34 protein-coding genes and 6 pseudogenes are annotated in these 44,365 nt (G+C 58.2%); 22 read left to right on the top strand and 18 right to left on the bottom strand.

Annotated elements, in window-relative coordinates:
* Positions 1 to 339 precede the first annotated feature (339 nt).
* From C480_RS18350 to C480_RS18335, 4 genes and pseudogenes are all read right to left on the bottom strand, one after another.
* Positions 340 to 1,998: a transposase gene (locus C480_RS18350; RefSeq protein ID WP_006667126.1), complete on the bottom strand. Its 1,659-nt coding sequence runs from the start codon at positions 1,996 to 1,998 to the stop codon at positions 340 to 342.
* 110 nt (positions 1,999 to 2,108) lie between these two features.
* Entirely contained in the window at positions 2,109 to 2,468 is a 360-nt protein-coding gene (locus tag C480_RS18345) for a VOC family protein (RefSeq protein WP_006667125.1), read from the bottom strand.
* Between the two features lie 489 nt (positions 2,469 to 2,957).
* A pseudogene (locus C480_RS24305) lies at positions 2,958 to 3,389 on the bottom strand (transposase); the annotation flags it as partial.
* 151 nt (positions 3,390 to 3,540) lie between these two features.
* Positions 3,541 to 4,362 (bottom strand): IS5 family transposase, encoded by an 822-nt coding sequence (locus tag C480_RS18335; RefSeq protein ID WP_006667123.1) that lies wholly within the window; start codon positions 4,360 to 4,362, stop codon positions 3,541 to 3,543.
* Between the two features lie 338 nt (positions 4,363 to 4,700).
* Here C480_RS18335 and C480_RS18330 point away from each other — a divergent pair, with 338 nt between their 5' ends.
* Together C480_RS18330 and C480_RS18325 are read left to right on the top strand one after the other, a co-directional pair.
* A complete protein-coding gene (locus C480_RS18330; protein ID WP_006667122.1) occupies positions 4,701 to 6,089 on the top strand; it encodes an endo-1,4-beta-xylanase in 1,389 nt (462 codons plus the stop codon).
* A gap of 1 nt (position 6,090) precedes the next feature.
* Complete coding sequence (locus C480_RS18325) at positions 6,091 to 7,695, top strand: family 43 glycosylhydrolase (protein WP_006667121.1); 1,605 nt, start codon at positions 6,091 to 6,093, stop codon at positions 7,693 to 7,695.
* Between the two features lie 509 nt (positions 7,696 to 8,204).
* Here C480_RS18325 and C480_RS18320 read toward each other — a convergent pair.
* Positions 8,205 to 9,901: pseudogene (locus C480_RS18320) on the bottom strand (transposase); the annotation flags it as partial.
* A gap of 73 nt (positions 9,902 to 9,974) precedes the next feature.
* Positions 9,975 to 10,613, bottom strand: coding sequence for an NAD(P)-dependent oxidoreductase (locus tag C480_RS18315; protein ID WP_006667120.1), 639 nt, complete (start codon positions 10,611 to 10,613; stop codon positions 9,975 to 9,977).
* Positions 10,614 to 10,747: 134 nt separating this feature from the next.
* Here C480_RS18315 and C480_RS18310 point away from each other — a divergent pair, with 134 nt between their 5' ends.
* Together C480_RS18310 and C480_RS18305 are read left to right on the top strand one after the other, a co-directional pair.
* A complete protein-coding gene (locus C480_RS18310) occupies positions 10,748 to 11,086 on the top strand; it encodes a winged helix-turn-helix transcriptional regulator (protein ID WP_049903966.1) in 339 nt (112 codons plus the stop codon).
* Positions 11,087 to 11,183: 97 nt separating this feature from the next.
* The gene (locus C480_RS18305; protein ID WP_006667118.1) at positions 11,184 to 11,426 is read left to right on the top strand and encodes a hypothetical protein; all 243 of its coding nucleotides are present in this window, start codon (positions 11,184 to 11,186) and stop codon (positions 11,424 to 11,426) included.
* Positions 11,427 to 11,565: 139 nt separating this feature from the next.
* Here the strand turns inward: C480_RS18305 and C480_RS18300 are convergent, their stop codons facing one another.
* Positions 11,566 to 12,276 (bottom strand): hypothetical protein, encoded by a 711-nt coding sequence (locus tag C480_RS18300; RefSeq protein WP_006667117.1) that lies wholly within the window; start codon positions 12,274 to 12,276, stop codon positions 11,566 to 11,568.
* Positions 12,277 to 12,603: 327 nt separating this feature from the next.
* Here C480_RS18300 and C480_RS22440 point away from each other — a divergent pair.
* A pseudogene (locus tag C480_RS22440) lies at positions 12,604 to 13,082 on the top strand (transposase); the annotation flags it as partial.
* Positions 13,083 to 13,514: 432 nt separating this feature from the next.
* Here the strand turns inward: C480_RS22440 and C480_RS18285 are convergent.
* The 3 genes and pseudogenes from C480_RS18285 to C480_RS23200 all read right to left on the bottom strand — a co-directional run.
* On the bottom strand, positions 13,515 to 14,369 hold the full coding sequence (locus tag C480_RS18285; protein ID WP_006667116.1) for a DUF4870 domain-containing protein: 855 nt from the start codon (positions 14,367 to 14,369) through the stop codon (positions 13,515 to 13,517).
* Between the two features lie 72 nt (positions 14,370 to 14,441).
* Positions 14,442 to 15,044, bottom strand: a complete 603-nt coding sequence (locus tag C480_RS18280; RefSeq protein ID WP_049903968.1) for a hypothetical protein — start codon at positions 15,042 to 15,044, stop codon at positions 14,442 to 14,444.
* A 144-nt stretch (positions 15,045 to 15,188) separates the two neighbouring features.
* A pseudogene (locus C480_RS23200) lies at positions 15,189 to 15,348 on the bottom strand (IS1595 family transposase); the annotation flags it as partial.
* Positions 15,349 to 15,874: 526 nt separating this feature from the next.
* On the opposite strand from C480_RS23200, the gene C480_RS18275 reads away from it, so the two are divergent.
* From C480_RS18275 to C480_RS18245, 6 genes are all read left to right on the top strand, one after another.
* Positions 15,875 to 16,522 (top strand): helix-turn-helix domain-containing protein, encoded by a 648-nt coding sequence (locus C480_RS18275; RefSeq protein ID WP_006667114.1) that lies wholly within the window; start codon positions 15,875 to 15,877, stop codon positions 16,520 to 16,522.
* 227 nt (positions 16,523 to 16,749) lie between these two features.
* Positions 16,750 to 18,225 (top strand): amidase, encoded by a 1,476-nt coding sequence (locus C480_RS22435; RefSeq protein ID WP_006667113.1) that lies wholly within the window; start codon positions 16,750 to 16,752, stop codon positions 18,223 to 18,225.
* A gap of 406 nt (positions 18,226 to 18,631) precedes the next feature.
* Positions 18,632 to 19,006: a helix-turn-helix domain-containing protein gene (locus C480_RS18260; protein ID WP_394296356.1), complete on the top strand. Its 375-nt coding sequence runs from the start codon at positions 18,632 to 18,634 to the stop codon at positions 19,004 to 19,006.
* Positions 19,003 to 19,281 carry a DUF7521 family protein gene (locus C480_RS18255; RefSeq protein ID WP_006667111.1) on the top strand — a complete coding sequence of 93 codons (279 nt, stop codon included), beginning with the start codon at positions 19,003 to 19,005 and terminating at the stop codon, positions 19,279 to 19,281. Before C480_RS18260 ends, C480_RS18255 begins: the two co-directional genes overlap by 4 nt.
* 277 nt (positions 19,282 to 19,558) lie before the next feature.
* On the top strand, positions 19,559 to 22,135 hold the full coding sequence (locus C480_RS18250; protein WP_006667110.1) for an efflux RND transporter permease subunit: 2,577 nt from the start codon (positions 19,559 to 19,561) through the stop codon (positions 22,133 to 22,135).
* A gap of 508 nt (positions 22,136 to 22,643) precedes the next feature.
* Positions 22,644 to 23,837, top strand: a complete 1,194-nt coding sequence (locus C480_RS18245) for an MFS transporter (protein ID WP_162832072.1) — start codon at positions 22,644 to 22,646, stop codon at positions 23,835 to 23,837.
* Between the two features lie 83 nt (positions 23,838 to 23,920).
* Here C480_RS18245 and C480_RS24595 read toward each other — a convergent pair whose 3' ends face one another.
* On the bottom strand, positions 23,921 to 25,015 hold the full coding sequence (locus C480_RS24595; RefSeq protein ID WP_006824123.1) for a GNAT family N-acetyltransferase: 1,095 nt from the start codon (positions 25,013 to 25,015) through the stop codon (positions 23,921 to 23,923).
* A gap of 576 nt (positions 25,016 to 25,591) precedes the next feature.
* Here C480_RS24595 and C480_RS23910 point away from each other — a divergent pair.
* The 3 genes and pseudogenes from C480_RS23910 (at position 25,592) to C480_RS18220 (ending at position 27,869) form a co-directional block, all read left to right on the top strand.
* Positions 25,592 to 26,357 (top strand): annotated as a pseudogene (locus C480_RS23910) (IS6 family transposase).
* 184 nt (positions 26,358 to 26,541) lie between these two features.
* The gene (locus C480_RS18225; RefSeq protein WP_083873409.1) at positions 26,542 to 27,420 is read left to right on the top strand and encodes a DUF3267 domain-containing protein; all 879 of its coding nucleotides are present in this window, start codon (positions 26,542 to 26,544) and stop codon (positions 27,418 to 27,420) included.
* A gap of 203 nt (positions 27,421 to 27,623) precedes the next feature.
* Positions 27,624 to 27,869, top strand: a complete 246-nt coding sequence (locus C480_RS18220; RefSeq protein ID WP_006667103.1) for an SHOCT domain-containing protein — start codon at positions 27,624 to 27,626, stop codon at positions 27,867 to 27,869.
* Positions 27,870 to 28,244: 375 nt separating this feature from the next.
* On the opposite strand, the pseudogene C480_RS22430 reads toward C480_RS18220, so the two are convergent.
* The 3 genes and pseudogenes from C480_RS22430 to C480_RS18210 all read right to left on the bottom strand — a co-directional run bounded on the left by C480_RS22430 (position 28,245) and on the right by C480_RS18210 (position 31,315).
* Positions 28,245 to 28,892 (bottom strand): annotated as a pseudogene (locus C480_RS22430) (IS6 family transposase).
* A 154-nt stretch (positions 28,893 to 29,046) separates the two neighbouring features.
* Positions 29,047 to 30,351, bottom strand: coding sequence for a malate synthase AceB (gene aceB, locus C480_RS18215; protein ID WP_006667100.1), 1,305 nt, complete (start codon positions 30,349 to 30,351; stop codon positions 29,047 to 29,049).
* Positions 30,352 to 30,547: 196 nt separating this feature from the next.
* Positions 30,548 to 31,315 (bottom strand): IclR family transcriptional regulator, encoded by a 768-nt coding sequence (locus C480_RS18210; protein ID WP_006667099.1) that lies wholly within the window; start codon positions 31,313 to 31,315, stop codon positions 30,548 to 30,550.
* 461 nt (positions 31,316 to 31,776) lie between these two features.
* Here C480_RS18210 and C480_RS18205 point away from each other — a divergent pair, with 461 nt between their 5' ends.
* Together C480_RS18205 and C480_RS18200 are read left to right on the top strand one after the other, a co-directional pair.
* Positions 31,777 to 32,961, top strand: a complete 1,185-nt coding sequence (locus C480_RS18205; RefSeq protein WP_006667098.1) for a thiolase C-terminal domain-containing protein — start codon at positions 31,777 to 31,779, stop codon at positions 32,959 to 32,961.
* Entirely contained in the window at positions 32,958 to 33,287 is a 330-nt protein-coding gene (locus C480_RS18200; RefSeq protein ID WP_006667097.1) for a Zn-ribbon domain-containing OB-fold protein, read from the top strand. The genes C480_RS18205 and C480_RS18200 overlap by 4 nt, the downstream gene beginning before the upstream one ends.
* Positions 33,288 to 33,319: 32 nt before the next feature.
* On the opposite strand, the gene C480_RS18195 is transcribed toward C480_RS18200, so the two are convergent.
* The gene (locus C480_RS18195) at positions 33,320 to 34,102 is read right to left on the bottom strand and encodes an IclR family transcriptional regulator (RefSeq protein ID WP_006667096.1); all 783 of its coding nucleotides are present in this window, start codon (positions 34,100 to 34,102) and stop codon (positions 33,320 to 33,322) included.
* 679 nt (positions 34,103 to 34,781) lie between these two features.
* On the opposite strand from C480_RS18195, the gene C480_RS18190 reads away from it, so the two are divergent.
* From C480_RS18190 to C480_RS18180, 3 genes are read left to right on the top strand one after another with little or no spacing between them, the layout of a single operon-like run.
* Positions 34,782 to 35,999, top strand: coding sequence for an MFS transporter (locus tag C480_RS18190; protein ID WP_006667095.1), 1,218 nt, complete (start codon positions 34,782 to 34,784; stop codon positions 35,997 to 35,999).
* A gap of 42 nt (positions 36,000 to 36,041) precedes the next feature.
* Positions 36,042 to 37,292 (top strand): CaiB/BaiF CoA transferase family protein, encoded by a 1,251-nt coding sequence (locus tag C480_RS18185; RefSeq protein ID WP_006667094.1) that lies wholly within the window; start codon positions 36,042 to 36,044, stop codon positions 37,290 to 37,292.
* A gap of 46 nt (positions 37,293 to 37,338) precedes the next feature.
* Positions 37,339 to 39,114, top strand: coding sequence for a thiamine pyrophosphate-requiring protein (locus C480_RS18180; RefSeq protein ID WP_275040290.1), 1,776 nt, complete (start codon positions 37,339 to 37,341; stop codon positions 39,112 to 39,114).
* 177 nt (positions 39,115 to 39,291) lie between these two features.
* Here the strand turns inward: C480_RS18180 and C480_RS18170 are convergent, their stop codons facing one another.
* The 3 genes from C480_RS18170 to C480_RS18160 form a co-directional block, all read right to left on the bottom strand.
* Positions 39,292 to 40,482, bottom strand: coding sequence for a CaiB/BaiF CoA transferase family protein (locus tag C480_RS18170; protein WP_006667092.1), 1,191 nt, complete (start codon positions 40,480 to 40,482; stop codon positions 39,292 to 39,294).
* 2 nt (positions 40,483 to 40,484) lie between these two features.
* Complete coding sequence (locus C480_RS18165; RefSeq protein ID WP_006667091.1) at positions 40,485 to 41,270, bottom strand: enoyl-CoA hydratase/isomerase family protein; 786 nt, start codon at positions 41,268 to 41,270, stop codon at positions 40,485 to 40,487.
* Positions 41,271 to 41,449: 179 nt separating this feature from the next.
* A complete protein-coding gene (locus C480_RS18160; RefSeq protein WP_006667090.1) occupies positions 41,450 to 41,875 on the bottom strand; it encodes a universal stress protein in 426 nt (141 codons plus the stop codon).
* Between the two features lie 404 nt (positions 41,876 to 42,279).
* Between C480_RS18160 and C480_RS18155 the strand changes: the two genes are divergently transcribed.
* The 3 genes from C480_RS18155 to C480_RS18145 all read left to right on the top strand — a co-directional run.
* Positions 42,280 to 43,284, top strand: coding sequence for a Bug family tripartite tricarboxylate transporter substrate binding protein (locus C480_RS18155; protein ID WP_006667089.1), 1,005 nt, complete (start codon positions 42,280 to 42,282; stop codon positions 43,282 to 43,284).
* Between the two features lie 79 nt (positions 43,285 to 43,363).
* On the top strand, positions 43,364 to 43,939 hold the full coding sequence (locus C480_RS18150) for a tripartite tricarboxylate transporter TctB family protein (protein WP_006667088.1): 576 nt from the start codon (positions 43,364 to 43,366) through the stop codon (positions 43,937 to 43,939).
* On the top strand, positions 43,940 to 44,365 hold a 426-nt coding region (locus tag C480_RS18145; RefSeq protein ID WP_006667087.1), incomplete at its 3' end, for a tripartite tricarboxylate transporter permease.

Below are 44,365 nucleotides of genomic sequence, written 5' to 3'. Positions count from 1 at the left end.
GACGCTTGACGATCTTCGTGATGCTGCTCTCTGTGCACTCAACCGAATCAAAGTTCCAGATGTCTTTACGTATTTATGTCCGTGAGTATAAGTAACGCCGAAGAGTCGTATGCATTGAGAAGGCCAGTCTCAACTACTGGACGAGCCGTGAAGATGAGACTATAGGCCGTTTAGCAGGCTTGTTATGGTGAATTCGGACAAATCTGTCTATCGGCAATCTTTCAGACTCTCCCTCAGCCGCCAAGTCCTGTTAGCCAAAGAGTAGTTTCGGCGATTTTCCAAGAACACTTCCAGTGTCGCCACTCAGAAACAGCTCTCTCGTGCGGGTAGAGTGACTTTTCACCCGATTCCCGTCTCATTCTTCAACAGCGTGAGCGTGTTCTCAGCCGTCACAAGCGGTGTGTGCTCGTATTCATCAGTCATCTCTACCTGCACGAGCAAATCAACTGCTCGCCAGATCGAATACAATAGACAGGCGAATGCAAAGTAGAAGAACCGTAGTACGAAGTTTTTCGAGGTCGTCGCTGCCATGAACCGCTTGATACTCTTGTAACCGCTCTCGATTTCCCACCGCGAATTGTAGAAGTGGACTGCCCCTGGTCGGCAGTTCGTCATGAAGACACTGTACTGCGTGTAGTCGTTACTCTCAGCGTTCTCTCGCCGCCTGTAGATCAGTGTCGTCTCATGCCATTCATTCTGTCCCAAGTGCAGCTTTCGATCAGTAACGTAGCGGTCTCGATCCCACTGGAGTAGCCGTTTTGCTTGAGCTCGTTCACTCGTATGCATCCGCTTCGGAACAACGTATCCGAGGCCGCGTTGGTCGATTTCTTCGAGGATATGCTGACTGTCGAACGCCCTATCCATTAACACACGATCGACGTGAATGAGGTCCTGTGCGGAGTCTAGCAGGTCCTCAACGATCTTGCGGCGACTCTCGCCCTTTCGGATCGGCCGAGCATCTAGCACCAACGGAACAGCCTTCCCAACCAACTGTACGGTTGCCCACTGGTAAGCGTACTCGCCATCTTTCGTACCGAGTATCTCGTCCTCGTGGCCTGTTCGATCGCCTGTGAAGGGCTTTGCTTCGGTCGTGTCGATCGCAACGAGTCCAGCACGATGGAAAACTTCTGTCTCCGACACTCGGTCGAGGAGCCGCTGCAACGCCTCGTGATACATCTCGCGAACCGACTCGATCGAGAGACCACGAATATGATCCCGATGAGCGTGTCCTAATGGTGTCCGATCTCGCTGGGAGTCATAGAGAAAGCTGCGTGCTCCTTCGTTCGCCGCCAAGTTCTCCCGAAGCCCGAGATACGTTTGGAGATCCCAGAATGCATTCGGATGAATCTCACAACTGTCTCCGCGATTGAGCGAGAACACCGGATAGGCGATATGACTCACTTGTTCAGCAATCTCATCTGCATAGGTGAGCACTTCGTGATCGGTGGGACTGGTCTCTTCATGGCTCTCAGAGGTATGAAGCGGGTCTCTGGGAACTTCGCTGCCTTCTCTGTTAGCGTTGATGAGAACAGTTCGTGCGCTCTTCTGAATCGTCTCCTGGAGATCAGGTGAGAACCGGCAGTGCCACGTCCGCCAGAGTGTTGACTGATCGGGAAGCGTCTCAAAGCCAAGCTGCTGTTGGATCACTGGCTGGTCTTTGAGATACTCCAGGAGCGCTGTTTCGTGGTCCCAGCCGTAGGCTTCTTTCAGCAGAAACACCCGTACCAGCGTTCGCATTGCGTACGTTGCTGGCTCGTCGTACTGATCATGGGGAGTCAGATCAGTGTATTTCAACGGGACTTCACAAATGAACTCGTCAACCGAGTTGTGGGCTTCGTGAGCAAACCAGGCCGATGAGACAGTCCAAATATCTTCTTCGAGTGCCCCGAGCGAACTGCGATCGTACAACCCTGTCGTGTCGTACGCTGGCCACCCTCGGTACGAACTTGTAGCAATCGTTCGAAAGACGTCACGTCGCGAAGTCTGCGTCGAGGCCATTGGTCGAACGCTTCTGAGTCGAGCGCAAGAGCCTATCTATACTGATCAGTACAGGCGGAGTAGCTATTTTGATTGATTTGGGTGTGTATCGAACAACAGATGATGGTAATTTACTGTTCAGTCACACAAAAGCCGTTGCCTTCTGGATCCTCCATTATTGTCCAAGTTTCCGTGTTCGGTCCGTAGGTCTCAGTCTTAGTCTCGCGGACGGACGCTCCTAGGTCACAGAACCGTTTGACGGTCAACTCGCGGTCCTCTACAGTCAGATCAATGTGAATCGGCAAATCTCGTTGCGTCCCCTTTGGCATTTCTTTGAACAATAAATCTGGTCCCTCTCCTGGTAAATTAACCACCTCTGGATCAATATAGGACGGAAGATCTCGGCGGTCGCCTTCCATAGCCTCTGCCCAAAACGATGCTAGCTGACTCGAGTTTTCACAAGCGAAAGTAATAGTTTTGATTTGAGTCATGCACAACAAGCATCAAGCGGTTCCAATGAAAGCTTACCGGTCACGGTGATAATCGTTATAAAATCTACTATAATGCAATCGAATGACGGAATAAAGAAAATTAGAGCAACATTTGATACCATATTCTCTTGCTATTCAGCACAAGATGAGATACCTTATAGAGATCTGATAAAGGTCGCAGTGATCAACAAGCACTTTCTCTCTATAGACTCTTCCAGTGAAGATTTGCTGAAACGAAGTGGCGAAACGATACCAATTCCATATGCATTGGGCGACGCAGTCTCAACTTCCAACTTCGCTGGAAGTTGAGAGTATAGGCCACTTAGCGGGGCTAATATCGTGATTTTGACCGGAGCAGTGACCACGAACGAACTCAGAGCGACTTTCTAATACCCATTGTTATTGCACGACCAACTATTTCGAGATTTTCCAAAGTAACTGCCAGTGTTGCGACTCATCACTCGGCGTCCTATTACGCTGAGATGCTATCTATCCAACTCCAGTTTGCTTCTTTAGCAGCGTGAGTGTATTCTCTGCCGTGACGATCAGTGAGTGGTTGTATTCGCCAGTGAGGTTGACTTGGACAAGCAGATCAACTGCTCGCCAGATCGAATACAACAGACAGGCGAACGCGAAGTAGAAAAACCGCAGCACGAAGTCCTTTGACGTCGTTGACGCCATGAATCGCTTGATACTCTTGTAGCCGCTTTCGATCCTCCACCGCGAATTATAGTGGTGCACTGCTCCTGGGTGGCGGTTCGTCATGAAGACACTGTACTGGCGATAATCCGTCGCCTCGGAGTCTTTGTTCCGCTTATAAATGAGGGTCGTCTCGTGCCAGTCGTTCTTTCCAAGGTGGAGTTTTCGATCGGTGACGTACCGATCGCGATTCGCGTTCAACAACCGCTTTGTCTGTATTCTCGAAAACAAATCCAATAATGTCAATATAACTCAATTATTCTGGCTTTGAACTTTATTTTGATCGGCTCATGATTCCGGCTTCTTATAGAAGTCGAGGTTAAGCATTTGAATTGAGCGTCTGTGGTGAATCGCCATACGGCATTGGAATTGCCTAGCTAACGGCACGTTTGATGTTGTAGACGACACACATCAGGACGATTTCACGGAACTCACGGTACCAGCTTCGCGCACGCACGGCGTCGCCGAGCGTGCGCTTGATCACGGAGAAGACGGTTTCAGACAGCGCTCTCCGGCCGTAGAGAGTCCCAGCGATCCGCGCGTTATGCGCGTGATCGATGGAGCAGAACTCACGATGCTTGATCAGCGGTCTGACGTTCTCTTCCCTAAGTTTCTCACGTAATCGTTGCCAGTCGTAGCCTTTGTCAGCGGCGAGGCTGTGCAACTTGCCCGCGTTGCGGCGGGCGAGTTGCCAGCCGATCTGCGTGTCGTGGCGTTTCTTTGTTGTACAGTGAACGTCCAGAACAGCCAGTGTTGTTGTATCGACGAGCGTGGTTGTTTTGAGCGTCTGAACACGGTAATTCGTGCGACGGGAGTAGTGTTTGCTCGCGTTCTCACGGTCGAAAAATGTCGCGTCCATCGCTGCACGACCGGATGGATCGTGCAGTTGCGCCGACAGGCGCAACAGCACTGGCCAGACCGTCATTTTGATCCTGTCAAACGTTTCCACTAGCGTTGAGTGATCAGGGAGATCGGCCTTCAGAAAGCCGATCTCCGCCAGTATTTGTGCCATTTCGCTCAAGAGGTCGAGTGCTTCGCGGTAGAATTTCTCCAAGTAAATCCGCAGACAGTGCAGCGAAACAACGGCATAGTCGGCGAATCCGCCGCCTTGCGGAGCGGCGGATTCGCCTCGGCCACCAACAGCACTTTGAGCCAACGTCACAACTTTCCCAGTGAAGTGGGAAATTTTGGACATGAATCATCCGCCGTTTCCCGCTTCAACTTCCTAGTTGTGACGGTTCAACTCGACGCTACCTGGTGATTCACCAGAGCCAATTGAGCCTAATTCTGTGTGATCCATCGTCAAATAGCCCTGTAATAATATATTGTATTTGTTATAATAAAATATAAAAATAAGAGTGTTATAAGACAGTGTGTGACATGGACACACGATACAGACGATGAGGCATCGAGGGCGAACGACGTGGCGGAGTCGACTCTGGACGGCTTCGACCCCGTGTCGAGACCGACCGACGTGACGTACTGCGGGCGCTTGGAGGTGCCGGCACGGCCGGACTGTTCGGGTCCGTCTCGATGGGATCGGCGACGGCACAGCGCGGCTTCGACGAGGCGGCAGCGGACCAGCGTATTCGCGAGAACCAGACCGGCCCGCTGACGGTCAAAGTGGTCGACGAGAACGGCGATCCGATTTCGAACGCCGACGTTGAGGTCGAGATGACCGAACACGACTTCGGCTGGGGGACTGCGGTTAAAGTCGGGGACTTGCTCGACAATTTCGGCGAGGGCAGTCAATACCACCGACACTTGCGAGAGCTGTTCAACACGGCAGTTCTGGAGAACGGTCACAAGTGGGCGATCTGGGAGGACAATCGGCAGCGAGCCGACGAAGCCGTCAACTGGCTCGATCAGAACGGCTTCCGCATCAGGGGCCACACGTGCCTGTACGGCGTCGAATACGCCATCCCTTCGGACGTCCAGACGGCCGCCGACAACGGCGACGGGCAGACGGTCCGCGATCGGACGATGCAGCAGATCGAGGACATCATCACCCATTACGGGGAGACGATCCAGGAGTGGGATGTGGTCAACGAGGCGGTCCACCGCGGTCACCTCCAGGAGGGCGTCTATCCCCACGATATCGACGCCTCCGATCCCATGTCCAGCCAGCGCAGTCCCTGGACGACGCAACTGCTGGCCGACTGGTACGCACAGGCGGAGTCGGTGGTCGACCAGAACGGGCTGGACGTCGAGATCGGGACGAACGACTTCAACACGCTGACGTGGGACCAGGACCCGTACTACGAGCAGGTCCAGTTCCTCTCCAACCAGGGGATCGACCTCGACTTCATTGGACACCAAGCCCACATTGGCCCGACTAACGTCGACGGCCAGGAATGGGACTACGGGACGGTGAATCAGGTGTTCGACCAGTACGCCAGCCTTCCGGCGACCCAGCGCATCACGGAATACGACATGGCCGGCGACTCCTGGAACGGCCACCAACAGCGGGCCGATGTCATGCGCGCCTTCCTCAAGACCGCCTACGGTCACCCCGACGTTGAGGACTTCGTGATCTGGGGAATGTGGGACGACGCCCACTGGCAGGGTGAGGCCCCGTTCTTCGAGGAGGACTGGACGGAGAAACCGGCGCTCGACGTCTGGCGGTCGCTTCTGTTCGACGAATGGTGGACGAGTGAGTCGGGGTCGACGGACGGAAGCGGCACCTACGTCGTGGACGCATTCCTGGGTGATCACACGGTCACGGTGTCCACGACTGCTGATTCGGTGGCCCGAACGGTGAGTGTCACCGATTCGAACGCCGGGGAGCAACTCACCGTCCAGGTGGCCGACGCCGGCAGCGGTACTGGGGGGACGACGGGCGGTACCGACGATACCGGTACCAGCGATATCACCACTGGCGGAAGCGACGGCGGGTACGCCGGCTGGTGGGGCTGGTGGTAACATGGCCGACTTCGATCCGGTGTCGGGACCGACCGACCGACGTGACGTACTGCGGGCGCTTGGAGGTGCCGGCACGGCCGGACTGTTCGGGTCCGTCTCGATGGGATCGGTGACGGCACAGCGCGGCTTCGACGAAGCGTACTACGAGAATCCGCTCTACGGGCCGGACTTCGCCGACCCGACGATTCAGCGGGCCGACGACGGGACCTGGTGGGCGTACGCCTCGAACATGAGCTACATCGACGACGCCGACGAGCGGCTGGTGCCGATACTGTCATCGCCAGACCTCGTCGACTGGACGTACGCTGGCGAGGCGTTCGACTCTCGGCCGGGGTGGGCGTATGGATCAATCTGGGCGCCGGACGTCCACTACCACGACGGCCAGTGGGTGCTGTTCTACTCGCTGTGGCCGCGAAACGACGGCGAGGGCGACCAGACCGGCATCGGCGTCGCAACCTCCGACACGCCCGACGGCCCGTTCACGGACCACGGGCGGCTCTTCACCAATCCGGAGCATCCCTTCCCTGGCAACACCATCGATCCGTACTTCGTCTCCCACCAGGGGACGCCGTACCTCTTCTGGGGTAATTTCGCCGGAATCTACTACGTGGAACTAACCGCGGAGCTTCAGAACTACCGGCCGGGGACGTGGGGGCAGATCGTCGGGAGCGCCTACGAGGGCTCGACCATCTTCCAGCGGGACGGCTACTGGTACTTCTTCGGCTCGACCGGCGATTGCTGTGACGGATTCGACAGCACCTACGAAATCGAGGTCGGCCGATCGGAGAACCTCCTGGGGCCCTACGCCGACAGCGACGGGACGCCGATGATGGAGCGTAACGAGTGGAACGCGGGCCCGACGCACCTCGGCGACAACGACCGCTTCGTGGCGCCGGGCCACGGCGACGTGACAGTCGACGACGACGGATCGTACTGGTTCGTCTACCACGCTTACGACACGCAGGGTCTGGAAACCATAGATAACGGCTGGCCGCCCGCGCGACAGTTATTCCTAGACCGGATCTACTGGTCAAACGGCTGGCCGGTGATCGCGGGCGACGGAACGCCGAACGCGACGGCACCCATCCCGAATCTGGGGCAACGCCCCGCGCCCGTGGCTGAGGGCACATACAACGTGGTCAACGTCCAGAGCGGTCACTACCTGGGCATCGCGGGGACCGGCGACGGCGCGACGGCGACGGTCGCCACGAACGACGCCGGGTTCCGGGCCGCGTGGCAACTGCGCCGGTTGGCCGGCGGGGAGTACGTCCTTAATAATGCCGACAGTGGGCAGACGCTCGAGGTGGTAAACGCCGATACGAGCGACGGTGCGGACGTCCAGCAGTGGCCGTGGAACGGCCATCCAACCCAGCGGTGGTACTGCTTCGAGGAAAGCGACGGAACCTACCGGATGAAGAACGCCTGCAGCGGGAAGGTCGCCGAAGTGGCGAACGCGTCCGCGGCCGCCGGCGCGAACGTCCAACAGTGGACGTGGAACGACGGCGACCACCAGCGTTGGCGATTCGTTCCAATCGAAGACGATGGGTCCGGCGGGAGTTCGGGCTCAGGTGGGACGAGTGGATCGGGGTCAAGCACAACGAGATAGAGTACAGCCGGATCGAGTACCGGTAGCGGGCCTACCGACAGTTCCGGATCCGGCTGGTGTTAATATGCGTTCTACATGCTTGAAGCGTAACCAACAGCACGGCTAGGAAGGCTGATACGTTGGTTAAGTTTGTATTGCTCCAGAGGAGCGGAGCACACTTCGACTCCTCCAAATCACGATAGAGGAACCGCAAAAGCCACGTTATCCCCGTCTGATTAATACTGCAGCGAGTGAGTCGATAGGTTCCCAGCGGTGGCCGATCTATCGGCCGTCCCGTATGCATTGAGCACACCAGTCTCAACTTCTGACAGCCCGAGAATATGAGACTATAGGCCGTTTAGCAGGCTTGTTATGGGTGAATTCGGACAAATAAGTCTATCGGCGATCTTTCAAACTCTCCCTCAGCCGCCAATTTCTGTTAATCAAAGAGTAGGTTCGGGGATTTTCCGAGACCCCCTCCAGTGTCGCCACTCAGAAACAGCTCTCTCGTGCGGGTAGAGTGGCTTTTCACCCGATCCCGTCTCATTCTTCAACAGCGTGAGCGTGTTCTCAGCCGTCACAAGCGGTGTGTGCTCGTATTCATCAGTCAACTCTACCTGCACGAGCAAATCAACTGCTCGCCAGATCGAATACAACAGACACGCGAACGCGAAGTAGAAGAACCGCAGCCCGAAATTCGTCGACGTCATCGCAGCCATGAATCGCTTGATCGAACGATAGCCACTCTCAATCTCCCACCGATACCTATACTCAGTGAGGAAACTACCGCCTCGGTTGGACATGAACACCGAGTACTGCCGGTAATCGTCGTGCTCAGAATCGTCTTTCCGGCGGTAGATCAGCGTCGTCTCATGCCACTCATTCTTCCCGAGATGGAGTTTGCGGTCGGTCTCGTACCGGTCTTGATCCCGCTGGAGCAATTGTTTTGCCTTGGCTTTCTCGCTGGTCTGCATCCGTTTCGGCACGACGTAGGAGAGCCCGCGCCGGCTAATCATCTCCAGGACGTGCTGGCTGTCGAACTCCCGGTCCATCAGGACGTTATCGACGTGGACGAGGTCCTTAGCGGAGTCAAGCAGGTCTTTGACAATTACCTTCCGTGACTCTCCCCGTCGAACTGGTCGCACATCAAGCACGAGTGGAACAGCGTTGCCGACCAGCTGGACTGTGGCCCACTGGTAGCGTACTCGTCGGTCTGCTCTTTCGTCCCAATGATTTCGTCCTCATGGCCCGTTCTATCGCCCATGAAGGGATCGTCTTCGGTGATGTCGATTGCGACGGTTCCTGCTCGGAAGAACTGCTCTGTCTCCGCAACTTCGTTTAGGAGTCTGGCGACGGCCTGTCGGTACATCTCTCGGATCTCCGCGAGGGAGAGATCACGAATCTGCTCGCGGTGAGCGTGACCTAACGGCGTCCGCTCCCGAGTCGACTCGTAAATAAAGCTGCGAGCACCCTCGTTGGCAGCGAGATTCTCACGGAGCCCCAGATACGTCTGCAAGCTCCGGTAGGCGTTCTCGTGAATTTCACACCCGTCGCCACGGTCCAACGAGAACGCCGGGAAGACGACTCGACTGACGTTGTCTGTAATCGTTTCCGCCCGCACCAAGACGCGTTGCTCGTCTTGTATTGAATCCTCGTCATCGCTGTTCCGATAACAGAGCTTCCGCTCAGGATCGCGTGGGACCGATACACCTGCATTCTGTGCCTTGATGAGAATCGTCCGAGCAGCCGTCTCCACCGTCTCGCGAAGGTCTGTAGTGAACCGGTTGTTCCAACTCCGCCACAGCGTCGACTGATCTGGAACCGCCTCCAACCCCAGTCGATCACATACTACTGGAGAGTTAGCCAGATATCCGACGGAAGTTGTTTCATGCTCCCAGCCAGGGAGTTTCTTCAGTATGAACACCCGAAAGAGGGTATGCATCTGGTAGCATGTCGAGCCCTCATAACAGTCGTGATCATTGAATCGGAAGTAGGTTAGCGGGAGTGAACAGACGAACTCCTCGACCGAGTCGTGGTTATCGTGGTCGAACCACGTCCCTGAGACTGTGCGAATATCTGATTCGAGACCGGCAAGCGACATTCGATCGTACAGCGGCGTCGAATCGTATACCGGCCACTCTGTATACGACTGCTGTGCGATCTGTCGGAAGACAGTTCTGTGAGACTCACGTGTTGGGGTCACGATATAGTGCTGGCCATGATACATGAAAGAATGCGCATCAATAATCGATACAACTCATAATAATGGGAAGAGGAGGCTGTTAGTCGCTTATACCGTCTTAGTAGCCGACGGCGAGCTGTGTATGAATTGCGTCGTCGTTTTCAAGTTCGTCAACGAAGGCAATTGCGAAGTCCTCCATTGAAATGTAACTTTCTCCGTCTTCGCTGGCGACGAGTTGTCCTTCCGATGTTCGGTACTCGCCCGTTCGTTTTCCCGGCTCAATCTGTGCCGGCGGTGCGATATACGACCACTGGAGGTCATCTACATCGCGAATGATTTCAAAGGCGTCAATATGCGCCTCTGCGAGCGGCACAAGTTCGTCCGGGAATTCATCGGTGTCGACGAGCTTTGTGTCCGGTCCGACGTTCAGACCGCCTGCACCGCCCGTCCAGACGAACCGATCAACGCCTGTCTGTCGGAGTCCTTCAATAAGTGCCTCCGCCATCTCAGGGAGGATCTCGACGCCTTCCTCTCCGGATGGGCCGAGCGCCGATGCGACTGCGTCGTGGCTCTCAGCAAGTCCCGCAATCTCATCGGGGTCCGTCGCATCACCAGCGACCGCCTTGAAGTCAGTGTCGTCGATTCCATCGATTTCACCGCTCCGGGAGACGCCGGTCACCTCGTGGCCACCTTCGAGAAGTTCGTTTGTAATTCGTTGGCCGATTCGTCCGCTTGCACCGAGTAGTAGTACGTTCATTGTGTGTTGTGGATTGTTGGTAGTCGTCTGGCGATACGTGGCGGGTGCCACAGTAGCGGTCACATCTTCATACTTGGTATTAGAACGTGATCTTAATATAGTTGAGCGAACATAGGTATGACCAAGTCACACCAATGTCATCGGACTTATCCCTCGAAGCAAAATACGATGGTTGCCCCGTCCTCAAGGCCCTCGAAGAAGTCGGCTCTCGGTGGCGAATGTCTGTAATCCATGTCCTCCGAGAGGGAGATCTCCGATTTAACGAGATCAAGCGAGCGACGGATGCGAACTCACAAACATTGTCCCGCGTGCTGGATGATCTCGAAGAGAAAGAATACGTCGAACGTCGGGTTGAAGAAGAAAGTCCAGTCGCGGTTTATTATTCGTTGACGCCAAAGGGCGAAGACCTCCTCTCCGCGTTCGATGAAGTTTATGAGTGGGGGCAAAAATGGTTTGACAGCGAAAACAAGTGAGTTGGTACAGACCGGATGATATGAATATCTACTAGATACTCAGGGGGGTGGCCGACAATGCATTGAGAGTGCCAGTCTCAACTACTGGTTGCGTGACGTGATCGAGCGCACCGCGGGGTACGCCGAAACGAACTCGACCGGCACGGCGGTGACGTTCCGAGCGGACTACGAGAACGATCTCGCGAGCGTGAACCCCTCCGGTGAGCGAGGAAAGCCGGCCGAGGAGGTCGGCGAAGAGGCCGTTCGAGAGCTCGTCGCGTTCGATGCCGAAGACGCCGCGGCGGACCGCTATCTCGCTGACCAGTTGCTCGTCTGGCTCACGATAGCGGGCGCGAACTAACGATCCCCAAGGTCACGAACCACGTCGAGTCGCTCCACGAGTTCGATGTCGACGTTACTGTCAGTGCGGGCGTGAACATGATGCGCAGCGTGTCGACGAGACGCTGGCTGTGCGGTGATGCCGGTGCATCCGCGTCCGATCACCAGCGACCGAGCCCGCGCCCAATGCTGACTGTCAGCGCGCCGGCCGCGACTAGGCCAGCCATCGTTGCTGCCAGACCGACCGACTCGTAGTCGAGCAAAATAGCGAGAAACGGAAACAGGACGATCCCGGAAAGCAGTGTCCGGACGGGGACCCTTGTATAGTGTGCGACGGTGAATCCGGCGACTGGACTGACGAGGAGCAATCCGGTCACGAGTACCCGACGCAGACCGGGTGAGTACTGGTACGGAGCCGACACCTCGGCGACCGCTAAAAGTCCCATCGACGCGCAACCGACGACCGCGGCGGTCAGGACGTATGACCAGAGGCGATCCTTCCAGGACTCGCCGTCCGGATCGCGGAGTAGTTGTGTGCCGACGGCGCCGACAGTCGTAAACGTCAGTCCGAACAGACTGATAGCCATCCAGATCGGTCCGCCGCCGCCAGTTGCCAGCGGAAACCCGACGAGCGCCGCCAGCGAGCCGAACGCCGCGGCGGGTACGAACTTCGTCAGTGGGAGGTCCGTGCAGGCCGCGAGCGCACCGCTCGAAAGGACGATCAGCGGAACCCACACAACGAAGAACGCCACATCGCTACCAGGAAACGAAATCCGCGAAGCGGCCCCGATCACGGCGCCGGCCGCCGCCCAGGGGACGAGCAGCCCGTAGAGAAACGCCGCGACTGGTCGCCAGGAGACGCGATCTTTCATCTGGGCGACTGTTCGTTGGTGTACGGTATAACTCCATCGAGCTCTGTTAAATCGCCATATGGCGGTGGAATTCACTGTTCCACGGCTCGCTTGATGTTATAGACGACACACATCAGTGCAACTTCTCGGAACTCACGGAAGATACATACGCATCCTTACTGAGCAGCCAATTCAATCTGAGTCTTCTGAATGAAACGGTTCTATTGAATCCACGGACGGCATCGGGGTAAGTCGTCAGAACGATTGAGGTGAAGCGGAAGAGGCGTCTTTGTGCAGAAGATTCTCTTCCGCGTCGTCAAACAGGCTGTCTCGATAGCACGAAAACGTCTCGTCGATACCGCGCAGGGTGCGGTGATCGACGTACACTGTAGTGCGAAATGGCCAAACGGGACGAAGATTGGCCCGCAGGTCGTCCGGCGGAACGCCGGCGACCTGCTCGCACTCGCCGCTGACAAAGGCTATGACGATATGAGATTCCGCGAAGAACTCCGTTCTNGCGGAACGCCGGCGACCTGCTCGCACTCGCCGCTGACAAAGGCTATGACGATATGAGATTCCGCGAAGAACTCCGTTCTGACGGCGTGAGACCGCTGATTAAACACCACATCTTCGCACCCTACGATCACGCGCACAACGTGCGGATCGACGACGATCTCTACAACCAGCGGTCGATCTGTGAAACCGTGAACTCAGTGATCAAGCACTCGTACGACTCCGCCGTCCGAGCGCGAGCCTAGTACCGTCAGTTTCGTGAAATCGCTCTCACTGCTGCCGTTTACAACGTCGAACAAGCCGTCAAACAGTGAAACCCGCTGCCCTCTGCGGATTCAATGAAGCCGTTTCAGACTGGCTCAATGCGAATTGACCACTGTCACTCTTCTGGCAGTCCAGCCAGCGCTCGCCACTAGCTCAGACGGTTTAGACACCATTACAACCACAATCAGCCGAATTAAGCACTCAATGGCCGAACGCCTGCTGAGGAGGCGCTGAAATAGATAATGCCAACTGAAGGGTTTCAACAAGCCCCCTCTCATTGCCTCTCTTGATCCGTTCGTGTCGATTCTGGAGTCGTTGGGTGCGATAGATTCTATGACCGATACGCGTTGGACCCAGCAAGTGACTACGATCAGTACCGCTAACTGATAAATACGTTAGTGACCTGTCTACACTTTTCGGCCACGATACGGCTGTCCTACCCTCGAGACGGTGATCAGTCCTTCAAAATAATTGTCTTCCTGTCAGTACTGCTGTCGGACTAGATAGACTATCGTCGCGAGCCAGAACGCTCCTGAAAAGGCGTAAAATGCATCACCGGACGGGTTTTCTGAACCAAACTGTACCGCTGCCAGAACGTACGTCAGAGCGGCGATGGCAAGCGGGGAGGTAACATACAGCAACCAGTTTATCTTCCAATTTGCATCCGATTTGTCGTTCATACGCGCATCGCGAATGAGAACTCCCGGCGTGATTACCGACGTAATGATCAGGTATATCACCAGTACGAACCCGATAGTAAAGCCGAGACCGCTTTCCGGTCCTCCTGCCAAACCACTCCAGAGGAGGTACGCGAATACAACCGGTACCGTGATGACGTATCCGATAAGGACCGTCCGGAAGGTGACGGAGCCATCGGTTTTTGCCTCGATCCACCCGAGGAAATCCGGTGCGAGTGGGTACGACCAGGCACTGCCAAATATCGCTTTGGCCATGGCGATTAGTCCACAGGCGAAGTTAATCAGCACCGCAAACGTAAATGCGAAAAAGCCCACCGCAAACACGAGGATAAACGCGCGTCCAATCTGTTGTCCGATCGTGCCGTCTGGGGCCCACGATTCGAATGCCAGCCCAATAGCGAATATCCCCAGCAGAGCGGAGAACGATCCGGTAAACAGCAGTTGCCAGTTGAACGCATTTCGGGCATTTTCTCGCGTAAAGTCGCGTTTTGCAACCAAGTATATGACCGCAGGAAGAACAAATCCGGTTCCGAGACCCAACAGATGAACGAAGATTCCGCTCAGAGTTCGTTCGGTCAGAAGAGTCGGTCCCGGTTGTGATTGTGTCTCGGTCGATGTGGATCGGTGTTCGTTGGACATAGGTGCGTGGTGTTCGGTCTGGTTGTGTAGCCGTGATGGACAGCAGACGGTTTTTCGATCGGTTCGTTGGCATTACTTGGAGCGGATACTGTCGGGAAGAACGCTCTTCGTTGCCCTTCTTTTGGCCCGGATCTCTCTCGCCAGTCGCTCAGCGAGCAGCAAGACAAAACACACTACAAAGAGGTTGCCGCCCGCTTCCCAATACCCGTTTGTACTCTCCACAAGTGAATCGATCGGGATAACCGGCGCAACGATTCCGATCGCAAAGAGGACGAGCGTCAACTGAAAGCCCGCAAGCACTAGCGTTCGGATACCGGCTGGATTCCGGAGGTGAACGAAATCAGCGGCCGAGAGGGTCTCGAGTGGCGTCTCGAACGCAAGCGCCTCTTTTCCTTCGGGTGAGAGCGGCCAGTTCGACTCCGGATGGTTCAGGTAGTACAACGTGATCGACTCTGGATACGTGTCGGCAGCGATGACATCCCGCTCGCGGAGTTCGTTTAGTCGGAGACGGACCGTCTCTTTGCTCACGTCCGACTGAACTCGAACGCGAATCTGCTCGGCCGAGAAGTACGGCCGCTCGGCTTCGAGCATCGTCTCGACGACGTGGCGCTGTGTGAGTTTTTTGTCGAAATTATGTTCAATCCGGTTCTCGATCCAAGGCGGGAGGGTGGACATCGTGTCAGTGATCACATCATGATTGGGTGGGGAGTTAAACCCACATCCGAATTTGGCGGGCACCAAATCGGTTCATGCAGGCGAATACGATCGATTCTCTGGGCTATCCAGTTTATATGCCCGTTCTCGTGTAGCACGTTGGTTGATGGCTTCTTCGAGTGTTATTTTTCCAGGTTTTCGCAAGAGCTTGCGACGGAGTTGGAATGCTCGGAAATACTGCGGTAAGCTTGTCTTTTGCGATGCTTTGATGGGGCGAGGGCCACGGTCGCAGCAGCTATCCGTAGCTCTCGCAGGCGTTTCCGTGTGCAATATTGAAAGAACTCGGCAGCCTGCAGCCACGAGTGGGCGACTGTTCGCTCGAAACGCGTGACTCCTGAATCGCCTCGTCACTTCGCGAGACACCGATCACGGTTAACCCGCGCTCGGTGTGCGACGGGCCTCCGCCACCGTCTCGCCGGCGAATGGGACTGGTCGGCTTGAATGAGGCGGATCCGCCTCACTGGTTCCATGATACGTTCACCGTGGACCTCCACCGTAACCAGCCAACCGACGCTCGCTGGATGGAAAGAACGGGGTCAGCGCCCCTCTGAACGCCACCCTCGTCTTCTCTCCATCGGTCACGCCTGCGAGGAGTGAGTGATTTTGAAGTCGGTCGCGACCGTCTCATCTGGATTAGCCGGATAGCAGAAGAAATCATCGGCAGGGGTGAGTATTAAACAGCCAGCTGAGCAACTTCTTGATACAAACGCTGCTTTCTGTTCTCTGTCTACCTCGATGGAAACCTCGTGGTCAGAATAAGCTTTAACTCATCATCCTCAAGAAAGAGTGCCATGAATATCATAGTGGAATACACGATACAGACCCAAATATTGCCCAAAATATTAGAACAGGTACCGGAGATGAAACTCAGGAATACGGCGCTCTATCCTGAATCTGAAGGCCGAGGAAAAATCCTCGGCTGGGCGTGGGGTGATGACTTTGATGCCTTCGAAAGAGTTCTCCACGATCACGAACTGATCAGCGATTACGAGTGCCTTGCTCAAACCGGCGATCGACGTCTCTACACAATCACTCATATAGAGGAAATGAAAGCCAGTATGCCCTATCCACTGATGTTTGAAAATAATGGAATCGTACTGGATGCAACGGCAACGCCAGAAGGGTTCGACATGCGGGTGCGATTTCCAGCACGGGATAATCTGATACGATATCAAGAGGGTTGCAAAGAGCGCGGCATTCCGTTTCTCTTACACAAACTCTATGAAGAAAACGGGACTGTAAACGGGAACCGAGCGTCGGGAGTAACCGAAATCCAGCGTGAGACGCTTGTCTGTGCGTTCGAACTCGGCTACTTCGATATTCCACGTCAGGCGAAGATGGAAGAGGTCGCAGATCAGTTAGATATCTCTACTCAGGCAGTATCGACACTCCTCAGACGAGGTCAGCAGAATCTCATTCGGACTATTTGCAGCGGGTAGTCAGCCACTTATAAGACATTGATTCAGTAAATGGGCATCTATTCGATTATGGTGTGTCTGTGAGTATCTGTGCCAACCAGGATGGTGACTACTTCACAATTTGGACAGAACGGTCGGGGATTATTGAGAGCTATTTGTAATCCACCGCAGAGCATCGTCCATGAACCATACGCGTCTCTATCGCTGACACGAGATTCCCTGCAGGTCAACTCACAGATCTAGACACAATGACCAATCCAACCAGTCTATCCGCGCGACGACTCGCAACGGAAATCGAACACGGAGACATCACGCCAGCAGAAGCCGTCGACGCAGCCTACGAACGAATCGAGCAGATAAATGAGTCGATCAACGCGTTCGTACAATTTCGCGAAGAGCAAGCCCGTGTAGAAGCGGATAAGGCGACTGATGCTGTCCAATCTGGCGAGCCACTCGGTCGTCTTCACGGTGTCCCGATCGCACTGAAAGATCTTGACTCCGCTATCGAAGGGATGCCATGTACGAACGGTTCGGCCGTATTCGCAGAATCTGTTCCCAAGGAGACATCAGTCATCGTGCAACGACTGATAGATGAAGGAGCGATCGTCATTGGGTCAACGAATAGTCCCGAGTTCGGTCACGCTGCCGATACCACGAATCAACTGTACGGAACAACCGGCAACCCCTTCGATCCCAGCAAAACTGCTGGCGGATCCTCTGGAGGGAGCGCCGCTGCCGTAGGGGCTGGAGCCGTTCCAATCGCTCTTGGATCTGATGCCGCAGGTTCGATACGAATTCCCGCGAGCGCCTGTGGTGTATACGGTCTCAAACCGACGGCAGGGGTGGTTCCCGAGGCATCGAGACCAGACGCGCTTGAAGCGGCTGCTCCGTTCATGTCTCTCGGTGGAATCACACGAACAGTAGCGGATTCAGCATTGCTGCTTGAAATCATCACTGGTGTTCATTCACGTGATCCGATCAGTATTCCCGACAATGAATCTGAGTATCTATCAGCCATCCGTCAGCCGATAGACGATCTTTCCATCGCGTACAGTCCCGATTTCGGTATTTTCGAGGTCGAGCCCGCGGTCAAGGAGCAGGTGGACAATGTCGCCGAGACACTTCGTGAGAGTGGGGCAACAATTGACCGAGTAGATCCAGAATTCCCGATTCCGTTCGAGGTTATGCGGGAAGCGGAAACACTCCTCTTCGAATCCACGCTGGCGTCGATTGCCGAAAGTCTCAACGAGAGCGACGGAATCGATCTCCTCGGAGAACACCGTGAGAAGGTGACTCCAAAATTGGTTGAACTCATAGAGAACGGCTACGACCATAGCGCTGTTGCGTTCAAACAAGCCGATGTCGTGCGCACACAGGTATATGACGCCATACAAGACGTTCTGGACGAATACGATCTACTCCTCACACCGACACTCGCGTGTCCACCTTTCGAGGCAGGAAAAGTCGGCCCAGAGTCGATAAATGGGGAACCCATCGATCCGTATCTCGATTGGGTCCTCACGTGGCCGTTAAACCTTAGTGGCCATCCAGCTGCGTCGGTTCCGGCTGGCCTCTCCGAGAATGGACTGCCGATCGGTGCACAACTGGTAGCATCCCGGTTCGACGAGGAGACTATTCTTTCAGCCAGTGCGGCGATAGAGCGCAGTCAACCATGGATCGATACGTATCCAGACGTATCAGATACTACTTCGGTTCATCAATGAACATCAGTACCTTACATAGCATCCTCAGCTAACCGCCGTTGAAGCACGGTTTATCGACGAACGATCTCTGAACTCGTACTCCGAGAATCTATCCTAACAAGAAGGTAGATAAACAACGATCGAAGTGTCCCAGAATGTCGGGTGGAGACTGAGCGATGGAAATCAGACGCGCATTCGTCCGGACTCTAACCACCTCTGTATTGGATGCTTTAGTAGTCCAACGATCTGGGAACACCAAATACCACTATGCACACAGAGTCGCAAGATAGAGCTAACTGACAGCGTAATCGTCTCCGAGTCGAGACGAGTTGGAGAATTCGATATTCAAATGACTGAGGAATTCATCGACCCAAATCGGCTTTCGCTTATCCCATCACGGTCGAACGCAACTCGGACAGCCACCGACATGGTTCAGGGACCTTCGGAGGATGATGACGGCTCTTCCGTTTCAGCGGTACTACAATCGCTGGAAGACAGCAAATGCAGAGCGATACTCACGGCGTTGTGCGAGCCAAAATCTGCAACCGAACTCTGCAAGGACTGCGATCTACCAAGTTCGACGACGTATCGCAAACTCAAGCGACTCCGCGAGGCAGCACTCGTCAAAGAATACACTGAAGTCCGCCGTGATGGACCGAACGCCACGTTGTACGAACGGGATTTCACGGATATCTCGATCAGCATCGACGACGACGAGTTCACCGTCTCCGTTGAACGGCCAAAAGAGGATGCAGAGGATCGTATGGCAACGTTCTGGTCCGAGATGAAGAAGGAATCATGACGGATAGTATTATAATACTACTCGGAATTGCCAAAATCGGTGCGCTCGTACTCGGGGGTATCGTCTCCCTGTTAGCCTATCGAGCCTATCAGCGAACGCAGATAGAGGGACTCCAGTATTTCGCAGTGGGCCTCATGGTCATCACCATCGGAACGTTTTTAGTTGGAATTCTCCATCACATCGTTGGCGTTCCAAGCGTCCAGGGAATGCTCTTCGAGAGCCTCATCGCTTGTAGCGGCTTCCTCGTCATGATCTACGGACTCTACGGGCAGTAACCACTGCTTCTGGTTTAGTCAGGGCTGTTCAGATATCACTGCACACAGTCCACCCATGCCATCTGTCTCATTCAGAGTGGCTTTTTCAGTCGTCTAGTTGCGAAATCCCTTACCGGAGACCAACCGAAATCCGCGGTTATCCCATATTGTGGGAGCTCTCCATCGTTCCTTATGAGGCCCATACAAAGAGTGTTGTAATGAGCGATTCCGATCCACCAAACCGTCGACCCACCTCGGTACCACAGCCCATGCGAATACGAAGCGGAGACGGTTACCAATGAAGCGGAATTTGCCATCTCGATACGCGGACGCGCTCATCTCGCGGAGCAAGCTTATAATCGTCCTGCTACTCGTCCTCACGGCAATCGTCGGCGCTGGCGCGGTAGTCGGCACCAGTGAGGACGGCGAGATCGGTCGGGCAGGCATCGATTCCGAAGAACAGGCAGCGCTCGAAGAAATTGAATCAACGTATGAAACGGATGATGCGGTAGTTACACAGATCGTCGTCAAAGACGAAGGTGGAGATACCCTCACCCGCGAGTCACTACTGCAGAGCCTCCGACTGCAGCAGGAAATACGCGAGACCGAATCCATCAATACGACGCTCCAAGCGGAGTCGGGTCTCCTCGGCCTAGAGAATATCGTGGCGACGACGGCATATGTCGAAACCCAAACGGCAGAGAACGGGACACACGACACAGCCGCCAGTCGGAACGGACGGCCACCAGCGCCGACACTCGATCAACAGATCGAGGCGCTCGAGACGCGCTCGGACGAGGAGGTTGATGCACTACTCGCGCGAGTACTCGATCCGGGTTCAACCGCACCTGACCGCGACCCGACTCCGTTCCTGCCGTCGGACTACGAACCCGGGGCAACGAGCGCCGACGCGAGACTGACCCTTGTGTTCCAATCCGATGAAAGTGGCGGTGCTAGCGAAACGCCCCAGGAGGCGTACGATGCGCAAGTTGCTATCGCCTCACTGGTCGACGAGCGTTTCGATGACGCGTTCGTCTTTGGACAGGGCATCATCGACGAGGCGTCCTCGCAGGCAATCGGCGACAGTTTCCTCATCATCACTCCCGTCGCACTCGTTCTCCTGCTCATCGTTCTCAGTATCGCGTACCGCGACATTGTCGACGTGCTCATCAGCCTGTTCGGGATCGGTGTGGTGATGGTGTGGCTCCAGGGTATCCAGGGCTGGCTTGGAATCCCGTCCAGTTCGATACTTATCGCCGTTCCATTCCTACTCATCGGCCTGAGTATCGACTACTCTCTCCACGTCGTCATGCGCTATCGCGAGGCGCGAACGGAGGATCTCGGCACCGATACTGAGTCGGATGCCCAGCGAAATCCGACCACTGCAATGTGGGCGGGGATCGCCGGTATCGTCGTTTCGCTGGCCGCCGCTGCGTTCACGACCGGAATTGGCTTCTTCTCGAACTATGTCAGCCCGCTCGCGTCAATACAGGATTTCGCACTCCTGAGCGCCGCCGGAATCGTCGCGATGCTCGTCGTCTTTGCGGCACTCGTCCCAGCCGTCAAACTCGAAGTCGAACGGCTCCTCTCTCGACTTGGCCGTGATCGCCAGAAGTCAGCGTTCGGAGTCAGCTCAGGGCCGATTCGTCGTGTGCTCTCGGGCACTGCGACCCTCTCACGACGGATACCGATCGCCGTTCTCGTCGTCTCACTGTTGGTAGCTTCGGCAGGTGCCTACGGTGCGACTGGCCTGGATACGGAGTTCAACCAGGCGGACTTCCTTCCGGAGGACGCCCCAGGATGGATGGAGTCGCTTCCGGAACCGTTCGCCCCAACCGAATACGACGTCCGAGAGAATCTCGAATACCTGAGCGATAACTTCCGACAACGCGGACAAGGGTCGGACGCTCAGATACTAATACGCGGGAATGTGACCACGCCAGCGCTGCTCACCGCGACCGACGATACGTCTCAATATACGAGTCGAAATGGAACGATCGCCATGCAGTCGGACGGCACGCCCACCGTCGAGAGTCCGGCGACTGTTCTCCGTTCAGTAGCGTCCGAAAATGAGACTGTCGCCGCCGCGATCGATGCGCGAGACGTGGATGGTGACGGTCTCCCGGACGAAGATATCGAGCAAGTCTACGACCTCGTGTACGATGCCGCTCCTGATCGGGCATCAACCGTGCTCTATCAAACCGAGAATGGGTCGTATTCGACAGCCAAATTGACCATCGGTGTTGAGACCGACGCGGCTGCCCAATCGATTGCCAGCGACGTGCGACAGGTCGCTACCGGTATCGAAGCGGATGCACCGGTAACAGCTGTTGCGACAGGCGGGCCGATCATCACCGCTGTCGCCCAGAGCGCCCTGTTCGAGACGCTCGTCGAAGGATTCGCCGTGACGCTGGGTGTCATCCTGACGTTCCTCCTTGGACTGTACTGGTGGCGGTACCGTGCGCCGGGGCTCGCGGTCGTAGTGCTCGTCCCCGTCCTCCTCGCACTCGCGTGGTTACTCGGCACGATGGCACTGCTCGACATCCCGTTCAACAGTGAGACCGTTGTCATTACTAGTTTGGCGATCGGGCTTGGCGTCGACTACAGCATCCACCTCTGTGAACGATTCGTCGACGAGCGCGAGCGCCGAGAGTCGCTTGACGAGTCACTGGTGGCGGCAGTCACTGGGACTGGTGGTGCATTGTTGGGTAGTGCGGCGACGACGGCAGCGGGCTTTGGCGTCCTGGCACTCGCGCTCTCCCCACCGCTCCACCGATTCGGCCTCGTTACTGGGTTGAGTATCATCTTTGCGTTCGTTAGCTGTGTGACGGTGTTACCCAGTTTGCTCGTTGTTCGAGAACGATACGTACGTTGAAAACAGCCTCAATATAGCCACCAAAGTGCCGTCAATTATTTGTTGTATCCCAGCCTGAAGTCCCGAGCGTCTCCAAATCGCAACTGTTCAGGTACAGCCGAGCGACGTTTGATCACCCCAAGCCACGACGACTTGCGCACGCACAATAGTTCCGCCAACTCTGCGGTGCACATCGTTTCAGGACCCTCACCGAAGAGGTGATCGAAAACGGCGAACTCACGATCTGGAGCTTCGATAGCTTGGAGGTATCTGAAGCCAATGTGAACGGTCACCTCCACTCGGAGGCGAGTGCGTAAGCTTGAAGCCTAGCATGACCAATTTTAGAACAACAGACGGTAGCGCGAGTATGCAATTAGGTTAGCACACGGTTTCTGTCAGTCCGTTCGTACGCTGATTGTGGACCTGACAACGCTGACCGGTGTCTCAGTGGGATTTCGTTCGGCGTCCCACTGTTGTACGCAGCGCTATTCGATGCAGTTCGGCGAGCGAATTTCAATCGACAACATCCATGAACATACAGCTATCTAACCCACTTGCAGACATCCAGCGATCACAAACAGTCCTCATCATCTTTGCGAGTACGCTCGTGAGTGTAATGGGCGTCTCCCTCATCAGCCCAGCACTGCCGACGATTCAGGCGGCATGGAACATCTCGGCGGGTCAAGCGAGTCTCCTCATCTCGGCATTTACCTTGCCCGGCATCGTTCTCACGCCGTTCGTCGGACTCATCGCCGATCGCGTTGGTCGCAAGCGCGTGCTCGTCCCTTCGCTATTCTTGTTTGGCGTGAGTGGCATTGCAGTCGTGTTTGTCGACGGATTCACGACGCTTCTCGGTCTCCGCGTCGTGCAGGGAACTGCCGGCAGTGCCATCATGAGTCTCACCGTGACGTTGCTCGGTGACCTGTTTTCGGGCGAACAGCGGAGTCGTCTCATCGGACTGAACGCAGCGATCCTCGCCATCGGCGCAGCTGGCTATCCCCTACTGGGTGGCGGCCTTGCACTGCTCTCGTGGGCCGCGCCGTTCGTCTGTTTCGCACTCGGTATCGTCGTTGCCGTCGCCGGCTCTGCGGTCCTCCCTGAACCCGAGAGTAACGTGAACTCGTCCGGACTCTCGTACGTCACTAATGCAGCGCAATCGGTGCCAACACGGGCTGCTCTCGGGTTGTATATCGCTATTTTCGGCATTTTCTTTATTCTCTATGGCGCACAGCTTACGGTCATCCCGTTCATTCTCGATGAATCCTACGGCCTTTCCTCCGGAACGATCGGGCTGTTGCTCGGACTCCCGGCGGTGACGATGGGAATGACGTCTTCACAGTCGTCCCGTCTCATTCGCCATCTCTCGCCCCCGCGGCTCATCACACTCGGGTTTGTGACCTACGGTATCGGTATGACGCTTGCCGCACTCGCCCCCTCAATTATCGTCCTTGCCAGTGCACTGTTTCTGTTCGGTATCGGACAGGGGTTTGCGGAGCCAATTACTGATACAGCACTGAACACTCTCGCGCCCGATGCGTTTCGTGGTGGAATTATGAGTATCCGAACGAGCGTTCTTCAGTTTGGAACGACTCTTGGCCCACCAGTGTTCGTTGCTGTCGCCTCAACTGTCGGCTACACCAATACGCTCTTCATCGCCGGTATCGCTGCCCTCGCGCTCGGTGTCTCTATTTTCGGCTTTCTCACGCTTTCAGAGACTGTGTGATCCACTTAACTTCCTCCATGATGAAAAAGTTTAGTAAACTGATCAGTTGTCAAACTGAATAGAACGGAAGAACAATGAGTCGTTCAGTCAGTCACTTCCAAGAACGAGACACGCCAGTTTTCACTCGCTGTGAGTGTCCGTGGTGAAATCGGCGCCGATTCGTCGTCGCGCCACAGTGGCCGTGCTGCTAGATACGTTGGAGTACCGACGCGTGAGAGAACCGGATTCTGGTTGCTGACGAATCCAAATCGTTCGAGCAACTCTGGAGGAAGGATACGATTTGAGACGGTTATCACGCCGGCCGCTTTGTTATCAGCGACGGCCGCCGCGAGCAGATCGGCGAACGCCTCGTGGTCCGCCGTCATCGGAAGGGTTTCCATGATCTTCACGGCTCGACCGTTCTCCGTTCGTGTGATCAGCGCAGCGACTGGGCAGTCATCACGGTGAGCTACGTATATTGTGTGGTCGTAGTTTGGGGCGTCGAATACCCAGTGATAGTACTGCGCTTCACGGTAGGCGTGGAACCGCTGCGGGACGTGAGATTCGTACAGCGATTCGAGGAGATCGCCGGGAACGGATGAGTAGCGCGTCACGTCGAAGTTACTGGACTCGCTCGAGAACCGACCTCGAACGGACAGATAGGCGCGCGCGGCGACGGTAAGTGATTGCTCGAGTGGAGCGGGAACCCGTTCGGTTGTCAGCATCTCATGGGGGCGTTGCAGCCGGTAGTACATCGGAATGACGTCGATTTCGGACCAACCGAGTTTCTTTTGTGCTCCCAATGATGCAACATTAGGGAAATTAAAGAAGAACGCTGGCTCCCGATCGAGATACTCGTCAATTGCGGCCTCCGTAATTAGGGAATACAGGCCCTGTCGACGGTGGTCAGGGTGGACTACTGCATCGACAGGTTTGAGTGCGGAAATAATCTGGTCCTTCCAGCGTACTGGAGACGGAATGTATCCCTGAACGGCAACAATCTTACCGTTTCGCTCCGCCAATGTAATCGGAACGTGCGAGAGGTACGGGTCGTCGACGAATTTCCAGTCGAACCAGGCAGCACTCAGCCGATCCCCCCACTGCTTTTCAAACAATGACAGAATGCCATCTCGATCACCACGTTCGTACCGTCTTACATTGTAGTCACCCGCGGTCTCGTGCGACGTTTCAAGTGACATTTTCTTGTAACAGACATCAGATCACTATTGGTATGATCCCCTTTCTATCGGATAGGTGTTAACTACTTGAGGCCATCCGAACCGACCGAGACACGCAATACTGGAAACATCGAAAACGACCAAATGAAGACGGAGCTAGAACGAATCAGACGATTCATCTCGTTGTAAATATCAAAATATAAATGAGTGTGGCGATCCGTCTGCATCTCTATAAGGCGCTGATTCGTAGCGAAAAAGTAGTTCCAGTCCAACTTTCCGGCGAAGAATTCCATGGTCAAATCGTGCTCCTCGAACCGCGCTCGCAAGCTATAGTAGCCACTGAAAGTCAGTGCACACCTGATCGCTCGATGGCTGTGCGATCAGCGTGTAAACCGTTTCAGTTGTTACTATAGGAGAAACGAGGAATTCCGCGAGCGGTTCACCGAAATCAATGACCTGATAGTCGAAACTATCTGTGCGATTATCGAGCGAGGGATCAACGCAGGAACGTTCCAAAATGTAGATGCAACTCGTATCGCGGCACTGTCTAGTTGAGCCAGTTTGAGAAGTGAGCAGGTCGTACTGTTGAGTTGGTTGATGCTCGCAGCCCTGCTCAGCGAGAGCTATGAGACGGATTTAGAAGAATCATGGGAAAACGAGCGGACGGCGACGCCTGTCAGGGCGTTCGCCGTCCGCCTCCATCAGACCGGTTGTTCGCTTCGGGAGACAACAACGATTCACGCTGAATTAGGCGTTGAACGCTCTCACGGAGCGGTCTGGAACTGGGTTCATCGGCTGGCTGACAGCGGACGCGACCCGCCGACGGCATCGCCGTCGCGGGTCGTTGTCGACGAAACCGCTGTCAAGATCAACGGCGAGTGGTCTTGGCTATATGCTGCAATAGACATCGAGACAAAGGTAATTCTCGACGTTGCGTTGTTTAGTCGACATGGCACTGATCCGGTGGCTGCGTTTCTGCAGAAACTTCGCGAGAAACACGACCTCTCCGAGACTGAGTTTCTCGTCGATCAATTTGGCTATCGGACTGCCCTCGCTCGAGTCGGACTGAGNACTTCGCGAGAAACACGACCTCTCCGAGACTGAGTTTCTCGTCGATCAATTTGGCTATCGGACTGCCCTCGCTCGAGTCGGACTGAGCGACCGGGTCAACTACACCGACCGATACCTCATCGAAAAGTGGTTTCACACCCTCAAAATGCATATCGACCGCTTCCATAATTCATGGGTGGGCAGTTGGGCGAGCGTCCGCGAGTGGCTTGAACAGTTCGTACATTACTACAACCACCAAAGACCGAATCAAGCTCTCGATGGAAACGTGCCAGTCGAGGAGGTGCAGAACTAGACAGTGCCTCTCGATAGAATATATCAAGACAGGGACAAATTCGCATCGGTCGTGCACGTTCCTCGTCGGTGGGAAAGCACTCGACATCGATCCGTGACTCGAAAATCGATGAAAACCTACAAGTGAGGGAGTTCGTCCGCCCGGCAGTGATAATGGCTATACACGGCGCCGACATACTCGAGTCATGTCACCTCCAGACGACAGCGCGCCTTGGACGGAATTTACGCTCACTCGTCGAATTATCCGCAAGTGGACCCTCCTGGGAACGGCCGTGGCCATCGTCTCCGCGATCGCCTTCACCGCCGTTTACGGGCTGGGGACGGGCCAGGCGAACATCGAGATTGAACTCGAGAGCGGAACGGACGCGCTCGTCGGGTTCGGCCTGTTCGTCGGTTCGATCGGCGGCGTCATCGTCCTCCACGAAGCGATCCACGCTGCGATGATTCGCTACTACGGAGGAGACGTGTCCTACGGCGTCGGAGTCGCCGGATTCGTCCTCCCGTACGCGTACGTGACGTCGACACAGAGGTTCACGCGCGGCCAGTTTACGGCTGTTGCGCTCGCACCGCTCGTCGTTATCACCCTCGCGGGACTCCCGCTGGCGATCGTCCTCGAGGCGCCCGTGCTCGTCCTCGTGCTCGCGTTGAACGCTGGCGGTGCGATCGGCGACGCATGGATGGTTGCCGTCCTCCGCCGGTACCCGTCCCACGTGGTCGTCGAAGACTCGAAGACCGGCCTGCGAGTCTACGGGGTGGAGGACGACTCACATCCGCCGGCACGGATCGGCGGCTTCCTTCGACAGGTCGCACTTGGGTCAACTGTCGGCTTCGGGATCCTCGTCATCTTCGGAGCCTCCCTCGCAATTGTGCTCCCGATCCTCGGTACTGGGTCGTTCACGCTCGGTGTTCCGGACACTGCGTGGAGCCTCTTCGAATTCGAGAGCAACGCCGATGGATTCGACGCGAGCGTCAACGCCGCGGGCCTCATTGCAGTCAGCCTGTTACTCGGCGTCGGATACGCCGTCGCGGCAACGTCTCGGATACCGGAACGCAAGTCTTCCTGACCCGCTTGCGTACCTGCTACAGACCCGGTGGAGGACATCGTATCTACGTACCCAGTTTATGCATGCGGTTCACGATCACGAACGGTCGAACATGACCGCCGACGATATCGACGGGGCGATCACCGCGGTTGCGATAATGGCCTGTCTGGCGGGGATCGGAATACTCGCTACCGGCCAGGTGGTCGGGATCTCTCCCCTCGTTATTGGGATCTGGGTTTGCGTACCTCAAGCTCGAAGCCGAGCAGGGCGGTCGATGGTTTTCACCGAGTGACAGCAGTGATACCCAGGACACGGAAGACGCGCTATCCATCCTTCGGTGCCGGTACGCTCGCGGCGAGATCGACCAGACGGAGTTCGAACGACGGCTGAACGATCTTCTCGAGACGGAGACACCCCAGCAGGCCGAAGCGTACGCCGAGAAAGCTGCAATCGAAGAACGATCACGGTAGCGTGCAAGCGGAGTCGGCTCCATCTGTGAGAAGATTCCTCTACGGTTTGGACGGTATTGCCTAAGTGAGCGATTCTGACAGAGGACGGCGTTTCAGTACCTATTGAAACCTCTCTGGTGAGATCCGAAATCATCTCTTCTCGCGAAAAGTTTTCTGGAGCAGCCAACTGTTCACTGTTCGTGGAACAGCATTTCTCTGTGTCAGATCTTAGATGATAGTTTCACAGTCTACACTGTCACTTCATTGTCTCCCCACCTGGCGATCATCTCTCTCAAAATAGTGCCATAGCAGCAAGGTCGATCGGACTGAGTGAGGGGTGATAATGAATAATAACTGAATCCATAAATCATATTTATGGTATGGCAAGAGAACTGGCTAGTTTAGTACCTCGTCAGTCGGTGTTTTTCCATCAAGCGATTGATGCGGCCTCTGGCGGTTGTAGTACTGTATAAACTGTTCAATCCACTTGCGTGCGCTTGACCGACTGCCCACCCATGAGTTATGGAAGCGATTGATTCGTATTTTGAGGGTGTAAAACTACTTTCGATAGGGTTTCGGTCGGTATAGTTGACCCGGCCGCTCAGTTCTACTGGGGAGAGTGCAGTTCGATAGCCAAATCGATCAACGAGAAACTCAAACTCGGATAGGCCGTGTTTCTCGCGGATTTTCTGCAGAAACGAAGTTGCAGGATCAGTTTCATGTAGACTAAACGATACAACGTCGAGAATCAACTTTGTTTCGATGCCTATTGCAGTATACAGCCAAGACCGCTCGCCGTTGATCTTGACAGCGGTTTCGTCGACAGCGACCCGCGACGGGGTTGCCGTGGTCGGGTCGTGTCCGCTGTCAGCTAGCCGACGAACCCAGTTCCAAACAGCTCTGTGGAAGCGCCCAACGCCCAATTCAGCTCGAATCGTTGTTGTTTCCTAAATCGAACGCCCTGACGGGCGTCGCCGTCCGCTCGTTCTCCCAAGATGTTTCTAAATTCGCCTCATGGTTCTCGCTGAGCAGGCCTGCGAGCATTGACCAACTCAACGTTACGACCTGTTCACTTCTCAAACTAGCTCACCTAGATAGTGCCGTCTCTGGTATCCTCGACAGCCTTGTACTTGTTCGCTGTTTGTCCGGTCAGGAACACTGGCTACTCGTTAGTGACGAGCGTCTTTGTGCCCCTCTCTTATCCGACGACCATCGCCCGATCGACGACATCCTCGCCGTAGAGTTCCTCGAGTTCTTCGTGCTGGTCGGGACGGTGCTCGTAGACGTCTTGGAACAGGGTGATAGGCGTCTGGGCTGCCTGATACGTCGCCTCGTCCCACATTCGATCGGTGCTGATTTCGACCTCGACGCCGTCGACGAGCAGGGTTGCCGATCGCTCCATGGCGATGGCACCCTTCCCGGCTTCCTTGGCCGCTTCGAACTCCTCCATCGAGTCGACGATATCGTTCAGACTCGGGATGTAGGACGTGAGATCGAGCAGTTCCTCGGTCAGGTCGTCGCCGTCGAGTTCGCGCTCGTCGCCGCCGACCAGGAGCCGGTACCGATCGTCACCGGTCGTTTCGAGGGTTACGTCATCGCCGTCGTAGACGTACCGACCGTCTTCCGCGTCGAGTTCGACCTCGCGGCCGTTCACGTCGAGGAGCCAGCTGCCGGTCTTCGGCGGTAGCGGCGATTCGTTCGCCTCTTTGACCTGGCCGGGCGTCAGCGACCAGATGCCGAGCATCCCCTTCGCCTGGTTGTCGGTCATGCGTTCGTGGTAGCCCTCGATGTTGCGGATGTCGTCGTAGGGCCCGTCGATCGCGATGAGGCCGGCGGCGCTCGCGCCGCGAGAGGTGTTGTGACGGAGTTCCTCCCACGGCGGCAGCCCGCCGGTGGGAGTGATCGCGCGCATGTCCTTGGTGTAGTCGACCTCACCGTCGACGAGGAGGAACAGCCGTTCGAGGTTGTTCGACGGCTTGCCCATCTCCTCGCGGAGGTCGGCGAGCGCGAGTTCGGCCTCGGCGCTCTCGACGATGACCGACATGGCCAGGCTGCCTTCCGCGAGGCCGTGCTCGTTTTCGACGATGGTGATGAACTCGTCGGCCTTCTTCCAGTCGTCGATGTCGCCGACTTCGGGGATGACGAAGCCGTCGATGTGCTGGATCGCATCCCTTTCGGGGTCGGCGATCTCTAGAAGGTGCTCGAAGCACTGATACCGGGTTGCGGGACTGTCCCGGTGCCAGACGATACGTGGGTGAATCTCGCCGGGGAACTCGGCGCCGTGCTCGGAAATGACGCTGATGATGTTCTCGGCCCCTTCGTCGCGCATCGAGGGTGCGGTCGCGTCCTCGTTGTCCGGCACCCAGACGTCGGGTGCCTGCATGCCGCGGAGCTGGGCCGCTCGCCGAATCATCTTCGCGGAATCGTCTTCTCCTTCTACCGCCGTCGGAGAGGTAAAGAAAGTCCTCACAAACTCCCGGTCGTGTCGCCGTTCGAGACTCATGGGTACGGTTCCCAATAGTGTGTTCTAATATTAAAGTCGTTTGGTGGATCCGCCGACGGTCGGGCAAAACGGACCGAACTGGTGCGGTTCGGCTGGTCGGCTCCGGCACGTCGCCGTGAGCAGACGGTACCGAGCATCGAAATTCTGAATACGAAAACGCGACAGCAAACCGCGAACGATCACCGCGGCCACGTACTCAGACCTTGTACTTGTTGAGTTCGATCACGTTCGCCGCCCGACAGAGTTGATCGACGAACTCGTTGTTCTCCCAAGTATCGTCGATTCGTGCGGTCGGTCCCGAGATGCTGATCGCTCCGATGATGTCCGAGTCGAACCGGATCGGCGCGGCGATACAGCGCAGGCCTTCGAGGCGCTCCTCGTCGTCGACCGCGAAGCCGCGGTCCCGGGTTCGTTCTAACTCCTCGAAGAGTTCGTCGCGAGACGTGATCGTCCGGGGCGTCACTTCCGGAAGGCCGTGCTGATCGACGATTTCGCCGACACGCTCCTGCGGGAGGTGTGCGAGGATCGCTTTTCCGAACGCGGTGCTGTGCATGTGGTGTTTGCAGCCGACGTACGTGTCCAGATCGACCGCTCGCTCGCCTTTCGATCGGGAGAGATAGACGCCCATTCCGTCTTCCTCGACGACGAGATGGACCAGTTCACCGGACTCCGTTGCCAACTCCTCGACCTTCGGTTCGGCGACTTTGTAGACGTCGATCTCGCTGCGGATCTGGCCGCCGATATCGAGGAATTTGAGACTGAGGCGGTAGGTTTTGGTGTCCTCGTCTTTGATCACGTATCCGTGCTCTTCGAGCGTACTGAGGTGGTTGTGGACGGCGCTTTTCCCCATCGCGAGTTCGTCTGCCAGCGTTGTCACCCGCGCTTTCCCGAGTCGGTTGAGTGTCGCGACGATTTCCAGCGATTTCTCGGTCGTTCGAACCGGGTGTTTGGCCCTGTCTCCCATACAACCTTCCAGTATATCTGAATCCATAAATATTGTTCTATCATAGAAAACAGATCCCGTCTCGGAACGGTTCTCGGGATGGGCGGCGTGGCGGGACAAAACCAACGCCCCGTTGTGGCCCCCGGACGAAACGGTCTCAATTGCGGTGGCGAGGATGGAATTCATTCTGATATGGAGAACAACTAGCGCTGAGTTTGTCCATCGGTCGCTACTCATACCCAGTCTCTCGCTGGTGACGCCGACGAGACTCAACCCGTGTCACTTACGTCCGAGATCGCTGGCGGGGGTTCGAATCCCGGCGCTGCGTTCCGGTTTCACGTGTCGCGCTCTCGGATCGTTTTCACTTACGTATCGATTTCGTCGGGCGACGATGATCGACGGTCGACTCTCAATCCGGTCGTTTCGTCGGCCGCCCGGGCGGTACCTATATACTCGTGTGGTTTGTCATCAATACCTGTGTGATGATACCGCAAGAGTTCGCAGCCGGCGACACAGACGCATCACCGGTCGGCCTCGGCCTCCCCGGCGTCGGAATGACCGCGTTCGAAGCCGCGGACGACCGATCTCTCCTCGCACTGTTGGAAACGGCCGCGGAGCGCGCCCTTCGGGACGCGGCCGTCGATGCAACCGAGATCGATTCGGTCCACGTCGGGAACATGGCCGCGGAAGCGTTCAACGATCGGTCCGGGCTCGCGAACGCGCTGACCGCCAGCCTGGGCGCGAACCTGGCGTCGGCGCGGCGCATCGAAAACACGAGCGCCAGTGGTGCGAGCGCGTTCCGCGACGCGGTCGACGCCGTTCGCTCCGGCGGGTCGGCGGTCGCGCTCGCCGTCGGCGGCGAGAAGATGTCCGCGGCCGATACGGCGACCGCGACCGAGATCATCAGTCGCATTACTCACGAGCGGGAGTATCGGCAGGGGATCACGCTCCCGTCGTTCGCCGGTCTCGCGGCCGATCGGTACCTCGCCGAGTACGGCGCCGACCGACGGGATCTCGCGCGCGTCGCCGTCAAGAATCACGCGAACGCGACGAACAATTCGTACGCGCAGTTCCGAACGCCGATCACGGTCGGCGACGTGCTCGAGTCGTCCGCGGTCGCGACGCCGCTTCGCCTGTACGATTGCTGTCCGACCTCGGACGGTGCCGCGGCGATCGTGGTTACCGCGGACGCGGCACCCGTCACCGTCGAGGCCTGCGAAAGCGCGGTCGGCGTCCACGCGATCGCGGATCGCCGCGATCCGCTTCACATCGAAAGCGCGCACGCGGCCGGCCGAGCGGCCTACGAGATGGCGCGAATCGGCCCGGAAGACGTCGATGTCGCGTGTATCCACGACGCGTTTACGATTCTCGAGTGGCTGGAACTCGAGGAACTCGGGTTCGCCGAGCGCGGCACGGCGTGGACGCTCACCCGCGACGGACGAACGGCGATCGACGGCGACCTGGCGGTCAATCCCGGCGGCGGGCTGAAGGCTCGCGGGCACCCGCTCGGAGCGACCGGGATCGCCCAGATCGTCGAACTCGTCTGGCAGCTCAGAGGCGACGTTCCGGACGAGCGATCGACCGGATCACCCGAGTACGGGCTCGCGATCAACGTTGCCGGCTTCGGGAACAACAACGTCTGTACGGTCGTGGGGGCGAACGCGTGAGTCGAGTACTGGAGTGTGCCGATTGCGGCGGGCGGACGTTCTACGAAAAGCACCGGTGTGCCGACTGCGGGGCCGAGGCGTTCCGCGACCGCGATCCCGGCGTCGGGACGCTGCAGGCGGTCACCGCCGTCCACGTTACGCCCGACGACGTCAGCGAGCCGAATCGACTCGGCCTCGCATCGTTCGAGGGCGGTGCGAGCATTATTGCGCAGTTCGACGGTGCGCTCGAGGCAGGTGATGCCGTCGCGATAGCGGAGGGGGCGTCTCGAGACGGTGAGGATTCGACGATGACGCTCGTCCCGGCCGCGGTGAACGACCGCCGATGACGACCCGTCACCCGATGCACACCCGGGAGAGATTACGTGTGGACCGAGTGCTCGATGTAGAGTTCCAGTTCGTTGACGGCACTGAGGACGCGCTCCGGTAGTTCCTCCGTTAATCGGGCCCCCTTCACGCGGTGGGCGGGTCCGGAGACGCTCAGCGCACCGATCACCTCACCGTCCGAGTCAGTCACGGCCGCGCCGACGGCGTGGACGCCGTCGGTCGTCTCCTGCCGATTGAAGGCGTACCCTCGCTCGCGGATGCGTTCGCACTCGTCCGCTAACTCCTCTCGGGTCGTGATCGTGTTCTCGCTCCCTTGCTCGAGTTCGCGGGTCGCGATGGTCTCGTCGAAGCGCTCTCGCGACATATTCGCGAGGATGGCTTTCCCCGCGGCGCTCGTGTGGAGCACGCCCCGCTTGCCGATGTGTGCACCGGTCTGTACCGCGCTCTGGCCGACCTCCGTGTACAGGTACACGCGCTCGCCGTGCTCCTCGACGATGAACTGGGCGCGTTCACCGGTTTCGGCGGCCAGCGAATCCACTTTTTCCTTGATCATGGGATACGCGGTTGTCTTTCGCTGGGCGTACCCGCCGACCGTCAGAAATTGGAACCCGATCCGATAGATCCCGTCTTCCTGCGTTACGTACTTGTGTTCCCGAAGGGTGACCAGATGACGGTGAATGGTACTCGGGGCGAGTCCGATATACTCGGATAATTCGTTCATCGTGGCGCCGTCTAGGTCGCGAATGGCGTCGACGACCGCCAGTGACGTTTCAGTCGTGCGCGCACTGGATTTGGGTTTGTTTGACACGCGTGGCATTCTCTCACGATGAATAATAAATCATACGACGGCCGGGAACGTTCCGAGACGCAGAACCCGTTAACGGCCGAATCCGAGCAAACGGGATTCGGTCCGAGCGGGGCGAGCCGTCGGTACTGGACTATGCGGTCGAGTCACATACACTCTCACCGCTGCGCATTCGGCGCTGGAAGAATACATCCGATGGCGATCGAGTTTACAGTGATACGATTGTAACGAGTTGGCCGGCGGCGGAGCCCAGCGACGAGTTGCGAGCACAACGGAAACAACGGTCGCTATGCGACACACTGATCGGACGTGCGATTTCGGGGGGGACGGCTCGCGTTCGGCTCGCCGACGTCGCCTCGCGAGATGCGCCGCCCCGCTTCGAACGCGAACTCGCGCGTTATCGTCGTATTTCGGTTTCGATTACTCGGATTGGAGCCGTTGAACGCTCTTTATCCACGTACCGCCACCGAGAGAACTGAGGGGTACCGGACCAAACTATTCTTTCCTCTGGAAATGACTAGGAATGATGGCGCTGTAGCCGTTCACACCGGGAGTACGCATATGCGGGATGGAACGGTCCCGGTGCGATGCTCGCCGATGTCGGCGGCGGGGAATCGATTAAGTGGTTCGTCCGGTTCCGTAGTCGTAATGCTACTTGCACGCCGTCGCACGCCCCCCGAGGTGGACGGGCATGAATGAGAACGATCGATCGATCACGGGCTTTACGATGCTCGCCCACGGGATTTTCCACACGTACGAGCTGAGTATTCCCATCTTCATCGTGGTCTGGTTGGACGCGTTCGACGTCTCCGCTTTCGTGTTGGGGATCGTCGTCAGTATCGGATACGGACTGATCGGCATCGGAGCGATCCCGAGCGGCGTGCTTTCCGATGCGTACGGTTCACGCCGACTGATCGTCGCGTCCGTGATCGGAATGGCCGGCGGTTTCTCCCTCCTCGCGCTCGCGCCGAACGTGGTCGTCCTCGCCGCGGCGGTTATCGTCTGGGGGACTGCGGCGAGCGTCTATCACCCCGCCGGCCTCTCGCTCATCAGTCGCGGGGCGACCCAGCGCGGAACGGTGTTCGCGTACCACGGCGTCGGCGGAAACATCGGAACGGCGTTCGGTCCGCTCCTCACGGCGCTTCTCTTGCTCGTTCTCGACTGGCGGGCGGTCGTCGCCCTTCTTACCGTCCCCGCGCTCGGCGTCGTCGCGCTGGGATCGCTGATCGAGTTCGACGAGGACGCAGCCGCATCGACGACGGACGGCGGCACCGCGCCAACGACTCTCGAATCGGTCGTCTCGGACTCCAAATTGCTGTTCAGTACCGGCTTTCTGCTCACGTTTCTCACGATCATGATCTACGGGGTGTACTACCGCGGACTGCTGACCTTCCTCCCGGACATGATCGGCGATCTCCCGCAGTTCGGCACGTACGTCGTCCTCGGCCGGGCGATCGAGCCCGCACAGTACATCTACACCGGGATACTGACGATCGGTATCTTCGGCCAGTACGCGGGCGGGCGAGTCACCGACCACGTTCGAACGGAGTACGCGTTCTTCGGGACCCTGTTCGCACTCGGTATCCTGGCGTTTGTCTTCATTCCGTCAAGCGGCTGGGGACTCGCGCCGTTCTTGTTCGTGTGCGTCGGGCTCGGATTTTTCTTGTACGCGACCGCACCGGTCTACCAGGTCGTGATTGCAGAGTACGCGGCGGCCGACGTCCACGGGCTCTCGTACGGCTACGCCTACCTCGGAATGTTCGGATTCGGCGCGGGCGGTGCCGCGCTGGCCGGCTCCCTTCTCACGTACGCGAGCGAGACCGGGCTGCTCGCGACGCTCGGTGCGCTCGCGTTCGTCGGCGCGGGGATCGTCCTGTCGCTCCTGACCGTTTCCTCTGACAGTAGGTAACTAACACCAAGCTTTAATATCGGATTCTCGTATGGTCCTCGTATGGCAGCTCGTGATAGCAGCGCGATCCTCGAAGACATTACTGTCGTCGACCTGACAACGTTCGTCACCGGCGGCTTCGCGACGTTGATGTTGGCGAATCAGGGCGCGGACGTGATCAAGATCGAACGCCCCGAGGTGGGCGACGACAGCCGCCACTCCGGGCCGCCGTTCGTCGCGGTCGACGACTACGACGGTCCGGGCACGTCGGCGTCCCGACACGGTGAGTCCCCGTACTTCTGGACGGTGAACTACGACAAGCGGAGCGTCGAACTCGACTTGAAGTCCCACGAGGGATTGGAGATCTGTCGGGAGTTGATCGCCGAAGCCGACGTCGTGGTCGAGAACTTCCGGCCGGGGACGGCCGATCGGCTCGGTCTCGGATACGACGACCTCCGCGACGACCATCCCGAACTCGTCTACTGCTCGATCTCCGCGTTCGGCGAGTCGGGCCCGTGGAGCGACCGGCCCGGGTACGACCTGCTGATCCAGGGGATAAGCGGCACCATGAGCGTAACCGGTCCCGACGGCGGTGATCCGGTAAAAGTCGGGTTGCCACAGACGGACCTAATCACGGCGATGTGGGCGGCGTTCGGCATCGTCAACGCGCTCTACCGACGCAACCGAACCGGCGATGGCGAACGCGTCGAACTCGGGATGTTGGATGCGACGTTGCCCTGGCTCACGAAACAGGCCGCGAAGGCCTTCGTCGGTGAGGAGCCAAATCGGATGGGCACGAAAGACCCCGTGATCGCACCCTACCAGAGCTTTCCGACCGCGGACGGGTACCTGAACGTCGCCTGTGCGAACCAGAAGCTCTGGAAACAGCTCTGCGAAGCAATCGGGCGTCCGGAACTTGCCGCGGACCCGCGATTCGAAACGAACGCCGACCGCGTCGAGAACATGGCGGCCCTCGAGGAAGAACTGTCCGAGGCGTTCACCGAGCGCCCCACCGAGGAATGGGTCGAACGACTGGCCGAGGACGCCGGACTTCCGGTCGGCCCCGTCTACGACGTCACCGAGGCATTAGAAAACGAACAAGTGGACGCGCGGGCCGCCGTCGACTCGGTTTCCCACCCCGCGGCCGGCGACATTCCGATCCTCGAACATCCGCTGAACTTCGCCGCGGCCGAGAGCGGATTCGACGACGCACCGCCGATGCTCGGCGAAGATACCGAAGAGGTCATCGAAGAGTTGGGGTACACCCAATCCGAGATCAGGGAGTTCCGCGACAAAGGGATCTTCTCCGGATGAGCCGACTCCGGTCGACCAGCGCCCGCCGATAGTACCACGGTCTCGGGTGGATAGCGTCGAGTTCAGCCTCGTCCGATCCGTCGATTCAGATACGGCCGATCGCCTTTTCGTTTATACCAGTTCTAACAGGAAAATTCTATTTCACCGGCACCTTTATCATCCTGGTCAGAAGAGAGTAGGTAATTCGCGACCCGGAGAGAAGATCATGGACGTCACTCACGCAATCGCAACGATCCTGAAAGCGGAAGGAGTAGAGTACCTGTTCGGTTTCCCGAGTAACCCGCTCTTGGACACCGGTGCGGCCGAGGACGCCGGTATCCGAACCATCGTCACCAGGCAGGAACGGACCGCGGTCCACATGGCGGACGCGATCGGTCGACTGTCTTCCGGTGACGAACTCGTCGCCTTCGCGTGTCAGCACGGCCCGGGAACGGAGAACTCGTTCGGCGGCGTCGCGCAGGCGTACGGCGAGTCGGCACCGCTCGTCGCGATCCCGGCCGGGTACGACGAAGCGAAGACGGACGTCGATCCCAAGTTCAACTCTCGCGTCAACTACCAGCACGTGAGCAAGTCCTGCGAACAGCTAACCAGTCCGGCGGCCGTCGGCGAGACCATGCGGCGCGCGTTCAGCGCGGCGCGAAACGGCCGTCCGCGGCCGGCCGTCGTCGAGGTCCCGAAGGACGTCTTCCACGCGGAGGTCCCCGGTGAACTCGAGTATCACCCCTCGTCGTCGAATCGAAGCGGTCCCGATCCGGACGGGGTCGAGGAGATCGCCGAGGTGCTCCTGGAGGCGGAGCGGCCGGTTATCTACGCCGGACAGGGCGTCCACTACGCGAAAGGGTGGGACGCCCTTCGGGAGCTGGCGGAGACCCTCGAGGCGCCGGTCGCGACCAGCCTCAACGGGAAGAGTTCGTTTCCGGAGACCCACCCCCTGTCTCTCGGTGCCGGGAGCAAGAGCGAACCGGGCCAACTCGCGTACTTCCTCCGGGAAGCGGACGTCGTCTTCGGGATCGGGTGTAGCTTTACGGACACCGCGTACGGGATCACCGTCCCGGACGGGACGACGGTCGTCCACTCGACGCTCGATCCGACGGACATCGACAAGGACGTCGAGTCCGAGTACTCGCTCGTCGGCGACGCCGGACTCACCCTCGAAGCGCTGGTCGACGCGATCGCTCGACGCCTTAACGGGGAGTCTCGCGGTCGGTTCGACGACGTCGCCGCGGAGATCGAGTCGGTCCGCAAGGAGTGGCTCGACGAGTGGCGGCCAAAACTGACCACGGACGAGGTGCCGATCAACCCATACCGGGTCATCAACGAGTTGACGACCGTCGTCGACGCCGAGGACGCGATCATCACGCACGACGCGGGGAACCCGCGGGACTTCCTCGCCCCGTTCTGGGAGTCGACCGAGCCGCTCTCGTACATCGGCTGGGGGAAGACCACCCAGCTCGGCTACGGGCTCGGCCTGGCGATCGGCGCGAAGATCTACCGTCCGGAGAAGCTCTGCATCAATATCATGGGCGACGGCGCGATCGGGATGACCGGCCTGGACTTCGAAACGGCCGTTCGAGAGGGTATCCCCATCCTGACGATTCACCTGAACAACTACGAGATGGCGTCGTACGAGACGCCCTTCTCCGGCGACTTCGCCGACGTCGGGACGGCCCTGGGCGGCTACGCGGAGCGGATCGAGGACCCGGAGGAGGTCGCGCCGGCCCTCGAGCGGGCGATCGAGAAGACCGAAGCCGGAACGCCGGCGCTCCTCGAGTTCATCACGGCCAAGGAGACCGAACTCTCGCAGCCGGATCTCGAGGAGTAACGGAGACAGCGAGCGGAGTCGGGAGCGGTTTCTATCGGTTCGGCGGCGAACTCGCGTCGCGAATCACCCGATCGGTTTTCGACCTCGGAATCGAATCGCAACCTGCGAACAGCGGATCGTGAACCGCGAATCCAAACACGACGGAGACCGGCCGATCGAACGAAAAGCAGAGCCGCGTTAGTTCTCGCCGAACGCGCCGTCTTCGGTCCACTCTTCCAGCGTCGTCTGATCGTCTACGACATCCGCGAACACCGCGTCGGTGTGTTCGCCGAGCCGCGGTGCGGGCGATCGGACGACGGTATCGTACTCGGGGAAGTTGATCGGGTGGCCCGGCAGCACGCACTCGCCCCAGTCGGGATCCTCGTGGGGAACGACGAGGTCGCGGGCCGCCGTCTGGTCGTGTTCGACCACGTCGGCCACGTCGTTGATCGGTCCGCAGGGGAAGCCGGCTTTCGTCAGCCGTTCGACCCAGAACTCGGTCGTCTCCAACTCGAGTTCGGCCTGGATAATCCCGACCACCCGGTCGGCGTTCTCGCGACGAACCGCGTTCGTCGGGTACTCGCGGAGTTCTTTGCGCCCGAGCAGGTCGACGAAGTCGTCCCACCGGTCGTCGCTCGGAACCCCGGTGACGATCGAGCCGTCAGCGGTCTCGAATCGCTGGTAGGGCACGAGCGTCTGGTGGGTCACGCCCTGGGGCCCCGGCACGGAGCCGTCCATCGAGTACTCGGTGAGGTACTCGTTCAGCAGCGCCACGATGGAATCGAACAACCCGACGTCTAACTTCCCGGTGAACTCGTCGGCCCGCTCGCGCTCGTACAGTCGCGCGAGGACGCCGAGCGCCGCGAACATTCCGGTCGTGAGATCGCCGATCGCCTGGCCGACCTTGACGGGAGCCCCGTCCTCGGGACCGGTCACGCTCATGAGTCCGCCTTCGGCCTGGAGGATGAGATCGAGCCCCGGTTTCTCCTTCATCGGGCCGGTTTCGCCGTACCCCTTGATGCTCGCGTAGACGATGTTTGGGTTCCGCTCGCGAACGTCGTCGTACCCGATGCCGAGCTTGTCGGTAACGCCGTACCCGAAGTTTTCGACGAACACATCCGTACCGGCGAGGAGTTCCAGTGCCGCCTCCCGCCCGGCGCTCGATTTGAGATCGAGCGTCACCGAGCGCTTGTTGCGGTTGTTCGCCATGAAGTAACCCGACTTGCCATCAGGGCCGATCCCCTGTGATCGTGCGGGATCGCCGACGCCGGGACGTTCGATTTTCACGACATCCGCACCCATGTCGGCGAGGAGCGCGCCGCAGAAGGGGCCCGCGCGGTGGCCGGTCATCTCCACGACCGAAACGTCGGCGAGTGGTCCGTCGCCCATCGTCACTCCGCCTCGTTGAACTCGTCGACCAGCTCACGACGCTCGTCGGTGGCGAACTGCTCCCACCAGAGTTCAGCCTCTCGCTCGCGCGCTTCTTCGAGGGTTTCGACGCGGGAGGCGTCGTTGAGCGCCCGCTTCGAGTTCTTCACTGCCTTTCGGCCGGTTCCCTGGATGCCGGCGACGATCTCGGCGACGGTGTCGTCGAGTTCCGCTCTCGGAACGGCGCGGTTGATCAGTCCGATCCGTTCCGCTTCGGCCGCGTCGATCATCCCCGCCGTGTACACGAGTTCTTTCGCCTTCGCCTCGCCGACGAGTTCGACGGCTCGCCACGTCGAGCCGCCGGTCGGGATCTGTCCGATGTTGGCGGTCGGGACGCCGAACTGCGCGTCCTCGACCGCGATGCGGATGTCGCAGTACATCGCGAAGATCAGCCCGCCGCCGACGCAGTACCCGTTTATCTTCGCGATGACCGGAGCGTGACACTCGTAGGGCTTTTGATACATTTCGTAGAACAGTTCCTGCCGGTCCCGCTGCAGCGGATCGTGCTCCGTCGCCGGGCCGGCGTACTGCGAGATGTCCGCGCCGGCGGAAAACGCGTCGTCGCCCTCGCCCGTGATCACGACGGCGTCAATGGTGCGGGTGAGCTGGATCTCGTCGAACGCGCGTTTGAGATCGAGCATGACCTCGTTGTTGAGGGCGTTGTGGACCCCCGGTCGGTGAAACTCGATCGTCGCGATACCGTCTTCGATATCGAGAGTGATACTCTCGTAGGCGCTATGGCTGACCATACCTCACGTCGTATACCGCGAAATACGACAAAAAAGTTTGTGTTACAATACCAATCATACGATCGAACCGAGCCGCTGGTTGCTCGTTCGGTCGCGGCGCGAGCGCGACAATCGACGCCGCGCTACTGACGGACGATCCGCTAGGGACAGCGCCCGAGGTCGGGAGTCGACTCGTCGGATCACTCGGTACGGATCGAAACGACGGGGACGGACGCGTTGAGCAGCACCGACTGGGCGACGCTTCCGAACAGCGCCTTTCCGACCGGCGAGCGCTTCCGTCCCGCGACGACGATATAGCTCGTCCCCTCGTCGGCGTAGCTGCCGATCTCGTCCGCGGGATCGCCCATGAGGCCGACGGGCGTCGCGTCGACGTTCGCCCGGTCGATGGCTTCCGCTGCGATGTCCGCCGCGATCTGCACCACGTCTTCGGTCGGGATCGTCTCTCCCGTTTCGTTCACGGTCGTCCGCTCCAGCGAGACGAACTCGTCGCGGGTGAGAACGTGAACGATTTCGACCGGCTCGTCGAACGCCTCGCCCAGTTCGTGTGCTTGCCTGACGATATCCGGCGCTCTATCGGACCGATCGACTGCTCCAATGACAGTCATAGCTACACTCTCCATCTCCGTCCATAAAGAATTTACTCGGGTTCGATCGCGGTACCCGCGGAAACCGCGCCGCTGAGATCGGGCAGCCGTCGAAACGCTGGGTGTCTCCAGTTCGACGATGACGCCGGAACGGGACCGTCGTTCGAATGCTGGCGTTTGGCGGTCGGCTTCAGCGGCCGACGGACGATCCCGCCCGGACGCCTCGCCGGATAAAATTCGTCCCAAAATGGAGAGAAAGCAGGGGGTATCTTTATGTTTATACTCTTTGATCATGGTATTGTGAACCTGGCACACGGCGTTAAATAACACATACCAGGATTCGTGGCTCGATAAGCATGTCCGAGAGAAAGCAACGACAGCAGGTGGTAGCAGCAAGCACATCGACCAGGCGACGGTTCCTTCGAGTGGCCGGCGCCGGGGCGGCCGTATCGCTAGCAGGATGTCTCACAGAAGACGGGCCGGGTGTCGAAGCCGACGAAAATTGGGAGCCGTCCGAGACGATCCGATACATCGTTCCGTACGACGAGGGCGGTGGGACCGACGTGTACGCACGCGGCATCGTCGAACCGCTCACCGACGCCATGGGGCAAGACATTCAGATCGACAACGTGCCCGGCGGTGGCGGTCTCAACGGCTTCGGCGACCTCTACGGATCCCAGCCCGATGGGCACACCATCTCGGGAAGCGCCGTCCCGCTCGAGGTAACACCGCAACTGCTCGAGGATCCCGGGTTCGACCAGCGCGACCTGAACGGGCTCGGCATCATCGGTCGCTCGACGTGGTGTCTCATCGTCAACGAGGAGTACGAAGGGGAAGTCGAGACGTTCGACGACGTCAAAGAAAAGCACAACTCCGGTGAGTGGGACTCCATCGGCATTCAGGAGCCGGGAAGCCCGCAGGACATCATGACGCTGCTGGCGAAACACGAACCGGAGTACGCCGACGAGTACGACTGGCAGTGGGAGAACCGCGTTCAGTACACCGGCACTGGGCCGATCGCGGAGGCAGTGACTTCCGGCGAGGTGCCCTGTGGGATCGGGACCGACGCCGGGACGCGACCCAACGTCGATTCCGGCGGAGTGTACCCGATCTGTACGTTCTTCAGCGAGGGGACCGACGTGTATCCCGACATCCCGTCGGTCACCGACGAGGGGTACCCGAACATGGACTTCGTCGCGGGCGTCAATCGCGGCCTGTACGCGCCGCCGGACACGTCCGAGAACATCATCGACGAACTCGCAAATCGAATCGAAGAAGCCACTCAGGACGAGCGATACGAGGAGTGGTCCGAGGAGACTGGGAACCCGATCTTCTTCGAGGGCCCCGACGCCGCTACCGCGGCCATCGACGACGCCTTCGAGGAGTTCGAAGACCTGGACATCGTCAGTCTCGTCGACGAACACTCCTAGTTCGGAGTGGTACTTCAACCGCTACATTATAGCTATGAGTTCAAAATACACCGAACATAACGTAACGGCGGAGCAGATCATGCTCGTTGTTCTGATCGGGGTGAGTGCGCTATTCATCGTCGAGCCGGTTTTGAGTAACTACCCCGACGACGCTCGAGTGTTCCCTCAGTTGACCGCGTCGATCGTTTTCGTCGGCTCGCTGTTGTTACTCTTCCGGGACTATCTTCCGGGGCCGCTCCGGACGTTCGTCGCCGAGAGCATTTCGATTACGAGCACCGACGAGTCAGACATCCCCGGAAGTAAAGCGAACCTCGAGGAGCCGGAGACGACCGACGAGGAGTACGAAGCGGAGACGCTCGGAGCCGAGTACGGCTACAGGGTGGACGAGACGACGTTTATGGTGGTCACGACGATCCTGTACTTCGCGGGCGGGTGGGCCGCCGGCTTCCTCTTCGCGACGCCGATTTACATTCTCGGCTATACGCTCTGGTTCCGTACCAACCCCATTACCAGCGTCTTGCTCGCCGTCCTGGGGACGTTCGTCATCTACCTCTTCATGACGTACCTCGTCCTCCCGTTCGACCAGGGACACATCTTCGATTTCAGTCCGTTCCTGCCGCTGCTGGCCGAGCCGATCACCGGGGGTGGGGTGTAAATGGCGGCGGTCAGCGCCTTCTTCGAAGGACTGTCGATCGCACTGAGCTGGCCGACGATCGGATGGCTCGCGGTCGGAATGATGCTCGGCATCGTCCTGGGAGCGCTCCCGGGTATCGGTTCGCCGGTCGGGATGGCAATCGTGCTCCCGCTCACGCTGCCGCTCGAGACGACAGCCGCGATCATCCTTCTGGTGGCGATCTACAGCGGCGCGATGTTCGGCGGCTCGATCGCCGCCATCCTGCTCAACGCTCCGGGCACGGAGTCGGCCGCGGCGACGACGCTCGACGGGTATCCGATGGCACAGAACGGCCTGGCGAAGAACGCGCTGGCGATTGCGACGGCGGCGTCGGCGCTGAACGGCTTCCTCGCAGCGATAGCGCTGATCGTCCTGTCGCAATCGCCAGCGCGTTCTTCGCCAGGCCGT

The sequence above is a fragment of the Natrialba aegyptia DSM 13077 genome, assembly GCF_000337535.1.
Taxonomy (GTDB): domain Archaea; phylum Halobacteriota; class Halobacteria; order Halobacteriales; family Natrialbaceae; genus Natrialba; species Natrialba aegyptia.
Note: the sequence above shows the minus strand (reverse complement) of the source record. Positions and strands in the feature narration are given on the sequence as shown.

Coding starts and splice junctions, on each gene's coding strand:
- C480_RS18350 (WP_006667126.1), bottom strand. CDS start 1,998: ATGGCCTCGACGCAGACTTCGCGACGTGACGTCTTTCGAACGATTGCT.
- C480_RS18345 (WP_006667125.1), bottom strand. CDS start 2,468: ATGACTCAAATCAAAACTATTACTTTCGCTTGTGAAAACTCGAGTCAG.
- C480_RS18335 (WP_006667123.1), bottom strand. CDS start 4,362: ATGTCCAAAATTTCCCACTTCACTGGGAAAGTTGTGACGTTGGCTCAA.
- C480_RS18330 (WP_006667122.1), top strand. CDS start 4,701: ATGGGATCGGCGACGGCACAGCGCGGCTTCGACGAGGCGGCAGCGGAC.
- C480_RS18325 (WP_006667121.1), top strand. CDS start 6,091: ATGGCCGACTTCGATCCGGTGTCGGGACCGACCGACCGACGTGACGTA.
- C480_RS18315 (WP_006667120.1), bottom strand. CDS start 10,613: ATGAACGTACTACTACTCGGTGCAAGCGGACGAATCGGCCAACGAATT.
- C480_RS18310 (WP_049903966.1), top strand. CDS start 10,748: ATGTCATCGGACTTATCCCTCGAAGCAAAATACGATGGTTGCCCCGTC.
- C480_RS18300 (WP_006667117.1), bottom strand. CDS start 12,276: ATGAAAGATCGCGTCTCCTGGCGACCAGTCGCGGCGTTTCTCTACGGG.
- C480_RS18285 (WP_006667116.1), bottom strand. CDS start 14,369: ATGTCCAACGAACACCGATCCACATCGACCGAGACACAATCACAACCG.
- C480_RS18280 (WP_049903968.1), bottom strand. CDS start 15,044: ATGTCCACCCTCCCGCCTTGGATCGAGAACCGGATTGAACATAATTTC.
- C480_RS18275 (WP_006667114.1), top strand. CDS start 15,875: ATGAATATCATAGTGGAATACACGATACAGACCCAAATATTGCCCAAA.
- C480_RS22435 (WP_006667113.1), top strand. CDS start 16,750: ATGACCAATCCAACCAGTCTATCCGCGCGACGACTCGCAACGGAAATC.
- C480_RS18260 (WP_394296356.1), top strand. CDS start 18,632: ATGGTTCAGGGACCTTCGGAGGATGATGACGGCTCTTCCGTTTCAGCG.
- C480_RS18255 (WP_006667111.1), top strand. CDS start 19,003: ATGACGGATAGTATTATAATACTACTCGGAATTGCCAAAATCGGTGCG.
- C480_RS18250 (WP_006667110.1), top strand. CDS start 19,559: ATGAAGCGGAATTTGCCATCTCGATACGCGGACGCGCTCATCTCGCGG.
- C480_RS18245 (WP_162832072.1), top strand. CDS start 22,644: ATGAACATACAGCTATCTAACCCACTTGCAGACATCCAGCGATCACAA.
- C480_RS24595 (WP_006824123.1), bottom strand. CDS start 25,015: ATGTCACTTGAAACGTCGCACGAGACCGCGGGTGACTACAATGTAAGA.
- C480_RS18225 (WP_083873409.1), top strand. CDS start 26,542: ATGTCACCTCCAGACGACAGCGCGCCTTGGACGGAATTTACGCTCACT.
- aceB (WP_006667100.1), bottom strand. CDS start 30,351: ATGAGTCTCGAACGGCGACACGACCGGGAGTTTGTGAGGACTTTCTTT.
- C480_RS18210 (WP_006667099.1), bottom strand. CDS start 31,315: ATGGGAGACAGGGCCAAACACCCGGTTCGAACGACCGAGAAATCGCTG.
- C480_RS18205 (WP_006667098.1), top strand. CDS start 31,777: ATGATACCGCAAGAGTTCGCAGCCGGCGACACAGACGCATCACCGGTC.
- C480_RS18195 (WP_006667096.1), bottom strand. CDS start 34,102: ATGCCACGCGTGTCAAACAAACCCAAATCCAGTGCGCGCACGACTGAA.
- C480_RS18190 (WP_006667095.1), top strand. CDS start 34,782: ATGAATGAGAACGATCGATCGATCACGGGCTTTACGATGCTCGCCCAC.
- C480_RS18185 (WP_006667094.1), top strand. CDS start 36,042: ATGGCAGCTCGTGATAGCAGCGCGATCCTCGAAGACATTACTGTCGTC.
- C480_RS18170 (WP_006667092.1), bottom strand. CDS start 40,482: ATGGGCGACGGACCACTCGCCGACGTTTCGGTCGTGGAGATGACCGGC.
- C480_RS18165 (WP_006667091.1), bottom strand. CDS start 41,270: ATGGTCAGCCATAGCGCCTACGAGAGTATCACTCTCGATATCGAAGAC.
- C480_RS18160 (WP_006667090.1), bottom strand. CDS start 41,875: ATGACTGTCATTGGAGCAGTCGATCGGTCCGATAGAGCGCCGGATATC.
- C480_RS18150 (WP_006667088.1), top strand. CDS start 43,364: ATGCTCGTTGTTCTGATCGGGGTGAGTGCGCTATTCATCGTCGAGCCG.